This is a genomic window from Ramlibacter sp., from assembly GCF_035655895.1.
In the GTDB taxonomy this organism is placed as follows: domain Bacteria; phylum Pseudomonadota; class Gammaproteobacteria; order Burkholderiales; family Burkholderiaceae_C; genus Ramlibacter.
In genome coordinates this window covers 392,437-443,389 of the sequence record NZ_DASRTN010000011.1, presented here as the reverse complement: position 1 = coordinate 443,389, position 50,953 = coordinate 392,437, and the positions used below count along the sequence as shown (strand labels likewise).

Below are 50,953 nucleotides of genomic sequence, written 5' to 3'. Positions count from 1 at the left end.
CATCCAGCACCTGGCCGGCATGAAGGACTCCAAGGTGATCGTGGCGATCAACAAGGACCCCGAGGCCCCCATCTTCAGCGTGGCCGACTACGGCCTGGAGGCCGACCTGTTCCAGGCCGTGCCGGAACTGGTCAAGGCGCTGTAACCCGCACCACCGGCCACACGAGGCGTCGCTTGCGACGCCTTCTTTTCATCCGCTCGAGAGGCACACCATGAGCTACCGCGCCCCGCTGAAGGACATGCTGTTCGACATCCGCCACCTGGCGGGCATCGATGCCATCGCGAAGATCCCCGGCTTCGAGGAAGCCGGTTTCGAGACCGCGCAGGCCGTGCTCGAGGAGTGCGCCAAGTTCAACGAGGAAGTCGTCGCGCCGCTCAACGTGCCGGGCGACCGCAATCCCTCGAGCTGGAACGACGGCGCGGTGACCACGACCCCCGGGTTCAAGGCGGCCTATCGGCAATATGCCGAGGGTGGCTGGCAGGGCCTGCAGCACCCGACCGAGTTCGGCGGGCAGGGATTGCCGAAGGTGATCGGCGCCGCCTGCGGCGAGATGCTCAACTCCGCCAACCTCAGCTTCGCGCTGTGTCCGCTGCTCACCGATGGCGGGATCGAAGCGCTGCTCACGGCCGGCTCCGACGAGCTCAAGGCCAACTACCTGCACAAGCTGGTGAGCGGCGAATGGACCGGCACTATGAACCTGACCGAGCCGCAGGCCGGGAGCGACCTGGCCCTGGTGCGCACGCGCGCCGAACCGCAGGCCGACGGCACCTACCGGGTCTTCGGCACCAAGATCTACATCACCTACGGCGAGCACGACATGGCGGACAACATCGTCCACCTGGTGCTGGCGCGCGTGTCGGGCGCCCCGGAAGGCGTCAAGGGGATCAGCCTGTTCGTGGTGCCCAAGTTCCTGGTGAACCAGGACGGCTCGCTCGGTGCGCGCAACGACGTGCACTGCGTCAGCATCGAACACAAGATGGGCATCAAGGCCTCGCCGACCGCCGTGCTCCAGTACGGCGACAAGGGCGGCGCGGTCGGTTACCTGGTCGGACAGGAGAACCGCGGCCTGGAGTACATGTTCATCATGATGAACGCCGCACGCTACGCCGTGGGCGTGCAGGGCATCGCGGTGGCCGAACGCGCGTACCAGAAGGCGGTGGCCTATGCGCGCGAGCGCGTGCAGTCGCGTCCGGTGGACGGCTCGATGCCCGGCAGCGCGCCCATCATCCACCATCCCGACGTCAAACGGATGCTGATGACGATGCGCGCGTACACCGAGGGCTGTCGCGCCATGGCCAGCGTCGCTGCGGCGGCGTACGACGCCGCGCACCACCACCCGGACGCCGAGGTGCGCAGACAGAACCAGGCCTTCTACGAATTCATGGTGCCGCTGGTCAAGGGCTACAGCACCGAGATGAGCCTGGAGGTCACCTCGCTGGGCGTGCAGGTGCACGGCGGCATGGGATTCATCGAGGAGACCGGCGCGGCGCAGTACTACCGTGACGCCAAGATCCTGACCATCTACGAAGGCACGACCGCGATCCAGGCCAACGACCTCGTCGGGCGCAAGACGGCGCGCGACGGCGGCCAGACCGCCCGCGCGATCGCCGCGCAGATCGAGGCCACCGAGGGCGAGCTGGCGCGCCGCGACTCCGTCGCCGCGCGCGCCGTGCTCAAGCGCCTGACGGCGGCCCGCCTGGCATTCCTGGACGTGGTCGACTTCATGGCCGGGCACGCCAAGGCCAGCCCGAACGCGGTGTTCGCAGGCTCGGTGCCCTACCTGATGCTGGCGGGCAACCTGGTGGCCGGCTGGCAGCTGGCGCGCTCGCTGCTGGTGGCCGAGGAGCTGGCGGCCAGGGGCGAGGACCGCGCCTTCATGGAAGCCAAGATCGCCACGGCGCGCTTCTACGCCGACCATCTGCTGGCCCGTGCACCGGGCGTGCGCGACAGCATCGTCGAGGGCGCGGACAGCGTCACGGCGATGCCGCTCGAGGCCTTCTGAGATCATCGCCGGGCCGAGCCTGCCGAAGCCCTCCTGCCGCTCCGCCCATCCCCCCAGGGATCGGGCCGGACGGTTCCCTTGACGGAGACACCATGTCCAAGCTTCCCGCCGCCCTCCAGAACCTGGCCCTGCCGGTGATCGGCTCGCCACTGTTCATCATCAGCAATCCCAAGCTCGTGATCGAGCAGTGCAAGGCCGGCATCATCGGCGCGATGCCGGCGCTCAATGCCCGCCCGGCCTCCCAGCTGGAGGACTGGCTGGCCGAGATCACCGAGACGCTGGCGGCGTGGAACAAGGCCCATCCCGACCGGCCAGCCGCGCCGTTCGCCATCAACCAGATCGTGCACAAGAGCAACGACCGCCTCGAGCACGACATGGAGATGGTCGTGAAGTACAAGGTGCCGGTGATCATCACCTCGCTGGGCGCGCGCACCGACGTCAACGAGGCGATCCACAGCTACGGCGGCGTGGTGCTGCACGACATCATCAACAACTTCTTCGCCCGCAAGGCGATCGAGAAGGGTGCCGATGGCTTGATCGCGGTGGCTGCGGGCGCGGGCGGCCACGCGGGCATCAAGAGCCCGTTCGCGCTGATCCAGGAGATCCGGCAGTGGTTCGACGGCCCGCTTGCGCTCTCGGGCTCCATCGCCACCGGCGGAGCCGTGCTGGCGGCCCAGGCCATGGGAGCCGACTTCGCCTACATCGGCTCGGCCTTCATCGCGACCCACGAGGCGCGCGCCTCCGATGCCTACAAGCAGGCCATCGTCGAGGGCAACAGCGACGACATCGTCTACTCGAACCTGTTCACGGGCGTGCACGGCAACTACCTGAAGCCGTCGATCCGCGCCGCCGGGCTCGACCCCGACAACCTTCCTGAGAGCGATCCGAGCAAGATGAACTTCGCGGGCGGCGAGGGCAGCAAGTCCAAGGCCTGGAAGGACATCTGGGGCTGCGGGCAAGGCATCGGCGCGGTCAAGGAGGTCACCGGCGCCGGTGAACTGGTGGCCCGGCTGCAGCGCGAGTACTCGGAGGCCAGGGCACGCCTGTGCCGCTGAGCCGGTCGGCCGCTATACTGGATGAAAATCCAGTGCATGGCCGACATCCACATTCCCATTGACGCGATCAAGGGTCGCGGCGCCGCCACCCGGCATCCGCACCGCTTCGAGCGGGATGCGCGCGAGGCGTTCGACGACGGCTGGGAACCCGATCGGGAGGCCGGCGCGGCGCCGCCTCCGCGCACCGAGGTGATCTGGGAGGAGGCGCGCAGCGTCATCAGCACCAACGACTCGCCCGACATCTACTTCGACCGTGGCCTGAACCCCTATCGCGGCTGCGAGCACGGCTGCATCTACTGCTACGCACGGCCGACCCACAGCTACCTCAATCTCTCGCCGGGGCTCGACTTCGAGACCCGCATCATCGCCAAGCGCAACGTCGCCCAGGTGCTGCGCCGCGAGCTGAGCCGCAGGAGCTACCAGCCCGGCATGCTCGCGATCGGCGCGGCGACCGACTGCTACCAGCCCGTCGAGCGCGAACTGCGGCTCACGCGTTCGGTCCTCGAGGTGCTCGACGCCACCAGCCATCCGTTCTCCTTGGTGACCAAGAACAGCGGTGTCGAGCGGGACCTGGACCTCATCGCACCCATGGCCGCGCGCAAGCTGGCGGCGGTGTACGTGACGATCACCACGCTGGATGCCGGCCTCACCCGCAAGCTCGAGCCGCGCGCTGCAGCGCCGCACCGGCGCCTGCGTGCGATCCGCACGTTGGCCGACGCGGGCATCCCGGTGGGCGTCAGCCTGGCACCGCAGATCCCGTTCCTGACCGACGACATGGAACAGGTGATGGAGGCCGCCTGGGAGGCGGGTGCGCGCAGCGCCTTCTACCATGTGCTCCGGCTTCCCTGGGAGGTGGCTCCGCTGTTCCGCCAGTGGCTGGAGCAGCATTACCCGCAGCGGGCCGAACGGGTGATGGCGCGCGTGCAGGACATGCGCGGTGGCAAGGACTACGACGCCGACTTCGCGACGCGCATGAAGGGCAGCGGACCGTGGGCAGAGCTGATCGGCCAGCGGTTCCGCAAGGCGGCATCACGCATCGGGTTCAACCGCGAGCGATTCGAGTTCGACACGTCGCAGTTCAGGCGACCGTCGCTGGACGGCCAGGCCAGCCTGTTCTGATCAGGCGGGCAGGCGTCCCAGCAGCGACAGCGCGCCGGCGGCCACGCATGCGGCCAGGACCATGCCCAGGATGTTCGAGCGCAGTTGGACCGGCCCGCCGAGGCGGCGCAGCTGCGCGTTCCAGATCCAGATCATTGGCAGGAGGCCGAGCAGCACCAGCAAGGTCGGCAACTGCCATCTGAAGAAGCTGGCCCACGGAGGCAGCAGCAGTCCCAGGCGCTTGCCTTCGACCGCGGCCTGGAAGCTCAGGTCCTGCACCCACGTGCCGCCGGCCAGCAAGGCCGCCACCAGGAACAGCAACGTGGCCATGGGCTTGAGCGTGCGGCGCCAGCCGAAGAGACTGAGGACGAAGCCGACGATGCCGGCGACCACCGCGCCCGCCACCAGCGAACGCCCGAGGTTCTCGCTGCCGCCGACCAGGGCGCGCCAGACCCAGACATTGCATGCGAAGCCGATCCAGAGACTGGCGCCGGTGATGGCCCAGCCTGGATGCAGGGCCACGCGGGTTTCGCCCGGCGTGAGGACCGAGTGGAATCCGGTGTGGCGGAACAGCTTCAGGGACATTGCACAATTTTGAAGCACGCGCCGCGTCCCGCAAATGGCAGTGTGGCGCGGCGCTGACAGTGCGGCGGGCATTTCCCTCCTGCCGTCTCGCCCACGCACGCCCTGGGGTCGAGCGCCGCGAGCCGCCGGCCCCAATGGAAAGACCCCGGCCACTGGCGTGGCCCGGGGTCTTCGTCCGAGGCGGATGCGCCGTTCAGGCGCTGAAGAAATTCTTCAGCTTGTCGGCCCAGCCTTCTTCCCCGGGCGAGTGCTTGGAACCGCCCTTGCGCAGGGACTCGTCCAGCTCGCGCAGCAGCTTGCGCTGGTGCTCGGTCAGCTTGACGGGGGTCTCGACGCTCACGTGGCAGTACAGGTCGCCGGGGTAGCTGGAGCGCACGCCCTTGATGCCCTTGCCGCGCAGGCGGAACTGCTTGCCGGCCTGGGTGCCCTCGGGGATGTCGATGGCAGCCTTGCCGGCCAGCGTCGGCACCTCGATCTCGCCGCCGAGGGCGGCCCGCGTGAACGAGATCGGCACCACGCAATGCAGGTCGTCGCCATCGCGCTCGAAGATCGGATGCTTCTTCAGCCGGATCTCGATGTACAGGTCGCCGGGCGGCCCACCGTTCGTGCCCGGTTCGCCGTTGCCGGCGCTGCGGATGCGCATGCCGTCGTCGATGCCGGCCGGGATGCGCACTTCCAGCGTCTTCTGCTTCTTGACCTTGCCCTGGCCGTGGCAGGTGGGGCAGGGGTCCGGGATGATCTTGCCCGCGCCGCGGCAAGTGGGACAGGTCTGCTGCACCGAGAAGAAGCCCTGGCGCATCTGCACCACGCCCGCGCCGTTGCAGGTGCCGCACTGCTTGGCCTGCGTGCCCGGCTTGGCGCCGCTGCCGTGGCAGGTGTCGCAGGAGTCCCAGGTCGGGATGCGGATCTGCGCTTCCTTGCCAGCCGCCGCCTCCTCGAGGGTGACCTCCATCGCATAGGACAGGTCGCCGCCGCGGTAGACCTGGCGCCCGCCTCGTGCGCCGCCCGCACGGCCGCCCTGGCCGAAGATGTCGCCGAAGATGTCACCGAACGCCTCGGCGAACCCGCCGAAGCCCTCCGGTCCGGCCCCACCCGGGCCGCGCATGTTCGGGTCGACACCAGCGTGCCCGTACTGGTCGTACGCGCCGCGCTTGTCGGCATCCGACAGCATCTCGTAGGCTTCCTTGGCCTCCTTGAACTTGGCCTCGGCTTCCTTGGCCGCATCCCCCTGGTTGCGGTCGGGGTGGTACTTCATCGCAAGCTTGCGATAAGCCTTCTTGATCTCGTCTTCCGAGGCGTTCTTGGGAACGCCCAGGACGTCGTAGTAATCGCGTTTCGTGGCCATCTGTGGGTGATTCTCTCAGCGAAAACGCCGCGTTGGCTTGTTCCACCAACGCGGCGCGTTCTCGGCTAGGCGCCGCGATCAGCCTTTCTTGACTTCCTTGACCTCGGCATCGACGACGTTGTCGTCGTCGGCGGGGCGGGATCCGCCCGCAGCCGCCTGCGCGTCCGCCGGGCCGGCACCGCCCGCAGCCTGGGCTGCCTGCGACGCCTGCATGTCGGCATACATCTTCTCGCCCAGCTTCTGGCTGGCCGCCATGAGCGCGTTGGTCTTCTCCTCGATGCGGGCCTTGTCGTCGCCCTTGAGGGCTTCCTCGACCTCCTTCAGCGCGGCCTCGATCTTCTCCTTCTCGGCCCCATCGAGCTTGTCGCCGTACTCGCCCAGGCTCTTCTTGACGCTGTGGACCAGGGCCTCGCCCTGGTTGCGGGCCTGCACGATCTCCAGCTTCTTCTTGTCCTCGGCCGCGTTGAGCTCGGCGTCCTTGACCATCTTCTGGATCTCCTCCTCGGACAGGCCGGAGTTCGCCTTGATGGTGATCTTGTTCTCCTTGCCCGTGCCCTTGTCCTTGGCGCTCACGTGCAGGATGCCGTTGGCGTCGATGTCGAAGGTCACCTCGATCTGGGGCAGACCGCGCGGTGCCGGCGGAATGCCTTCCAGGTTGAACTCGCCCAGCAGCTTGTTGCCGCTGGCCATCTCGCGCTCGCCCTGGAACACCTTGATCGTCACGGCCGGCTGGTTGTCGTCGGCGGTCGAGAAGGTCTGGGCGAACTTGGTCGGGATGGTCGTGTTCTTGGCGATCATCTTCGTCATCACGCCGCCCAGGGTCTCGATGCCCAGCGACAGCGGGGTGACGTCCAGCAGCAGCACGTCCTTGCGGTCGCCGCCCAGCACCTGGCCCTGGATGGCCGCGCCCACGGCCACGGCTTCATCGGGGTTGACGTCCTTGCGCGGCTCCTTGCCGAAGAACTCCTTGACCTTCTCCTGGACCTTGGGCATGCGGGTCATGCCGCCGACCAGGATCACGTCGTGGATCTCGCCGACCGACACGCCCGCGTCCTTGATCGCGGTGCGGCAGGGGGCGATGGTGCGCTCGATCAGCTCCTCGACCAGGCTTTCCAGCTTGGCGCGCGACAGCTTGACGTTCAGGTGCTTCGGACCGGACGCGTCGGCCGTGATGTACGGCAGGTTGATGTCGGTCTGTGCGCTGTTGGACAGCTCGATCTTGGCCTTCTCGGCGGCTTCCTTCAGGCGCTGCAGGGCGAGCACGTCCTTGGACAGGTCGACGCCCTGTTCCTTGCGGAACTCCGCGATGATGTAGTCGATGATGCGCTGGTCGAAGTCCTCGCCGCCCAGGAACGTGTCGCCGTTCGTGGAGAGCACTTCGAACTGCTTTTCGCCGTCGACGTCGGCGATCTCGATGATCGACACGTCGAACGTGCCGCCGCCCAGGTCATACACGGCGATCTTGCGGTCACCCTTTTCCTGCTTGTCCAGGCCGAAGGCCAGCGCCGCGGCCGTCGGCTCGTTGATGATGCGCTTGACTTCCAGGCCGGCGATGCGGCCGGCATCCTTGGTGGCCTGGCGCTGGGCGTCGTTGAAGTACGCGGGCACCGTGATCACGGCCTCGGTGACGGGCTCGCCCAGGTAGTCCTCGGCGGTCTTCTTCATCTTGCGCAGCACCTCGGCGCTGACCTGCGGGGGCGCCATCTTCTTGCCGCGCACTTCCACCCACGCGTCGCCGTTGTCGGCCTTCGCGATGGTGTAGGGCATCAGGTTGATGTCCTTCTGGACTTCCTTTTCCTCGAACTTGCGGCCGATCAGGCGCTTGACCGCGTACAGGGTGTTGCGCGGGTTGGTGACGGCCTGGCGCTTGGCGGAGGCGCCGACCAGGATCTCACCGTCCTCCTGGTACGCGACGATCGAAGGCGTGGTGCGCGCGCCCTCGCTGTTCTCGATGACCTTGGGGGTATTGCCCTCCATCACGGACACGCACGAGTTGGTGGTGCCCAGGTCGATGCCGATGATCTTTCCCATGTTTCTCTCCTGTCTGCTTGGGGACGTGCCCCGATTCGAATCTTGCTGCGGTACTTGTGGATCACTGGCGGTGTTTCAACCCGCCTGCGTCATTGCGGCGCGCTCACGGTGACCAGGGCCGGGCGGAGCACCCGCTCGGCGATGACGTAGCCCTTCTGCAGGACCGTGACCACGGTGTTGGCCTCCTGGCCGGGCGCGGGCACCATCGAGATGGCCTGGTGCTGGTGCGGGTCGAACCGCGTGCCGGCGGCCGGGGCGATCTCCAGCACCTTGTTGCGCTCGAGCGCGGACTTGAGCTGCCGCAGGGTGGCTTCGGCGCCCTCGCGGATCTGCTCGGGGGTGGCATCCTTGATCGCCAGTCCGGCTTCCAGGCTGTCGGCCACCGGCAGCAGGCTCTCGGCAAAGCTCTCGATCGCGAACTTGCGTGCCTTGGCCATTTCTTCATCCGCACGGCGGCGGGTGTTCTGCATGTCGGCCTGGGCCCGCAGGTACTGCTCGGAAAGCTCCTTGTTGCTGGCCCGGAGGTTCTCCAGCTCGGCCAGGGCGGCCGTCAGGTCCGCCGCGTTGGCGGCATCGGCTGCCTCGCGCTCTTCGGGGCTGATGTCGGCGGGCCCGGGGGCGCCGTCCAGCGTCGGTTCGATCTTCGTCGGGTCGTTCATGCTTGAAATGGGTTGAGCGGCGAAAAAAAGCTGCGAGGGACCTTGGGGCAGGGTAGCCCTTTTCAAGGTGCGGGAATGACGATCCAGCCCAAAAAAATGCTGAGCCAGCCCGGACGGACTATGGCGGGGTGCGCGGCAGGTCCGTGGATGGGTCCGGGCCCCGGTCGAAGGGCCGCCTAAAGTGGCGGTCCGACAACCGAGGAGGATCGATGACAAGGCAATGGATCAGCTCCGGCTCGCGCTTCGAGCAGGAGATCGGCTATTCGCGGGCCGTGGCCGACGGCGACTGGGTGTTCGTGTCCGGCACCACCGGCTTCGACTACGCGAGCATGACCATCGTGGACGACGTGGCCGGCCAATGCGAGCAGGCGCTGCGCAACATCGCGGCGGCACTGGCCGAAGCCGGCGCCACCCTGGACGACGTCGTCCGGGTGAACTATGTGCTGCCCGACGGCGCGGACTTCGAGCCGTGCTGGCCGGTGCTGCGACGCTACCTGGGCGAGGCCCGGCCGGCGGCGATGGTGATCACCGCCGGGCTGCTCGACCCGCGGATGAAGATCGAGATCGAGGTGACGGCGCGCAAGCGCCGCTGACCGAGGTCGGCGGAGTGCCAGGCCCCGCCGCCGGGCTCAATGCGCGTCGAGCAGTTCGACGTCGAACTTGAGCGTGGCATTCGGCGGGATCACGCCGCCGGCGCCGCGGGCGCCATAGCCCAGCTGCGGCGGGATGATCAGGGTGCGCTTGCCGCCGATCTTCATGCCGGCCACGCCCTCGTCCCAACCCTTGATCACCATGCCGGCGCCCAGCGAGAAGGCGAACGGATCGTTGCGGTCGCGGCTGGAATCGAACTTGGCGCCCTGCTGGCCGTTGTTGAACAGCCAGCCCGTGTAGTGCACGTGCACATGCTGGCCGGCTTTGGCCTCGGCGCCGGTGCCCGGCGTGGTGTCTTCGTACTGCAGGCCGGAGGGGGTGGTGATCATGCGAATCCTTGTGTTGGTTGGGCGGGCGCTCAGCCGAGCAGACCGCGGCGGGCCAGGTCCCGCATCAGTGCGCCGGTGCCGTAGGTCCAGGGCGGGATGCGGTCGCTGGTGTTCACGCGGTTGGCGAGTGTACCCAGGGCCGGCGTCGAGACGGTGACCACGTCGCCCACCACGTGCGTGAACCCCTGGCCCGGGCCGTGGCGGTCCTGTGTCGGCGCGAACATGGTGCCGAGGAACAGCACGAAGCCGTCGGGGTACTGGTGGTTGGCGCCGCACGCCTGGGCCACCAGGTCGAGCGGATCGCGGCTGATCATCGCCAGCGAGCTGGAGCCTTCCAGCACGTAGCCCTCCGGGCCCTGCACCTGCATCGCCAGGTCGCAGCGCCGCACGTCGTCGATGCCGAACGCCTCGTCGAACAGCCGGATGAACGGGCCGATGGCGCAACTGCCGTTGTTGTCCTTGGCCTTGCCCAGCAGCAGGGCGCTGCGGCCCTCGAAATCGCGCAGGTTGACGTCGTTGCCGAGCGTTGCGCCCCGCACCCGGCCGCGGCTGTCCACGGCCAGCACGATCTCCGGTTCGGGGTTGTTCCAGCCGCTGTTCGGGTGCAGGCCGATCTCCGCTCCGGTGCCGACCGCGCTCATGGGCTGCGACTTGGTGAACACCTCGGCATCGGGGCCGATGCCCACTTCGAGGTACTGCGACCAGACACCCTGGGCGATCAGGACGTCCTTGAGGCGCATGGCTTCGGGCGAACCGGGCTTGACCGCCGACAGGTTCTCGCCGATCACGCCCACCACCGCCTGGCGCACCGCCTCGGCCTTGGAGGCGTCGCCGCGCGCCTGCTCCTCGATCACGCGCTCGAGCATCGAGGCCACGAAGGTCACGCCCGCGGCCTTGATGGCTTGCAGGTCGATCGGCGCGAGCAGGCGCGGCCGGTTCGCGTGCTGGGCGTCGCAGGCACTGTCGGCCAGCAGCGTGGCGGTGTCGCCGACGCGCGGGCCCTGGAAGGCGCGCACGGCGGCGGCCGGGTCGGGCAGCTCCAGCAGGTGGCTCACGGTCGGCGCCAGCCGGGACAGGTCGAACACGCCGTCGGGCGTGGCGCGCACGGGAACGGGACCCTGGCCGTCGATCCAGACGCGGCCGACGAGCAGGGCCTGCGCCGCGTCGCGGGGCAGGGCGGCAGAGGGGGTGAGGGCGGATTGGAGGTGGTTCATGGGGTAGGTGGAAGTTTCTTTCGGCCCTGCACCGCCGTCCAGCGGACGGCGAAGGCAGGCAGGTCGGACAGGCGCTTGAGCAGGTCTGCGCCGATGGGAGTGACACAGTAGCCGTCGTGGCCGTGCCCGAGCAGGCCGGCTTCGCGCAGTTCCTTGATGCGGGTGTTCAGCGTGTTGGGCGTGATGCCGCCCACGCTGTCCTGCAGCAGCCGGAATGTCTGCGGATGGCCGTCGCGCAGCGCCCAGAGCACGCGGATGGCATAGCGGGCCTCCAGCAGCGCGAGCAGCTGCGACATGGCAACGTGGTTGTCCTTCGAGCTCATCTTGTTCTTCTCCTCCGTGCCTTCGGCCCGTCGCGGCGGGAGGGGCAGTGTACGCAGGCGGCGCTACACAAACAATAGCGGGAGAACCCCACGTTGCGCCGCCGCCGCGTTGGGTCGTCGCATGAGCTCGGGACAGGGCGAGCGGCGCGGCGCCGGTGCCGGCGGCCAGCGCGACGTGCCGTCTACAGCTTCATCGGCTGGGTCTTCTCGAAACCGCCGTCGTCGTCGGCGCGCCGGAACGCCGCATCGCGTTCGCCCAGCAGCTGCTCGAGCCGGCGGCGGGTGTCCGCCGTGCCGTCGGGGCCGATCCGGGTGGGTCCGCTGATGACGTCGGCGCTGCCGCCCTCCACCACGCCCGCGGCTGCGGGCCCGGCCACGGGCCTGCCTTCTGCGCCCGGCTGGACGGTCCAGCTGCCCGGCGGCGGCAACGGCGGGCAGGCCGAGTCGTCGGTCAGCTCGAACTGCCACGACATGCCCATCAGCCAGCCCTCGGCCGCGGGGTCCATCGCCTGCACGCGGTCCTGCATCTGCTGCTGGAGCGCCACCGTGTACTGCAGCAGCTGCGGTTCCCAATGCAGCACGCTCAGCCGCACATGGACGCCATGCTCGCGGTTGCGCGAGGCCATCGTGAGCGGGTCGACGCGGATCCAGTGCAGGGGGATGCCGTGCTGCAGCAGGGTGTCCCGCGCCGCAACCCGCACCAGCTCCTTGCGAACGGTCTGCGGGGTGCCGCCGTCCTGCGTGGAGGCGGCCAGCCGCGAGTGCGACGAACGGTTCGGTGCGGCTGCCGCCGCAGCCGCACCGGACGGCGTGCCGCCGGACCGGGCGAACATGCGCTGCAACATACCCATGGGGAGATCCTTCGCGCCGCACGGGCGCCTGCCATTGTCGCGCTGGAGTATGCGCGTTTTCGCCGGGCCGGCCCAGCCCTGGAGCACACCCGGTGCGGCGTGTGCCGCATCAGTCGCGGGCGTGCACCGGCAGCGTGAAGCGGCAGCGCGGCGCGTCGGCGCAGGTCCAGAGCGGCTCGCGGCCGCGCCCGGACGCCGATTCGACCATCTTCAGTCCGCAGCGGACGCAGGTCGGACGCCAGTACTCGCCCTGGTAGGCCAGCTGCAGCAACTCCGACTGCTGCGGCGGCGTGCGCAGGCCGATGCGCTGCAGCAATCCGGCGCCATCGAGCGCGTCGATTCCCTGCTCCGATGCGAACCGCTGGGCGTCCGGGGTGAAGCTGCCGCCGGTGGCGAGGATGCCGCGTCGCAAGCCGCTGGCCGCCACCTGGTGCCGGAATGCACGCACCTCGTCGATCCCGACCAGCCCGGCCGGATGGCGGCAGAGCAGCAGCGCGACGGGCCTGTCCGGGCCGCCGGACGACTGCCACAGCTCGATCGGCCCCGCCGCCGCGCCGGTGTCCTGCGCCCGCAGGCCGGCCAGGGCGAACAGGCGGACGCAGACCGCCTCGAACCGTTCCCATTCGATGTCCCGGAAGACCCGGGACGACCAGGCCGGCTCCGGCGGTCGAAGGCCCCGGTGCGCGGACGCCAAGCCGGTGTCCGGCGCCAGCGCGCTGCGCACGAAATCGGTCGAGTCGCCGACCAGCCAGGTCGTGGCGCCGGCCCCCTGCGGCTCCTGGTCCTGTCCGCGGGGCCGCAGCGCGTGGCCGACCAGGGCGAGCAGCACGCCCAGGAGGACCAGCAACGCGAGCGGGGCGCGCAGCGGGCGGCCCAGCGAGCGCAGCGTCGCCGACTCCGTGCCGGCCAGCGCCAGCGACAGCAGCAGCATGACGCCGGCCAGCGCCACCAGGCCGAAGCCCAGCACCAGCAGTGGTCGCGACGGTCCGGCCGTCCTGGTTCTTGCGTCGTCTGCCATTCCAAGCCCCTTGCGACGCCAGTGTAGGGGCAGCGCAAGGGGCGCTCCGCATGGCATCGGCCGGGCGACGTCCGAGATCGGGCCGAGAGCGCAAGGAGACACCATGCGCGCAACACCCTCGACCCGGTCCGGCGCGGCCTGCGGGCCCTGGCGGCGGCCGCCATCCTCTGGCCACTGGCCGGCGCGGCGGCCGACCTCCCGGTGCCCGCGAGGCGGACCACGTGGCCGGCGACCACGATCCGTCGCCGCTGCTGGAGCGCATCGTGGCGCCCGTGCTCGCCATCGACGCGGCCGACGACGAACGCAACCCGCCCGAGAACGGGCTCATGGAGCGCGAGCGCAAGCGGCTGAAGTCCGCCCGCGACGTGCTGATCCCGGCCAGCGGGCAGACCCGGGCCATGCCACCACGGCCGGCACCCGCGGGTGGAAGGCCGAGCTCGCGGACGCGCTGCGGGGCATGCCGAGGCGCGGGCGCGAGCGCTCGGGGCAGGGACGGCCAGCGCCGCCGAGCACGACCGCCGGTGCGGTGCTAAGCTGCCCGGGTTCCGATCCAACGACACGAGACAACCATGCCCGGACTGCTTCCCGACGTCGATCCCGACGGCCTGCTCGAGTTCTCGGTGGTCTACACCGACCGCGCGCTCAACCACATGTCGCGCTCCTTCCAGGGCGTGATGACGGACATCTCGGGCATCCTCAAGGAGGTCTACGGCGCCCACTCGGCCGTGCTCGTGCCCGGCAGCGGGACGTTCGGCATGGAGGCCGTGGCGCGCCAGTTCGCCGGCGGCAAGGACGTGCTGGTGCTTCGCAACGGCTGGTTCAGCTACCGGTGGACGCAGATCCTCGAGATGGGGAACATCCCGGCGTCGCACACCGTTCTGAAGGCCCGCCGCACCGGCAGCGGCCCGACCGCGCCCTGGGTGCCGGCGCCGATCGCCGAGGTCGCCGCCACCATCCGCGAGAAGAAGCCGGCGGTCGTGTTCGCGCCCCACGTCGAAACCGCGGCCGGGATGATCCTGCCCGACGACTACCTGCGCGGCGTCGCCGACGCGGTGCATGCCGTCGGCGGGTTGTTCGTGCTGGACTGCATCGCGTCCGGTGCCATGTGGGTCGACATGCGCGCGACCGGCGTCGACGTGCTGATCTCCGCGCCGCAGAAGGGCTGGAGCAGCTCGCCCTGCTGCGCGATGGTGATGCTCAGCGAGCGCGCCCGCCAGGCGATCGAGGGCACCACCAGCAGCAGCTTCGCCTGCGACCTGAAGAAGTGGCTGCAGATCATGGAGGCCTACGAGAAGGGCGGCCACATGTACCACGCCACCATGCCAACCGATGCGCTGGAGCGCCTGCGCGAGACCATGAAGGAAACCCGGGCCTACGGCTTCGCGAAGGTGCGTGCCGAGCAGGAGGAGCTGGGCCGCAAGGTGCGGGCGCTGTTCGAGAGCCGCGGCTTCGCCAGCGTGGCCGCCGACGGCTTCAAGGCGCCCGGCGTGGTGGTGAGCTACACCACCGACCCCGACATCCAGTCGGGCAAGAAATTCCTCGACGAAGGCCTCCAGACGGCCGCCGGCGTTCCGCTGCAGTGCGACGAGGGCGCCGAGTTCAAGACCTTCCGCATCGGTCTGTTCGGCCTGGAGAAGTGGCACAACGTCGACCGCACCGTCGGCCAGCTGTCGGCGACGCTCGACCGGCTGGGCATCGTGGCGCCGGCCAAGGCGGCCTGAGCGTTGCCCGGGCTGGCACCCGCGTCCGGCGGCGCGATGCCGGACGCCGTCCTTTCGATCGCCGGACTCTCCAAGACCTACGGAACGGGCTTCCAGGCGCTCAGGCACGTCGACCTGGAGATCCGGCGCGGCGAGATCTTCGCGCTGCTGGGCCCGAACGGCGCCGGCAAGACGACCCTGATCAGCATCGTCTGCGGCATCGTCAATGCGAGCGCCGGCCGGGTGATGGTCGACGGGCATGACAACGTCACCGACTACCGCGCGGCGCGCTCGCTGGTCGGTCTGGTGCCGCAGGAGCTGACGACCGACGCCTTCGAGACGGTGTGGAACACCGTCTCCTTCAGCCGCGGCCTCTTCGGCAAGCCGCCCAACCCTGCCCACATTGAGAAGGTGCTCAGGGACCTGTCGCTCTGGGACAAGCGCGACAACGCGCTGCGCACGCTGTCGGGCGGAATGAAACGCCGCGTGCTGATCGCCAAGGCGCTGTCGCACGAGCCGCGCCTGCTGTTCCTGGACGAGCCGACCGCCGGTGTCGACGTCACGCTGCGCCAGGACATGTGGCAGCTGGTGCGGCGCCTGCGCGAGGGCGGCGTCACCATCGTGCTGACCACGCACTACATCGACGAGGCCGAGGAGATGGCCGACCGCATCGGCGTCATCCGCGGCGGCGAGATCATCCTGGTCGAAGACAAGGCGGAGCTGATGCGCAAGCTGGGCAAGAAGGAGATGACGCTGCAACTGGCACAGCCGCTGGAGGCGCTGCCCCCCGCGCTGGCCGGCCTTCCGCTGGCGCTGGGCGCCGGCGGCCTCGAGCTGACCTACACCTACGACGCCAAGGCGGAGCACTCGGGCATCACCGAGCTGCTGCAGGCCCTGGAGGCGGGCGGCGTCGCGTTCAAGGACCTCAAGACCCGGCAGAGCTCGCTGGAGGAGATCTTCGTGAGCCTGGTGCGCGAGCAGGAGCAGGCATGAACCTGCATGCCGTGCTGGCGATCTACCGCTTCGAGATGGCGCGCACCTTCCGCACGCTGGTCCAGAGCATCGTGTCGCCGGTGGTGTCGACCTCGCTCTACTTCATCGTGTTCGGCTCGGCCATCGGCTCGCGCATCCCCGAGGTGGGCGGCGTGAGCTACGGCGCCTTCCTGGTGCCGGGCCTGGTGATGCTGTCCCTGCTCACCCAGAGCATCAGCAACGCGTCGTTCGGGATCTACTTCCCCAAGTTCACCGGCACCATCTACGAGCTGCTGTCGGCCCCCGTCTCGACCCTGGAGATCGTGGTGGCCTACGTCGGGGCGGCCGCCACCAAGTCGGTGATCCTGGGCGTCACCATCCTGGCCACTGCCGCGCTGTTCGTGCCGCTGAAGATCCTGCATCCCGGCTTCATGGTGCTGTTCCTGGTGCTGACCGCGCTGACCTTCAGCCTGCTGGGTTTCATCATCGGGATCTGGGCCGACGGCTTCGAGAAGCTGCAGTTCATCCCGACGCTGATCGTGACGCCGCTGACGTTCCTGGGCGGCAGCTTCTATTCGATCGAGATGCTGCCGCCGTTCTGGCAGAAGGTGACCCTGTTCAACCCGGTGGTCTACCTGGTCAGCGGCTTCCGCTGGAGCTTCTACGGCCTGTCGGACGTGCCGGTGGGCCTGAGCCTGGGCGTGACGCTGCTGTTCATGGCCTTGTGCCTGGCCGCCGTCGGCTGGATCTTCAAGACCGGCTACCGCCTCAAGAGCTGACGGGGCGGCGATCGGCGGCACGGCATCCCCGGTGCCGCACCGGAGGCCGCCCCGGTCCCGGCGGACGTTCACCGCGGCGTGGGATCGCAGCCGATGCGACGCAGCGTCGCATCGATCCACGAGGTGTCGAGCTTGCCGGCGGCGATGTCGGCCAGCGTCTTGGCCTCCGCCGCGGCCTTGGCGGTCGCGGCCGTCAGGACTGCCTCGGCGTCGTCGTACGGCACGCACAGCACGCCGTCGGCGTCGCCGACCATCAGGTCGCCCGGCTGGACCACCATGCCATCGATGGCGATCGGCACGTTGATCTCGCCAGGGCCGTCCTTGTAGGGGCCGCGGTGGGTCACGCCCGCCGCGTACACCGGGAACGTGCCGGCGGCGATGACGTCCAGGTCGCGGATGGCGCCGTTGATCACGAAGCCGCCGAGCCGGCGCGAGATCGCGTAGGTCGTCATCAGTTCGCCGATCAGGGAATTGGTGAGATCGCCGCCGGCATCCACCACGATCACGTCGCCGGGCTGGGCCATGTCCAGCGCCTTGTGGATCATCAGGTTGTCGCCCGGGCGGCACTTGACCGTCAGCGCGGGCCCGCCGAGGCGGCCGGACCGGTGCATCGGCCGCAGGCGCGGCCCGCCCGCCGTCATGCGGGTCATGCAGTCGCTGATGTTGGCCACCGGCAGCGAGGCGAAGGCCTCGATGTGGTGTGCGCCGATGCAGCGGGTTCGCTGGAGGATCTGCAGTCCGACCATGGGTGTTGCTCCGTGGGATGAAAGGGAAAAGGGACGCGGGGCCGCCGGCTCAGGGCGCCGGGAACGCGGGGACGACCGCGCTGGCATCGAGGCGGTCCAGCGCAGTCAGGCCCAGCAGTGCCATGTTGCGCGAGACCTCCTGCCGCAGCAGCTCGATGCCGTGGAGCACGCCCGCCTCGCCGGCCACCGCGGCGGCGAAGGTGAAGGGCCGGCCCACGAACACGAAGCGGGCGCCCAGCGCCAGCGCCTTGAGCACGTCGCTGCCGCGGCGCGCGCCGCTGTCCAGCATGACCGGCAGGCGCGGGCAGGCGGCCACGATGCCGGGCAGGGCCTGCAGCGGCGCCACTGCGCCGTCGAGCTGGCGCCCCCCGTGGTTGGAGACGATGATCCCGTCGACGCCGGTGTCGGCCGCCTGGCGCGCATCGCGCGGATCGAGCACGCCCTTGACGACCAGGTGGCCCGGCCAGCGCTGGCGGATCCGCGCCAAGTGGCGCCAGCTCAGGTGGCCCCGGTCGGAGAAGTCGCGCTCCACGTTGGGCGACAGGATGGGCGCGCCACGGGTGGCGTAGCTGTTCTCGAAATGCGGCATGCCGTGCAGCGCCAGCGTGCGCAGGAAGGTGCCGAACAGCCAGCGCGGGTGCGACAGCCCCTGCCAGGCCAGCCGGGCCGAGGGCCGCAGCGGGATCGTGAACCCGGCGCGCACGTTGTTCTCGCGGTTGGCGCCGACGGCGGTGTCGAGCGTGATCACCAGGGTGCCGTAGCCGGCCGCCTGCACGCGCTGCAGCAGGGCCTCGATGGCCGCATCGTCCCCCGGCAGGTAAGCCTGGAACCAGGCGTCCGGGTTGGCGCGCGCGACGTCCTCCAGGCGGATCAGGGACGAGCCGCTCATCACCATCGGGACGTTCTCGCGCCGGGCAGCTTGCGCCAGCACCAGGTCGCCGCGGTAGGCCGACAGCGCTGCCAGCCCCATCGGCGCGATGCCGAACGGCGCGTCCCAGCGGCGGCCGAACAGGGTGGTCGCGGTGCTGCGGCGCGAGATGTCGACCAGCACGCGGGGCACGAAGGCGTGGCGCTGGAACGCCTCGCGGTTCATGCGGAAGGACTGGTTGGTCTCGGCCGCGCCGGCGACATAGGCATAGACCTGCGCCGGCAGGTGCCGGCGCGCCGCGGCTTCGAAGTCGTCGAGGCACAGGATGCCCGCGTGGCGGCGCGCCAGCGCGGGCCGGGGCTCGGTCGACGGCAGCGCCTGCAGGGGCGGATGCTCCCGGGTGGCCTGCAGGCCGGCCGCGACGCGCTCGTTCATGCCGGCTCCGAAGCGGCGCGCGGCGGCTCGCCGCCTCGTTCCTGCACCAGCTGCGCCAGCGCGATCCAGTCCCAGTCGGCGCGGCCGCTCTCGCACAGCTCGTCCAGCAGCCGCTCGGCCAGGCTGGCCGTCGGCAGCACGGCGCCGCTGGCATGGGCCGTCTCCAGCGCCAGCCGCAGGTCCTTGCGCATCAGCCGGGCGCGGAAGCCGGGTTCGAACGCGCCGTCGATGATGCGCGGCGCATGCTTCTCGAGCGAGAAGCTGCGCGCCGTGCCGCCCAGCAGCACGTCGCGCACCAGGGTGGGGTCGACGCCTTCCCGCCGGGCCAGGGCAAGGGCATCGGCCACGCCGAGCAGGGCACCGGCCACGGCGACCTGGTTGCAGGCCTTGACGGTCTGGCCGGCGCCGCTGGCACCGGCATGTGTGATGGTCTTGCAGAACGCCGCCAGCACCGGGCGGCAGGCTTCCAGCACCTGGGCATCGCCGCCCACCATGCAGCCGAGCGTGCCGCTCTCGGCGCCCTGCTGGCCGCCGCTGACCGGCGCGTCGAGCAGCCAGACGCCGCGCTGCTGCAGCCGCACCGATGCCTGCCGCGCCGCACCGGCGGCGATGGTGCTGGTGTCGACCACCACGCTGCCCGGCTGCAGGACGGACGCAAGTCCGTCGGGGCCGAACAGCACGGCCTCGACCGCGGCCCCGTCGGGCAGGCTGAGGAACACCAGCTCGCAGTCGCGCAGGTCGGCGAGCGAGGCGGCCGCCGTCGCGCCCGCCTCGACCAGTGCCTGCGCCTGCTGAGGCCGGCGCGCGAAGACCCGGGGCCGTGCGCCGTGGCGCAGCAGGCAGCGGGCCATGCCACCGCCCATGACGCCAAGCCCGACGAAGCCGATGCGCGAGCCGGGCGAGAGGAGGGCCGGCTTCATCTGGCGATCGCCTTGCCGATCAGGTCGTACGCTTCGACGACCTCCTTCTGGAACGCCGCGCCGTCCGCATAGTCCTGCGTCAGCCCCGACTTGGCGACGTAGTCCTTCCAGGCGTCGGTCTGCATTGCCTTGCGGAAGCTGTCGTGCAGGTAGCGCACCACGGGCGCGGGCAGGCCGGCGGGCCCCATCAGGCCCTTCATGTTGTCCAGCGCGACCGGCACTCCCACCTCGATCATGGTCGGCACCTGCGGCAGCGCCGGCAGCCGCGTGCGCGAGAACAACGCCAGCGGCCGCACCCGGCCGGCATCGATCATCGGCTTCATCTCCTCGTAGGCGCCGAAGGCCGAATCGACCTGGCCGCCCAGCAGCGCGTTCATCGAATCGGCGGCGCCCTTGTACGGCACGTGCAGCAGCTTGATGCCGGCCTGCTTCTCCCACACCAGGCCGGTGGCGTGGAAGATGCCGCCCTCGCCGGTGGAGCCGTACGACACCTTCTCGGGCGCCTGGCGTGCCTCGGCCAGCAGTGCCTTCATGTCGGTGAACTTCGAGTCGGCCCGCACCGCCAGGATGCTGGGAGCGCGCGAGACCTTGATCACGGGCGTGAACGACTTGCGCGGGTCGTAGGGCAGCGGCTTGAAGTTGCCGACCGCGGTGGTTTCGCTGCCGCCGCCGACGAACAGCGTGTAGCCGTCGGGCTTGGCTTCGGCCGTGGCCTGCGCCGCGATGGCGCCCGCGGCGCCCACCTTGTTCACCACCAGCACGGGCACCGGGATGATGCCCTTGGCGGCGAACGACAGCTGCCGGGCGATCTGGTCGGCCGAGCCGCCGGGGGCGAAGCCGACCAGGATGGTGATCGGCTGCGTGGGGGTCCATTCCTGCGCCCAGGCCGGGAAGGCCAGCGCGGCGGCGGCGAGAACGCCGAGCCCGCGCCGCGTGAGCAGCGGCTTCATCGTCATGGCTTGTCTCCTGGTTGTTTTCCGGACGATTCTGCCGAGCGGGGCTCTTTCAGGAAAGTGATAAAACAGAAAGCTCCACCATCGAATTTCTTCACCATGACGCTCAAGCAGCTGGAGGCGTTCTACTGGGCCGCGAGCGCCGCCAACTTCCTGGTGGCGGCCGAGCGGCTCCACGTGTCGCAGTCGACGCTGTCCAAGCGCATCGCCGAGCTTGAGGCGCACCTGCGCGAGCCGCTGTTCGATCGCAGCGGCCACCGCGCGGTGCTGACCGACGCGGGCGAGCAGCTGCTGCCGCTGGCCCGGCGGATGCTCGGACTGGCCGACGAGATGCGCTCGCTCGCGGCCGGCGGCGCCGGCCTGCGCGGCCATTGCCGCTTTGGCGTCGGCGAGCTGGCGGCCCTGACCTGGCTGCCGGACCTGGTCGCCTTGACGCGGTCGCGGCATCCGGAGCTGGTGCTGGAGCCGCAGGTCGACCTGGGCCAGGCGCTGGAGCGTCGGCTCGAGAGCGGCGAACTCGACTTCGCGGTGGTGGCGGGCTATTCGTCGCGCGGCGCCATCGCCAGCGAAGCCATCGCGCAGGTGCGCTTCTCGTGGGCCGCGGCGCCGGCGCTGGTCGGCGCCCAGCGCGCGGTCAGCGCGCGGCTGCTGCAGGACACGGCGCTGGTCACGATGCCGCCCGCGGCCGGGCCGGCACGCATGCTGGAGCACTGGCTGGCGGTCAACAACCTCGAGGCGGGACGCCGGTTGACCTGCAACAACCTCGCCGCGATCGCCAGCCTGGTGGCGGCTGGGGTGGGCATCGGCCTCTTTCCCAATGGCTGGCTGCGCCGCATGGAAGAGCGCGGCGCGGTGGTGGAGCTGCGCAGCCGGCCGGCGTTGCCGACCTTGGAATACACCTTCCAGTGGCGGCGCGACGACTCGCGGCCGCTGCTGGCCCGCATGCGCGAGGCCGTGGCCGCCACCGTGGATTTCAGCAAGCCCAGTCCGCTCTGGTGAGGGCGGCCGGGTGCCGACTCAGGCCGGACCGGGCGATCCGAGGCGCCACCAGCCGAACCAGGCCAGCGCCGCGCAATGCAGGACCACGGTGGCCCAGTAGACCTGCCGGAAGGACGCCTTCGCCGACTTGTGCCGCAGCACCTGCTGCGCGAACCACGCCCCGGCCCAGCCGCCGGCCAGGCTCCACAGGTGCAGCGTCCTCTCCTGGATGCGCCAGCGGCCCCGCTCGGCCGCGTGCTTGTCCTGCCAGTACGCGAAGAAGGCGAGCAGCTGCAGCAGCGCGGACGCGGCCGGCGTCCCCCAGGGCAGGTGGCCCAGCCAGACGCCGGCGGCAATCGCGCCGGCATAGAGCACCATCAGCGGCAGCGCGACCCCCGCGCCCGACGCCGGCCCGCGCTGGCGCCGCGTGCCGCGGCGGGCGGGGCCAGGACGGACCACGGTCCTGCCCCTCACGCCGCAGCGACCGTGAGCGGCCGTCGCGCCAGGAAGTCGCCCCGCACCGCTTCATAGCCTGCCGCGACGTCCAGCAGGAAGGCGTCGGCGCCATGCCGGGCCACCAGCTGCAGGCCCATCGGCCACCCTCGGGTGGCGTGGAACCCTGCCGGCACGCTGATCGCCGGCAGGCCGGCCAGCGTGGCGTAGATCGTCACTTCCATCCAGCGGTGGTAGGTGTCCATCGCGCGTCCGCCGACGGACCGCGGCCAGCGCTCGCCGACCGGGAACGGCCACACCTGCGCCGACGGCAGCGCCAGCACGTCCCAGCGCTCGAACAGCGACTGCATGTGGTGGAAGAAGCGGGTGCGCACCTGGCTGGCGCGCAGGAACTCGGTCCAGGACAGTCCGCGCGACCCCTCGTACTCCCACAGGGCCTCGGGCTTGATCTTCTCGCGCGCCTGCGGCAGCTGGATCAGGGGATCGAGCCGGGGGCCGACGAGGGCGCGCCGCCAGGTGAGCCAGCACTCCCACAGCCGCGCGGGATCGGTGCCGAGCGCGGCGGATTCGACCAGCGCGCCCGCGGGTTCCAGCTGGCGAAGGGCGTCCTGGCAGGCATCGAGCACCCCGTCCTCCATCGCGAGGTGGCCGCCCAGGTCGCCGAGCCAGCCGATCCGCAGCCCGCGCAGGACCGACGTCGGTTCGGCGTTCGGCTCCCAGGCGAACGGGTCCTGCAGCGACAGCGGCACTCTCGCGTCGTGGCCGGCCTGCGTGGCGAGCAGGCGGCCGAGGTCGTTGACGGTGCGCGCCATCGGCCCTTCTGTGCCGAGCTGGTCGACCCAGACGTCGGGGCCCGGGCCCAGCGGCACCCGGCCCTGCGTGGGCCGCATGCCGAACACGTGGTTCCAGCCGGCCGGATTGCGCAGCGAGCCCATGAAGTCGGAGCCGTCGGCCACCGGCAGCATGCGCTGGGCCAGGCAGACCGCGGCGCCGCCGCTGCTGCCGCCCGCACTGACGGCCGGGTCCCAGGCGTTGCGCGTGGCACCGAACAGGGCATTGAAGGTGTGCGAGCCCAGGCCCAGCTCGGGCGTGTTGGTGCGGCCGACCACGATGCAGCCGGCGGCACGCAGGCGCGCCACCATCACGTTGTCGCGGGACGGCACGTTGCGGGCCAGCAGCTCGCAGCCCTTCGTGGTCGGAAAGCCCGCCACGTCGGCGATGTCCTTGATCGCCTGCGGGATCCCGTGCAGCCAGCCGCGGCTGCGGCCCCTGGAGAGCTCCTCGTCGTGCGAGCGCGCCTGCGCCAGCAGCGCCTCGGGGGCGGCGGGATTCACGATGGCGTTGTAGACCGGGTTCACGCGCGCGATCCGGGCAAGGTAGGCCTCCATCACCTCGCGGCACGAGACTTCGCGCGAGTGGATCAGGCTGGACAGCGTGCTGGCGTCGTGGTCGATGAGGGACATGGTGGTCGGCTCCGGCGCGGACGTTACCACCCGGGGGTGGCGCGGCCGCCAGGGGCTTGCCCGTTGCGGCGTGCCGTGTGGCATGCCGGTCACGGCCGCCGCTGCCGCCATTGCCGTGCGGGGCGGCGCCGGGCATCATCGGCCGCCTGCACATGACCCGCCAAGCCTCGTCCGGCACCGGACCGGACGCCGGACGGCCGACGACGTCGCCGGCCGGATCCGCCACCCCCGCTCCCCGAAGTCTGCCGCTGGCCTGGGTGGTGGTCGCGTTCGCGCTGCTCACCGGCGGCCTGGTCGCGGCAGCCCTGGTGCACCTGCGGATGGAGGCGCTGCGCTCGGGCGAGAAGCTCACCCGCTCGCTGACGCACGTCATCGCCGAGCAGACCTCCCGCACCATCCAGACCATCGACCAGCGCCTGCAACTGGTGGCCGCGCAGCTGCAGGGCCTGGAGGCGGCCGGCCCGCTGGACGAAGCCACCGCCCGCGCCACGCTGCGTGGGCACCTGACGGCGCTGCCGGTCGTGCGCGCCATCTGGATGCTGGATCCGCAGGGCCGCATCGTGTGGGACTCGGACGTCGGCAACGGCGGGGTGGTGCTCGCCGACCGCGAGTACTTCCAGGTCCACCTGGCCAGCCGCTCCTCGGCCTTCCACGTCGCCGCCCCGATCCGCAGCCGCACCATGGGCAACTGGACCATCATCGCGTCGCACGCGGTGCGCTCGCCCACGGGCGCCCTGCGCGGGGTGCTGGTGGCGGCGATCGAGCCGGCCTACCTGCGCGACGTCTGGCGCCCCATCGACCTGGGGCCGGACGGCGCGATCACGCTGTTCCATCGCGGTGGGCGGATGATGGCGCGCAGTCCGTCGTGGCCGGTGCGCACCGGCCAGGACTTCTCCGGGATCTCGCTGTTCACCGAACGCCTGCCCGTCGCGCCGGAAGGCATCTACACCGGGCCGAGCGGGATCGACGGCTTCGCGCGCGTGATCGGCTACCGCGTGCTGCCGATGTACCCGGACCTGATCGCCGCGGTCGGCGTCTCCCGCGCGGAGGTGCTGGCGCCCTGGCGCCGGTCGGCGCTGCTGGCGGCGGCGCTCTGGCTGGTGGCCGTGGCGGCCGCGGGCCTGCTGGCCCGGCAGGTGCGGCGGCATGCGCGGCGGCTCTCCGAGAGCGAGCAGCGGTTCCGCGACCTGGCGCAGGCGATGCCGCAGATCGTCTTCATCACCGACCCTCGGGGCGTGGTGCAGTTCGTCAACCGTCGCTGGTCGGACGCCACCGGGCGGCCGGTGCAGGCGGCCATCGGGGCCAGCTGGCACGAACTCGCGCATGCCGACGATGCGGCCGGGGTCGCCCGTTCCCTGTCGGAGGCGGCAGCGGCAGGCGAGCCGGTGCAGCGCGAGCTGCGCCTGCGGGCGTCCGACGGCAGCCTGCGCTGGCAGCTCGCCCGGGCCGTGCCGGTGCGCGACCGCTCCGGCGCGGTGGTCGCCTGGTACGGCACCTCGACCGACATCCACGAGCTGAAGATGGCGCAGGAGCGGCTGGAGCGGCAGGCGCACCTGCTGGGCATCGCGGGCCGGCTGGCGCGCCTGGGCGGCTGGATGCTGGACCTGGACACCGGGCGGCTGACCTGGTCGGACGAAGCCGCCGAGGTCCTCGACATGCCGCCGGGCAGTTCCCCGCTGGCCGAGGACGTCCTGGCGCTGCTGCGGCCCGACTCGCAGGCCGTCGTGCGCGAGGCGATCCGCGCGTGCGCCGAGCAAGGGCGCCCATTCGACCTGGAGATGGCACTGGACACGCCGGCCGGCCGGCCGGTCTGGATCCGCTCGATCGGCCAGGCCGTGCGCGACGCCTCCGGTCGCGTGGTGCAGCTGCAGGGCGCCCAGCAGGACATCACCCAGCGCGTGCGCCTGCTGGCCGAGATCCAGTCCCTCAACTCCGGGCTGGAGGAGCGGGTGGCGCAGCGCACGCGCGAGCTCGCGCGCCAGGAAGCCCTGTTCCGCTCGCTGACCGAGCAGGCGCCCCAGCCGATCTGGACCACGGATCCGCAGGGCGCGGCCACCTTCTTCAGCCGCGCCTGGTACGACCTGGTCGGCGGCGCACCGCCGCGCTGGCACGGCGACGAATGGATCGAGGTCGTGCACCCGGACGACTTCGAGCAGCTGCGGGCCGACTGGAAGCGCTGCGGGCGCAAGGGCCTGCCGTTCGAGGGACGGCGGCGGCTGCGTGCGCGCGACGGCACCTGGCACACCACCATCTTCCGGGCCACCGCCGTGCGCAACGAGCAGGGCGAGGTCGCGTTCTGGATCGGCGTCGAGAACGATGTCACCGACCTGATGGCCAACCAGGAGGCTTTGCGGCTGGCCAACGAGCAGCTCGAGGCCTTTTCCTCGTCGGTCTCGCACGACCTGCAGGCGCCGCTGCAGCGCATCGGCTCGTTCGCCCAGCTGCTCGAGCGCGAAGTCGCGGCCATGCCGCCCGGCGGCAAGGCGCTCCATTACGCGCAGCGGATCGCTGCGAACGTGGAGCACATGCGCGAGATCGTCACCGGACTGCTGTCGCTGGCACGCGTGGCTAAGGCCGACCTGGTGCGCGGACGCGTCAATCTCAGCGAGATGGCGGGCGAGATCCTCGCGCAGCACCAGGCCGAGGAGCCGCGGCGCCAGGTGCGCTGGCAGATCGAGCCGGGCATGGTGGTGCAGGGGGACGCCCGGCTGCTGCGCTCGGTGCTGGAGAACCTGCTGGGCAATGCCTGGAAGTTCACGGCGCAACAGCCGATGGCGCGCATCGACGTCGGCGCGCTGCGCGAGCGCGGCGAATTCTTCGTGCGCGACAACGGCGCCGGCTTCGACATGGCGCACGCGGGCAAGCTGTTCGGCGCGTTCGAGCGGCTGCACCGGCAGGACGAATTCCCGGGCACCGGCATCGGCCTGGCGACCGCGGCGCGCATCGTCGCGCGGCATGGCGGCCACATCCGCGCGGAGGCGCAGCCCGGCCTGGGCGCCACCTTCTATTTCTCGCTGCCCGTCCAGGACGCGGTCGTCACGCCAGCCTGAGGCGGCACTGCCCGGCATCGGCCGGGTCGACGACGTGCCCGCTGCCTGTGCGGCGGCGCTGGTGCCCCTGCCGATCGTGCCGCGCGACGACACGTCGCCGCAACTGCTGCGGTTCGAGCGCCTGTGACGGGCGCCCGGGTGACCGGTCCGCCCCCGCGCGACTGCCCCGCCGCCGCGACGCTGGCGTGGCGGGCTGCCGCTTCTTTTTCGACGGCTTCGGTCGGGCAGCCGTCGACGTCATCTTTGCCGGATGAGTTCCACCCGCACCCCGCCGGGCGTACGCTGCCGGGCATCTTCGCCGACACCGCCATGACCGCCTTCCAGCCCGTCGTCACCAGCCTGCTCGACAACGATCTGTACAAGTTCACCATGTGGCAGGCCCTGCTGCACCGGCACCCGCAGACGGTGGCCGAGTACGAATTCGTCTGCCGCAGCCAGCCGCAGTTCCCGCTGACTGCATTGCTGCCGCAACTGCAGCAGCAGCTGGACCACCTGTGCAGCCTGCGGTTCCGGGAGGACGAGCTCGACTACCTGTGCAGCCTGCGGTTCATCAAGCCGGACTTCGTCGACTTCCTGCGGCTGTTCCAGTTCCAGCGCCGCTTCATCCGCGCCTGGGCCGAGGGCGACCGCCTGCGCATCCGCGCCTGCGGCCCGCAGGTGCACGTGATGGACTTCGAGATCCACGTGCTGGCCACCGTCAACGAGTTGTACTTCCGCCGCTTCGACCTGGAGGCGGCGCTGGCCACCGGCCGCCAGCGCCTGCGCGACAAGATCGACCTGCTGCGCGCCGTCGACGTCGCGCCGGCCCGAACGCACCCGCTGGAGTTCTTCGACTTCGGCCTGCGCCGCCGCTTCTCCGGCGCCTGGCAGCGGGAGGTGGTGACCACGCTGCGCGACGAAGTGCCCGAATTCTTCAAGGGCACCTCCAACGTGCTGCTGGCCCGCGACCTGGGGCTGGTGCCGATCGGCACCATGGCCCACGAATACCTGCAGACCTACCAGGCACTGGGCGTGCGGCTGCGCGACTTCCAGCGCGCCGCGCTGGAAGACTGGGTGCAGGAGTACCGCGGCGACCTGGGCACCGCGCTCACCGACGTGGTCGGCATGGATGCCTTCCTGGCCGACTTCGACCTGTACTTCGCCAAGCTGTTCGACGGCCTGCGGCAGGACTCGGGCGACCCGGTCGCCTGGGGCGAGAAGGCGATCGCGCACTACCGCCAGCTGCGCATCGACCCGCACACCAAGCGGCTGGTGTTCTCGGACGCGCTGGACACGCCGACGGTGCTGCGGCTGTACGACACCTTCGCCGACCGCGCCCCCACCGGCTTCGGCATCGGCACCCACCTGACCAACGACGTCGGGCTCCAGCCGATCAACATCGTGATGAAGCTGGTGGCCGCCAACGGCCAGCCGGTCGCCAAGATCTCCGACACGCCCGGCAAGACACTGAGCCAGGACGCGACCTTCCTGGCCTACCTGCGGCAGGTGTTCCACATCGCCTGAGCGCGCCCCGGTCGCCCCGGGACGGCATGGCGCGGCGGCGTACCCCGCCCGGCCGGCGTCAGCGGCCGAACAGGCCGACGGCGCCGATCACGATCAGGTAGATGGCGACGATGTAGTTGAGCAGCCGCGGCATCACCAGGATCAGGATGCCGGCGACCAGTGCCGCCACCGGGCCGATGTGGGTCGTGAGGTTCATGGGGTCTCCCTGCAGGAGTGTCCAGTCTAGGCAGGAAGCGGGGCGCGCGCGGCCGGCTGGCCCGTTCGGGCCGGCGTGTCCGGTGCACCGGGTGCGTCGAGCCCCACAGGCGCACGGCGGCAGCACCGTCCAGGCGCTAGGGCGTCGGTTCGTCGCCGTGCTGGTCGGCCGCCATGAAGCGGCGGATGCTGTCCATGCCTTCGCCGGCGCGCAGGCCGGGCGGGGGCAGCACGTCGCGCGGACCGCGCGGGCGGGTGCGGATCGGGGCGAGGCGGAAGCGCTCGCGGTCGATCGCGGCCGAGGCGATGGTGGCCAGGTAGCGCAGGGCGGCGATCTCGCTGCGCGACGGGTCGCGCGGCTCGCGCAGCTGGACGTCGATGGTTCCGAGCACCGCGGTGTTGGACAGGATCGGGAACGACCAGCGGCTCGCGGTGCGGCCACCGGTGCCGGCGCCCGGCAGCCCTTCGATGCAGGCCTGGCGGATCTCGCCGACAACGACGCTGCTGCGGCTGCGGCCCTGCACCATCGCCTGGGCGACCGCCGCCACTTCGGTCAGGACCGCATCGAGCGGTGCGTCGCCCGAGGCCAGTTCGACGAGCCTCGACGAGGCTGCCCAGAGTTGGCTCAGGTCCGTCTGGCGCATGGCAGGTCCAGCATATCGCCGAGCCACGCGGCGCAAGGCAGTGAAATCCCGCGGGTGGCGGCACGCGCCGCGCCGCCGGCCGACGCGGGCGCGGCGGTGCCGGGCGCCGACGCTCACGGTGCGGGCAGGCCGGACCCGGATGGGTTCGCCGGCGGGCCGTCGGTCAGCGCCTGCCAGCGCTCGACGCCCAGCCAGTCGCGCAACGCGACCGCACCGCGGGCCGTCACGGTCAGCGCCCGCGAATCGGGCTTCTGCAGCAGCCACCCCATCTGCAGGCTGTGCGCGCAGAGCAGGGCGCCCAGGCGGCCGGCCAGGTGCATGCGGCGCTCGCCCCAGTCGAGGCACGGCCGGCAGGCGGGCCGCCCGCCGGGGCCCTGCGCATGGACGATCTCCGAACGCAGGCCCAGCCCGGCGAGCACCGGCCCGGCGCGGTCGGTGACAGTGGCGGTGTCCTCGTCGATCACCACGGCGCCCTCGTCGACCAGGCGCTCGGCGATCGCCACCGCGAGGCCGCCGGCCAGGTGGTCGTAGCAGGTGCGCGCCAACCGCATGGCGGCGTCGCGCGGGCCGGTCGCCACGCGCACCGGCGGCGAAGCGGTGCGCGCGGCCAGCTGCATGATGCCTTCGAGCACGCGGGCCACTTCGGCCGAGGCGAGCCGGTGGTAGCGGTGCCGGCCCTGCTGCTGCACGCGCAGCAGCCCGGCCTCCACCAGCAGCCCCAGGTGCCGGCTGGCGGTCGCCGGCGTGACGTGGCCGGCGGTCGCCAGCTCGTTGGCCGTGAGCGCCCGGCCGTCCATCAGGGCCACCAGCATGGCGGTGCGCGCGGGCTCCGCGACCAGGGCGGCGATACGGGCGATCTGGTTGGTGTTCACGGCCGCAGTGTGCCGCAGCGGGCAGGGGCGACACTTCGTTCCGGGACGAAGCATCGGACGCCGCCGGCGCGGGACGATGGGCCTGCACGAAACGAAAGGACTTCCATGCTGACCTGCTTCATCCGCTACCAGATCGACCCGTTCCAGCGCGAGGCGTTCCGCGCCTATGCCGAGCACTGGGGCCGCATCATCCCCCGCTGCGGCGGCCGGCTGCTGGGGTATTTCCTGCCGCACGAGGGCACCAACGACATTGCCTGGGGACTGATCGGGTTCGAGAGCCTGGCCGCCTACGAGGCCTACCGCCAGCGCCTGAGGACCGACCCCGAGGGCCGCGACAACTTCGCGCTGGCGCAGCGGCAGCGGTTCATCCTGCGCGAGGAGCGCTCGTTCTGCGAGCTGGTGCCCGGCACCTCGCAGCCATGGGCCTCCGCGCCGCAGGCGGGCGTGGGGGCATGATGGCGCCCACCGCGTCCAGGGAGCCCGCCATGCTTGCCGTGATCTTCGAAGTCGTGCCGCGCGAAGGCCGCACGCAGGCCTACCTCGATGCCGCGGCGGCCCTGCGGCCGCTGCTGGAAGAGGTCGACGGGTTCATCTCGATCGAGCGCTTCCAGAGCCTCAGCCAGCCGGGCAAGCTGCTCTCGCTGAGCTTCTGGCGCGACGAGGAGGCGGTGCGGCAGTGGCGCAACCTGGAGGCGCACCGCAGCACCCAGGCATTCGGGCGCGAGCACGCCTTCGCCGACTACCGGCTGCGGGTCGCCGGCGTGGTGCGCGACTACGGCATGACGGAGCGGGCGCAGGCGCCGGACGATTCGCGGCAGCGCCATGATCCCGGCGCCGATGCGCGGGCGGGGGCTCCTCCCACAACCGGACGGCCGACCCTCGGGTAGATTCGACGCTCAGCTTTGGGGAGGCCGATGCCGCCGCTCCCCGGCGTGCGCCCGATGCGTGTCCCGAAACCCCAGAACCTCAACCATGTCCTCGGCCGGCTGCTGGCCGCGGTGATCACGCCCCTGCTGCTCGGCACGCTGGGGCTGATGGCGCTGCAGACGGCGCAGGAGAACCGGATCGCGCAGACCCGGCTCGCCGCGCTGGCGCAGACGCTGGTGCAGGCGGTGGACGCCGAGTTCGAACGCGGCCATGCCCAGCTGGAGGTGCTGGGAGCGTCCCAGCTGGTGGACACCGGCGACTGGCAGCAGCTGCGCCAGTTCGCGGCCAAGGTCACGGCCAAGATCCCCGGCAGCCTGATCGTGCTGGTCGGCCCGGACGGACAGGTGCTCTTCAACACCGTCGTGCCCTGGGGCGAGGCGCTGCCCAACCTGTGGAAGCTGGGCGCGCAGAGCAAGGAGATCGTCTGGGAGGGACGGCCTCTGCCGCTGAGCTCGGGCAACCTGTCGCGCCAGGCCTTCGAATCCGGCCGCGCGGTCTACAGCGACCTCTACTACGGCGTGCAGGTCCATCGCCCGGCGCTGTCGCTGTCGATCCCGGTGCAGCGCAACGGGCAGTCGCGCTACGCGCTCATCCTGTCGTACCCGCCGGGCCTGCTGCAGGACCGGTTCGCCTCGGCGGTCAACGTGCCCGCGATCCGGGCGGCCCTGGTCGACCGGCGCGGCGTCGTGGTCGCGACCAACGGCGCGGCCGCCTCGCGCGTGGCCGATCGCGCGATCGACGTCGGCATCCAGCCGGGCTCGCCCAGCGGCTTCTACCGCACCCGTTCGCGCGACGGCACCGACCTCACCGGCGCCTACGCCGTGTCGCCCACCAACGGGTTCACGGTGCGCGTGTCCCAGCCGCACGCCGGCCACGTGTTCCCCACCCGGCTGACGTCGCTGGCCTGGTTCCTGCTGCTGATCGCCGCCATGGTGGTGAGCGTGGTGCTCGCCAGCCTGCTGAGCCGTCGGCTGGCGCGTCCGCTGCGTGAGCTGGGCGAGGACGTGCTGGCCGGCCGGCCGCCGCCGCCCGAGCGCGACACCGGCATCGCGGAGATCGACCTGCTGGCGCAGGCGCTGCGCGACGGCGCCCGCGCGGAGAAGCAGCGCGTCGAAGAGCAGATGCTGCGGACGGTGGCGCAGAACCAGGAGGCCCTGCTGCGCCAGGCCGACCGCCAGAAGGACGAGTTCCTCGCCACCCTGGCGCACGAACTGCGCAACCCGCTGGCGCCGATCCGCACCGCGGCGGAGCTGATCCGGATGCGCGGACCGGCCGATCCAGTGGTGGACCGCGCGCGGGCCGCGATCGAGCGCCAGACCTTGCACCTGTCGCGGCTGGTGGACGACCTGCTGGACGTCTCGCGCATCACGCTGGGCCGCATCCACCTGCGCCAGGAGATCGTGGACCTGGGCGAGGTCGCGACGGCGGCGGCGGATTCCATGCACGAGAGCGTCGAGCGGGCGGCCCTGGTGCTGGAGCAGGACATCGCGGACCCGCCGCCGTTCGTGCGCGGCGACGCGACCCGGCTGACGCAGTGCGTGGTGAATCTGCTGAACAACGCGGTCAAGTTCACCAGCGCGGGCGGCCGCGTGCGGGTGCGGGTGACGCAGCACGACGGCGTCGCGGTGCTCGAGGTGCAGGACACCGGCGTCGGCGTCTCGCCCGGCAACCTCGACCGCATCTTCGACCTGTTCGTGCAGGAGCGGCACAGCGGGCACGGCGGCAACACCGGGCTGGGCATCGGGCTGGCGCTCACGCGCCGGCTGGTCGAACTGCACGGGGGGACCATCCGGGCGACCAGCGAAGGCCTGGGCCACGGCAGCACCTTCCGCATCGAGCTGCCGGCGGTGCCGGCGCCGGCCGATGTCCGGCCGAAGGCGGACGTTCCCGCCGGCCGCACGCGCGCCGGGTCCCGGGTGCTGGTGGTCGACGACAACCACGACGCGGCCGACACGCTGTCGGAGCTGCTCGGGATGAGCGGCTTCGTGGTGTCGGTCGCGCACGACGGCACGTCGGCCGTGCGGGCGGTGCAGGAGCAGGTGCCCGACGCCGTGCTGCTGGACATCGGCCTGCCGGACATCGACGGCTACGAGGCCTGCCGGCGCATCCGTGCCGACAGCGCGCTGGCGCGGCAGCCGCTGCTGGTCGCGCTCACCGGCTGGGGCCAGCAGAGCGACCAGGAGGCCGCCATGGCCGCAGGTTTCGACGCGCACATGACCAAGCCGGTGTCCCCCGACGCGGTGATCGCGCTGCTGGACGAACGGCTGCGGCGCTGAACGCGGCGCCAGGCGCGCCGCCTACCGCGTGGCGGCCAGGGTTGTCAGGCGGCCCTTCGCGATGGCGGTGGTGCCGGCCAGCAGGTGCACCTGCACGTCGGGCTGCAGCTCGCGCAGGGCGACCTGGGGCAGCAGGAACTCCAGCGCCACCGGCTGCGGCCCGGGATCGGCCAGCCATTGCGCCAGCGGCCGGTCCAGCCGCACCGTGTAGCCGCGCCGGCCGGTGATCACGGTGCCGCGCGCCTCCTGCGGGTCGAGCGACGCGATGAATCCCGGCGGAAGGTCCACCACCGCCAACGCTGCCTGCGCGTGCGGCGTGAAGGGCGTCCCATGCGCAAAGGCCAGCGGCGGCGGCGCGCGGCGCGGGAGCTGGCGCACGAGGAAGGCGATCAGGTTGCCGACGGCCGGGATCCACAGCACCAGCAGCAGCGTGCCGATGTCGTGCCAGGTGGAGGGGTCGGGGGCCTGCGCGCGGATGACCGCGCCGGCGACGGCAAGCGCCAGCAGGACGGCCATGGCCAGCTGGCGGCCGGAGGAGGTGACGGTGAAGGCCATGGCCGATTGTGCGGTCTGGCCGCAGCCGTCCGCCGCGCGGTGCGGGCGGGCACCGGGACCGGCGCTCGCGTGTCAGTCGCCGCTGTCGGTGCCGTCCAGCACGCGCACCTTCACGCTGCGGCCCTTCACCCGGCCCGCGTTGAGCCGTGCCGCGGCCTGCTGCGCGATGCCGCGCTCCACCGCCACGTAGGTCGAGAACTCGTTGACGTCGATCTTGCCGACCTGCTCGCGCGTGTAGCCCAGGTCCTTGGTGAGCGCGCCCAGCACGTCGCCCGCACGGATCTTCTCCTTGCGGCCGCCCTGGATGTGCAGCGTGGCGAACGGCGGCACCAGGCCGTCGCCGCGCCCCGGCGTGAGCTGCGCGAGCGGATGCCACGTGCTTTCCTGGCCCTGCAGCTGCTCGATGCGCCCGACCGCCCCCATCTCGTCGAGCGTGGCCAGGTTCAGGGCCAGCCCGCTCTCGCCGGCGCGGCCGGTGCGGCCGATGCGGTGGATGTGGACTTCGGGATCGGGCGTCACGTCGACGTTGAGCACGCAGGCCAGGCTGGCGATGTCCAGGCCGCGCGCCGCCACATCGGTGGCCACCAGCACCGCGCAGCTGCGGTTGGCGAAGCGCACCAGCACCTGGTCGCGCTCGCGCTGCTCCAGCTCGCCGAACAGCGCCAGGGCCGAGATGCCCTGCGCCTGCAGCGCCGCGGCGACCTCGCGGCAGCGCGCCTTCGTGTTGCAGAAGGCGAGGGTGCTGGCCGGCCGGAAGTGGTCGAGCAGCCGGCTCACGGCGGGGATCCGCTCGCGTTCGGTAATCTCGTACCAGCGCTGCTCGATGGCGGTGGCGGTGTGCTGCGCCTCGACCGTCACGGTGGCCGGCTCGCGCATGAACTGGGCCGCCAGCCTGGCGATGCCTTCCGGGTAGGTGGCCGAGAACAGCAGCGTCTGCCGCTGCGGCGGGCACTGCCGGGCCACCTTGGCGATGTCGTCGACGAAGCCCATGTCCAGCATCCGGTCGGCCTCGTCGAGCACCAGGGTGTTGAGCGCGTCCAGTTGCAGGCTGCCCCGGTCCAGGTGGTCCATCACGCGGCCGGGCGTGCCCACCACGATGTGCGCGCCGTGTTCCAGCGTGGCCAGCTGGCCGCGCAGCGGCACGCCGCCGCAGAGCGTGACCACCTTGATGTTGTCCTCCGCCCGGGCCAGGCGGCGCACCTCGCTCGTGACCTGGTCGGCCAGTTCGCGCGTGGGGCACAGGACCAGCGACTGCACGGCAAAGCGTCGCGGGTTGAGGTTGGCCAGCAGGGTGAGCGCGAAGGCGGCGGTCTTGCCGCTGCCGGTCTTGGCCTGGGCGATCAGGTCCTTGCCCAGCAGGGCCGGCGGCAGGGCGGCGGCCTGGATCGGCGTCATCGCCAGGTAGCCCAGGCGCTGCAGGTTGGCGAGGGCGGCGGGGGAGAGGGGAAGCGTGTCGAACGCGGTGGAGGGCATGCGGCGATCATTCCACAGAGGGACGGGCCGCCGGCACGCGGCACCCCGGCGGGGGCGTGCCGGTGTGGGCGTGCCGTGGTCCGCGCGGGCGTGTGGCGCTGCCGGTCGGTGTGCAGCAGCCCGGTGGCGCGCAAGCGACCTGAAGCGCCGTCAGCCGGCCTCGGTGGCGTGCGCGGTCGCGGCCGCGGACGTGTCCGCAGCTGGCGCAGCTGCGGCGCCCTGGCCGTCGCCGCTCGCATCGTCGGGCACCACCAGGCCCGGCCGTCCGGCCGCCAGCGCCTCCTCGACGCCGGCCAGGATCTGCGCATGCGCGTGGTAGTGCGCCATGTGCCCGACGCCCGACACCAGGCGCAGCCGCCCGCGCGGCACCTGCCGGTGCAGCCGCACCGACTGCTGCGGCGAGACGATGCGGTCCTCCGATCCGGCCACGAGGGTCACCGGCACGCGCAGTTCGCCGTAGTGCGGTCGCAGCGCACGCGCCTGCGCCACCATCCGCGCGCCGTCTTCGGCGATCGCGCGCTGCTGCAAGGGACGCAGCAGCAGCTCGTCCGGCAACAGCTGCCGGAACTGCTCGGGCACCGGGCCGGGCGCGAAGATCGCGCGCAGGGTCGCGCCCAGCGTGGCCCGCGCGGTCCAGGCCGAGGTGGTGTAGCGCAGCAGGTCGCCCAGCACGGGCACGGCGGCCGGCGCGACCATCCACCGGTCCAGCCGCAGGCTCGGCCAGTAGTAGCCGCTGACCAGTACCAGCCCGGCCACGTCGGCCGGCTCCTGCAGCGCCATGGCGACCGCGACCTGCGTGCCGATCGAATGGCCGACGATCACCGGCCGGTGCATGCCGAGCGCGGCGGCCGCCCGGTGCAGCAGCCGTGCCTGCCGCGCCGGGGTCCACGCGATGCCGCGCGGACGGTCGCTGTGGCCGAACCCCGGCCGGTCGATGACCAGCACCTGGTGGTTGTCCGCCAGCCGGGCCAGCAGCCCGCTGGCCTCGAAGTCGGCGCCATCGACCAGGTTGCCGTGCACGAGCAGCACGGGCGGTCCCTCGCCGACCAGCCGGTAGTGCAGCCGGGTGCCGTCGATGTACAGGTGGTGGTGCGGCGCGTGGTGCCGGCGTTCGGCCTGCCGCGAGGCATGCTCGACCCAGAGGGCGCTGCCCAGGGCCGTGAGCGCGACGGCGGCGCCGAGGCCGGACGGTGTGATGCGGGGCTTGAGTTCCATGCGCGGAGCATGGAGCCCAGCGCGGCCGGCGGTGTCGGGCCGCGCCGGCAATGCGCGTAGTTCGGTGCTGGCGCGGGCCGTTGGGGCCGGTGCCACGCTGGACGGTGCGGCGCCGGCTGAGCCGCAGGCGCGATGCGTTGGCCCGGCCGGGCCAGTCGATCCTTCCCGGCCGGGCGCCGCGCCGGGTTACTGCTTGTTCTTCAGCTTGCCCTTCGGCAGCACCGTCGTGACCGGCGGCATGGGCCGGTCGGACCCGGTCGATTCCTTGGGCGGCGAAGTGTCCTTCTTCGGTTTCTTCACCATCTTGTTGCTGCGCTGTTCGCCTTTGGCCATGGGGGCTCCTCTCTGGGAGGGGAATGTACAACCTGCGTCCGGCGACGAGAGGGGCACCGTTGCGCGGAGCACACGGCGCATGTGATCGGGTCGCGCGGCCCGTGAAGAAGGCGTGGTCGCGGTGCAGTCCGCTGTCCGACACGGCCGCGCTCGCGCCACTGACAGGCGACGGCGCCGCGCGTGGCCACCATGGGTCCGCCCATCCGTTGCCCATGCCCCGCCGCATCGAAGACCACGCCTTGCTGGGCGACGGTGAAACCGTCGCGCTGGTCGACCGTGCCGGCGCGGTCGACTGGCTGTGCTGGCCGCGGGTGGACTCCGAGGCGCTGTTCTGCGCGCTGCTGGGGGACGACGAGAACGGCTTCTGGCGCATCGCGCCGCTGGCGCCGGGCCTCCAGGCCAGCCGCCGCTACCGCGACGGCACGCTGGTGCTGGAGACGCGGTTCGAGGGGCCGGATGGCTGCGTGGAGGTGGTCGATGCGCTGCCCGTCGGCACGCAGCAGCGCCACCTGGTGCGCATCGTGCGGGGGCTGCGCGGGCGGATGCGCCTGCGCAGCGAGGTTGCCATCCGGTTCGGCTACGGCCTCACGGTGCCGTGGGTGACGCACGAGGACGGCGTGCTCACCGCGGTGGGCGGGGCCCATCGGCTGGTGCTGCGCTCGACGGTCGCGCACGTCGGGCGCGAATTCCGCAGCTGCGCCGACTTCGAGGTCCAGGCCGGCGAGGAGGTGCCCTTCGTGCTGAGCCATGGCGTCTCGTTCGAGCCGGCACCGCCGCCGCTGGACGCGCACCGCGCGCTGGACGCAACCACTGCCCACTGGCGTGCGTGGCTGGGCAGATGCCGCGTCGACGGGCCGTTGGCACCGGTGGTGCAGCGCTCGCTGCTCACCCTGAAGGCGCTGACCAACGCCCGCACCGGCGGCATCGTGGCGGCGGCCACCACCTCGCTGCCCGAGGAGCCGGGCGGCAACCGCAACTGGGACTATCGCTACTGCTGGCTGCGCGATTCCACGATGACGCTGCTGGCCTTGCTGCAGACGGGCTACGTGGAGGAGGCGCGCGAGTGGCGCAACTGGCTGCTGCGCGCGGCCGCCGGCGCGCCGCACGACATGCAGATCATGTACGGGGTGGCGGGCGAGCGCCTGCTGCCCGAGTGGGAGGCCGACTGGCTGCCCGGCTTCGGCGGCGCGCGGCCGGTGCGCATCGGCAATGCGGCCGCGCGCCAGCGCCAGCTGGACATCTACGGCGAGGTGGCCGACGTGATGCTGCACTCGGCCGCGCAGGGACTGCTGCCCGACCTGGAGGGCCTGCACCGCGGCCTGGCCGTGATGCGGCACGTCGCGCGCATCTGGCAGGAGCCCGACCGCGGCATGTGGGAGGTGCGCGGCGAGCCGCGCCAGTTCACGCACTCGAAGGTGATGGCCTGGGTGGCGATCGACCGCTTCGTGCGCCTGGCCGAGATGCTGCAGGCGACGGTGGACCTGGCGCCCTGGCGCGCGCTGCGCGACGAGATCCACGCCTGGGTGTGCCGCCACTGCGTGCACCCCGAGGCGGGGCACTTCGTGCAGTACGCCGGCGCGCGGTCGCTGGACGCCGCCTTGCTGATGCTGCCGCTGGTGGGCTTCCTGCCTCCCGGCGACCCGCGCATGGTGGCCACGGTGGACGCCATCGAGCGCGACCTGGTGCGCGACGGGCTGGTGTGCCGCTACATCACCGACCCGCGCGTCGACGGCCTGCCGCCGGGGGAGGGCGCCTTCGTGGCCTGCAGCTTCTGGCTGGTGGACAACCTGGTGCTGCAGGGCCGGCTGGCGCAGGCGCGTGCGCTGTACGAGCGGCTGCTGGCCCTGTGCAACGACGTGGGACTGCTGTCCGAGGAATACGACCCCGTCGGCCGGCGCATGCTGGGCAACTTCCCGCAGGCGTTCAGCCACATCGGCATCGTGAACAGCGCGCTGAACCTGATGAAGGCCGCCGGGCCGGCCAAGCAGCGGGCGGAGAAGGGCGCTGAGTGAGCGGGGCCCGCCGGTCTGGGCGTCCTGCCATTCAGCGCTGCTGGCTGAGCCATTGCCCGACACCGGGTCATCCAAACCCGTCGTGAGCCGCAGCAGCGCTCCTACACGGCGCCTGCCCGGCGTTAGGGAACATCCGTGCAACAAGAAACTCGGGATGCCACGCATGTCTCTCCGTCGCACGCTGCAGGCCCTCGCGGCTGCCACTTCCGTCTGTCTCATCGCCGCTTGCGGCGGCGGTGGCGATTCCGTCAGCGAGGGCGCGCCCGGTACGCCGCCGGCCGGCTCGGCCACGGGCACCCGGCTGGTCGTCGTGGGCGACAGCCTCGCAGACGTCGGCACCTTCGGCTTCAAGGCGACCGTGCAGAGCGCCGCCAACCCGGCGGCGGGTTACCCGGTGTACCCGGAGCTGGTGGCCCGGGCCATCGGGGCGGGCAACCCGTGCAACTTCTTCTCCAGCACGGACGAGGGCGACACGTTCACCACCCACGCCGGTTGCACCAACTTCGCCGTGGCCAGCGCCGCCATCGTCAACCCCGTCACGCGTGGTGGCGACGACGTGCCGTTCTCGATCCAGGACCAGTTCGAGCGGGCCCTGGCCGCCAACGGCGGCAACTGGCGCGCGAACGACCTGATCGTGGTGGATGCCGGCGCCAACGACGCGGCGGGCCTGGCCGATGCCTACCTGGACGCGCAGGGCGGCAACGCCGCCGACCAGGCCGTGTTCGTCGCGCTGCTGGGCCAGCAGCTCAACGGCTCGACGATCAACGATGCGCTGGCGCAGTCCAATGGCGGCAGTGTTGCCGCCAACCTCTACATGCAGCAGCTGGCGCGCACCTTCTGGAACGCCTTGAAAGCCAACACGCTGGACCGGGGCGCCACGCGCGTGGCCATCGTCAACGTGCCCGACCTCACGCTCACCCCGCGCTTCCGCCAGGGCCTGACGGCCGGCGTCTCGGCTTCGCAGGGCCCGGCCGCCGCGGCGGCGTTCGAGACCGCGGTGCGCAGCTGGATCGTGACGTTCAACACCGAACTGGCCCGCCTGGTGGCCGGCGAGCCACGCGTCGTGGTGGTGGACTACTTCAGCGACTTCACGGCGCAGAACACCACGCCGGCGGCGTTCGGCCTGACCGCCGTCAGCGAAGCCTCGTGCCCGCTGGCGGTCGACTTCCCGCAGTGCACCGACGCGGCCCTGGACGCCGCCCCGCCGGCGGGCCTGGCGCCCGGGTGGTGGCGGACCTGGCTGTATTCGGACCGCTTCCATCCGTCGCCGCGCGGGCACGAGTTGCTGGCGGCGGGGGTGGTGCGGGCCGTGCAGGGGGCTGGCTGGCGGTGACTGGTCGGCAGGCGTTGCCGCGACCTGCCAGTCCAGAGCGGGAGGAGGGCATGCTGACCGCCAACGACTGGTGACAGCGCGGCCGCGTCCACGCTGTCAGGGTGGCGCGATCGAGCCGGCTCTATTTTCCCCAGCTGTCCTTCAAGCCCGTCACCCGGTTGAACACGACTTTCCCGCTGGACGCGTCGTGATCCTTCCGGTCGACCACGAAGTACCCGTGCCGCTCGAACTGGAACTTCTCGTCTCCCGTCGCTGAGGCGAGCGAGGGCTCCACGTAAGCCGTGACCACCTTCAGGGACTCGGGGTTCAGTTCCTCCAGGAAGTCCTTCTCCCCCGTGTCCGGCTGCGGCACGGCGAACAGGCGGTCGTAGAGGCGCACTTCGGCCTTCAGGCCGTCGGCCACGCCGACCCAGGTGATGTTGCCCTTGACCTTCACCGCGTCGGCGCCGGGCGTGCCGCTCTTGGTGTCGGGGATCAGCTTCGCGCGCACCCGGGTGATGGCGCCGCTGGCGTCCTTGTCGGCGCCCAGGCACTCGATCACGTGGCCGTACTTCAGGCGCACCTTGTTGCCGGGGAACAGGCGGAAGAAGCCCTTGGGCGGGGTCTCCTCGTAGTCGGTGCGCTCGATCCACAGCTCCTTGCCGAACATGAAGGTGCGGCGGCCGCGGCCCTCGTCGTGGGGGTGCACGGGGGCGGAGCAGGGGTCGAGCCGGTCGTCGCCGCCCATCACCTCGCCCCAGTTCTCGATCACCAGCTTGACCGGGTCCAGCACCGCCATCGCGCGGGCGGCCTTGGGGTCGAGATCGTCGCGCAGGGCGATCTCCAGGGTGCTGAAGTCGATCCACTGGCTGGCCTTGCTCACGCCGATGCGCTCGGCGAACAGCTGCAGGCTCTCGGGCGTGTAGCCGCGCCGGCGCAGGCCCACGATGGTGGGCATGCGCGGGTCGTCCCAGCCGCTCACGTGGCCTTCGTCCACCAGCTGCTTGAGCTTGCGCTTGCTGGTGATCACGTAGGTGAGGTTCAGCCGCGCAAACTCGTACTGGCGCGGCTGCGGCGTGTTGATCAGCCCGCCTTCGCGCAGCCGGTCCAGCAGCCAGTCGTAGAACGGCCGCTGGTCCTCGAACTCCAGCGTGCACAGGCTGTGGGTGATGTTCTCCAGCGCGTCCTCGATCGGGTGCGCGTAGGTGTACATCGGGTAGATGCACCAGGCGTTGCCGGTGTGGTGGTGCTCGGCGTGCTTGATGCGGTAGAGGGCCGGGTCCCGCAGGTTGATGTTGGGGCTGGCCATGTCGATCTTGGCGCGCAGCACGGCGGCGCCGTCGGGCAGCTTGCCGGCGCGCATCTCGCGAAAGCGCGTGAGGTTCTCGTCGATCGAGCGGCTGCGGAACGGGCTGTCGGTGCCCGGGCGCGAGAAGTCGCCGCGGTTGGTGCGCATCTCCTCGGGCGACTGCTCGTCCACGTAGGCCAGGCCCGCCTCGATCAGGTACTCGGCGGCGCGGTACATGAAGTCGAAGTAGTCGCTGGCCTGGTACAGGTGGCTGGTGCCGTGGGCGTCCCACGAGAAGCCGAGCCAGCGCACCGCGTCCTTGATGCCCTCGACGTACTCCATCTCCTCCTTCTCGGGATTGGTGTCGTCGAAGCGCATGTGGCACACGCCGCCGTACTCGCGCGCCAGCCCGAAGTTCAGGCAGATGCTCTTGGCATGGCCGACGTGCAGGTAGCCGTTCGGCTCGGGCGGGAAGCGCGTGCGGATGCGGGCCGGGTCAGGCTGGCCGGCCTGCTGGGTGGCCGCATCGGCCGGGCGTCCGGCCCAGCGGCGCTGGCTGTAGGTGCCCTGGTCCAGGTCGCGCTCGATGATCTGGCGCAGGAAGTTGCTGGGTTTGACGCCGTCTTTGTCGGCCGAAGGGGTGGTGCTCACGTGGCGATTCTAGGGTTCCGCCCAGGCGCGTTACGTCTGCTAACGGGTTTGACCGTGCAGCCGTACTCCCGTGGGGGGCTGACGCGTTCAATAGGCACAGAGGCGCCGCACCCGGTGCCCTGCCAACAGGAGATTTCCATGCAGTTCAGCCGCTTCCTCTCGCCCAAGCTCGCCGCCGCGCTCGCCCTCGGCGCAGCCGCCCTGGGCTCCGCGGGGCTGGCGCATGCCGGCGGCGACGTCCGCTGGTCGGTGGGCATCAGCCCGGCCCCGGGCGTGCAGGTCGGCGTGGGCACCGCGCGTCCGGTCGTCGTCCACCAGCAGCCGGTCATCGTGCAGCCCGCCCCGGTGGCCGTGTATCCGAACACCATCTACACGCAGCCGCAGGTCGTCTACACGCAACCCCCGGTGGTCTACACCCAGCCGCAGGTGGTGTACCCGGCCGGCGCCGTCGGCTACTACCGGCCGCCCGTGCTGGTGCAGCAGCCGCAGGTCGTCGTGCGCGGCCCGGTGTACCGCAGCGGCTGGCGCGGCAACGACTGGAACCATGGCCACGGCCATGGTCACGGCCGCGGCCATGACCGGCACGGCCACCGTCACTGGGATTGAGGACGATGCGTCTCCCGGCCCGGTGAACGACTGAAAGCGTTCTCCAAGGCTGCCCCCGGCTCGACCGGGGGCTTTTTTTTGGGCGGCGCGGTCAGGACTTCTCGCCCGGATCCTCGGGTTCCGGGGGAAAGGTGGGGCGCAGCAGTTTCTGCTGCTCCAGCTGTGCACGCAGATGCGGTCGGATGCTTTCCATGCCGTAGCCGCTGCGACCCGGGCGGGGCCAGGCTGCGGAGCGCGCGGCTCCGCCACGCGGCGCTCCGCCTTCCGGGCGCTTGCCTTCGGGATCGCGTGGGGGTTTGTCGTCGCGGGCCATGGTGGGGGGCCGGTGTTCTTCCGGCGTCAACCAAAGTACTGCGCGCCACGCGGCCTGCGTGCCCGAACGCATCAGGACCGACGGTAGGAGGGACCTTACCCATCGGTGCTCTCCTACGCGCTCGGGGCGGGACGCGTACGCCTGCCGACGCAGATGGCGACGATGGAAAGCGGGCGCACAAAAAAGAGCCCCCAGGTGTCAGCCTGGGGGCAACATGCCAGTCGCGGGACGGAGGGCCGGACCAGCTCACCCCGGAGGAGGAGGGGACTCAGAGGAGTCGGGGTGATTTCCGAGAGAGGAACCCGCCGGCATCTGCACCGGCCGGTTCCTGCAAACCGTTGGCTGTAGTAAACCGCAGGGTTCCCGGCCTGCCTGTAGGACGACGCCGCATTTCCAGCGTCCCGTGCAATCGCGGCCGTTGGTAGCGGGATCCCTGCGGATCGCGCCTGCTCGACGTTGGAGCGCGCCTACTGCGCCTGGGGCTGCCCACCGATGGCCGGGCTCGGTGGGGCTTGCTCTACTGCCGCATGGGCAAGACAGTGGGCGACCAGATCCTCGAGCGCCTGCACGCCTGGGGCGTGCGGCGCGTGTTCGGCTATCCCGGTGACGGCATCAACGGGCTGATGGGCGCGTTCGAGCGCATCGGCCCGGGCATGCAGTTCGTGCAGAGCCGCCATGAAGAGCTCGCCGCCTTCATGGCCTGCGCGCACGCCAAGTTCACCGGCGAGGTCGGCGTCTGCATGGCCACCTCGGGGCCGGGCGCGATCCACCTGCTCAACGGGCTGTACGACGCCAAGGCCGACCACCAGCCGGTGGTGGCCATCGTCGGCCAGCAGGCGCGCACCGCGCTTGGCGGCGACTACCAGCAGGAGGTGGACCTCGCCGCGCTGTTCAAGGATGTGGCGCACGAGTTCGTGCAGATGGCCACCGTGCCCGGCCAGGTGCGGCACCTGGTGGACCGCGCGATGCGGATCGCCCGGGACCAGCGCACCGTCACCTGCGTGATCGTGCCGACCGACCTGCAGGAGGAAGACGCGGTGGAGGAGCCGCCGCGCGAACACGGCACGGTGCACACCGGCATCGGCGTCACCGGCGAACGCAGCGTGCCCGACGCCGCGGCGCTGCAGGCCGCGGCCGACATCCTGAATTCGGGCCAGCGGATCGCGATCCTGGCCGGCGCCGGTGCGCTGCATGCCGGCGACGAACTGGTGGAGATCGCCAACTGCCTGGGCGCCGGCATCGCCAAGGCGCTCCTGGGCAAGGCGGCGGTGCCCGACGACCTGCCGTTCGTGACGGGCTCGATCGGCCTGCTGGGCACCCAGCCGAGCTGGGACCTGATGGAAGGCTGCGACACGCTGCTCATGGTGGGGTCCAGCTTCCCGTACTCGGAGTTCCTGCCCAAGGAAGGCCAGGCGCGGGGCGTGCAGATCGACCTGGACAACCGGCGCCTGGGCCTGCGCTACCCGATGGAGCTCAATCTGGTGGGCGACAGCAAGCTCACGCTGCAGGCACTGCTGCCGCTGCTGCAACCGAAGAACGACCGGGCCTGGCGCCAGCAGATCGAGGACGGCGTGCGTCGCTGGTGGAAGGTGCTGGAGGAGCGCGCGATGGCCGACACGCGGCCGATCAACCCGCAGCGGGTGTTCTGGGAGCTGTCGCCGCGCCTGCCTGACGACAGCATCGTGGTGTGCGACTCCGGCAGCACCGCGGCCTGGTATGCGCGCGACCTGAAGTTCCGCCGGGGCATGATGGGCTCGGTGTCGGGCGGCCTGGCCTCCATGGGCTGCGCGCTTCCGTATGCGCTGTCGGCCAAGCTGGCGCACCCGCGCCGCACCGTCGTGGCGCTGGTGGGCGACGGGGCGATGCAGATGATCGGCCTGAACGCACTGATCACGGTGGCCGCGCGCTGGAAGCAGTGGGAGGACCCGCGGCTGATCGTGCTGGTGCTGAACAACGGCGATCTCAACATGGTCACCTGGGAGCAGCGCGGCACGTCCGGCATGCCGCGCTTCGACGATTCGCAACTGCTGCCGGCCTTTCCCTATGCGGACTACGCCAAGATGCTCGGGCTGCGCGGCATCCGCATCGACCGGCCCGACCAGGTCGGCATCGCCTGGGAAGAGGCGCTCTCGTCCGATCGCCCGGTGGTGCTGGAGGCGGTGACCGACCCGAACGTGCTGCCGATCCCGCCACACGTGACCAGCAAGCAGGCCAAGTCGTACCTGTCGGCGCTGTGGAAACGCGATCCCGAGGCGATCGCCACGCTGCGGGCGACCGCGCGGGAATGGTGGGCGTCGGTGCGCGGCTGATTCAGCCGGCCGCCGTTGCCGGCACGGTGAACGCTTCGTGCACGGCGCTCTGCACGCCGCCGCCCATGACCGGCCCGCCGCCGGCCACGTGGATGGTGTCGCCGATGGCCGCGGCCCCGAGGCCGTGCCGCGGCGTCGGCATCGGGGCGTAGTGCTGCCAGCCGTCCTGCGCGATGTCGTAGGCCTCGTTCTGGCCGAACACCCGGTTCGTGCCTTCCCCGCCCATCACGAAGATGCGGCCGCCCACCAGCACGGCGCCGTGCCCGGAACGCGCCGTCGGCAGCGGATGGCGCATCGTCCACTGGTCGCTGCGCGGGTCGTAGCTGTGGTGCAGGTTGCTGTTGGTGTGGAAGCTGTCCACGCGCCCGCCGATCACGTGGATGAGACCGTTGGCGGCGACGGTGCCAGTGTGGTCGCGCGCGGTCGGCAACGGGGCGGCCCGCCGCCAGCGGTCGCCGCCAGCGTCGTAGACCAGGTGCCAGTCGACCGAGCGCTTGGTCTCGAACGTGTCGCCCACGGCGCCGCCGATCACGTGCAGCACGCCCCCCGCCATGACGCAGGCGGTGGCGCCGCAGGGCTGCGGCAGTGGCGCGATGCGACGCCAGCGGTCGTCGCGCGCCGACCAGGCGAAGCATTCGGCGTGCGGCTTGCGGTTCTGCTCGATGAAGCCGCCAACCGCATACAGCGTGTCGCCCTCGGCGGCGACGCCGACGTGGTTGGCGCCGAGCGGCAGCGGCGCGCGCGGGCTCCAGCGGTCGGTGGCGGGGTCGTAGGCATGGTGGTAGGGGCGGTCGACCCGTTGCTCCCCGTACCCGCCCACCAGGTGCAGCCGGCCCTGCAGGGCCACGGCCCACGCCATCTCGCTGCGTGGCAGCGGCAAGGCGGCGCGGGCGGCCCAGCGGCCCGGCCGGGCAGCGCGCGGCGCGGGGCTGTCGAAGACGTGCTGCACCGCCGCCTGCGCGGGCAGGCCGGTGCGTCCCGGCTGGTTGAGCCGCTCGAACAGGCCGTGGTGGGCCGCGTGGGGGTCGGGCTGCCCCTGCGGTCCGGTGGCAGGCTGCACGCAGCCGGCCAGCACGGCCGGGGCGGCGAGAAGAAGGCGGCGGCGGGTCGGCATGGGCGCAGCTTAGCCCCGGCACGCCGGCCGCCGATGCGGCGTTGCCCTTAGACCGGCTTGTAGAAGATGTAGTCGGCCTGGTACTTCACCACTTCCTTGGCGCCCAGGTTGGCGGCGCCGCAGGCGCTGGCCGGCGCCACGCCGCCGCGGGTGGCCACGCGCTGGATGTAGCTGGTGCCGGTCATCGCGCCGCTGCCCATGGCCGGGTTGGCCTTGACCAGCTGCAGCGGAATGCTGCCGGCGGCGGCGGGCGCGACGGCGACCTGGGTGGCCGTGACCTTGGAGCCGTCCAGGTTCTCCCAGGTCGCGGGCGGGCCGTAGTACTTGCCGACCATCTTGCCGCTGCGGTCCATCAGGCGGGCGTCGGGGCCGACGAACACCCATTCGTGCTGGCCCGCCATCCCGGCCTTGGCCCGGCATTCGTAGGTGATGTCGCCCGCGCCCACCGTCTCCATGGCCACCTTGTGGCCGGTGGGCACCTGCACGGCCGCGGGCAGCATGCCCTGGTCGAACGGCTGGGACATGGCCATCGGGCCGCCCGCGCAGGCGGACAGCAGGGCGGCGGCGGCGGCGCAGGCGGCCAGGGTGAGGTTCTTCATGGGTCAGGCTCCTTGTCTGATGTGGCGACGCGATGGCGTCAGGAGCTGTACGCGGTGCGGGCCGGGTCGGATTCAAGGCCGGGCTCGAAATGCTTCGATCCTTCCCGCAGGCTCCGTTCTGTCGGGCTAGGGCGGGTCGGATTCCCGAGCGGTCCGGCTGCGCGTGCCGGCGTACAGCTCGGCGCGGTCCAGCTTCTGCTCGACCGCGTGGAACGCGTCGTCGCCGATCTCGCCGCGGTCGCGCAGCCGCACCAGTTCGAGGCGGGCCGCCGCGTTCACCTCACGACGCAGGCCGAGGTACTCGGCATGGTCGATCGTCACGCGCGAGCGGTTGGCGGCCAGCGGGCGCCACAGGGCCTCCAGTTCGTAGCGCAGTGCCGAGGCCGCTTCGGAGGTGTTGCCGTCGATGACGCCCAGCGCCCGCGTCAGCAGGTGGCGATGGGCCAGCGTGATCTCGCGCGCCACCGGTTCGTCGTCGCGCAGGCGCACCCAGGCGAGCAGCGGCCGCAGCGTCAGCCCCTGCAGCACCAGCGTGCCGACCACCACCGTGAAGGCCACCACGAGGATCAGGTCGCGCCCGGGGAAGCCTTCCGGCAGGGCCAGCGCGCTGGCCAGGGTGATGATGCCGCGCATGCCGCACCACGAGACGATCAGCCCGCCCTTGAACGACGCGCTCGAGCCGTCCGGTGCCGCCGGCAGCCCGCGCGCGCGCCAGCGGGCGACGGCGTCGTAGCCCATCACCCAGGCGAATCGGGCCAGCACCACGGCCAGCAGCGCGGCCAGCGCCACCAGCGCGTAATGCGCCCGCGTGGGAGCGTCCAGCCGCTCCAGGATCGGCCCGACCTGCAGCCCGATCAGCACGAAGGCCAGCGCGTTCAGGATGAAGACGGTGGTGGCCCAGACGGCGTTGGAGGGCAGGCGGATGCGCGCCGGGGTGGTGGCGGGCGCGCGCCGGGCGATCGTGATCGCGAAGGCCACCACGGCCAGGATGCCGGACAGGCCCGCGTGCTCGGCGGCGATCCACACGCCGAAGGTGCCGGCGAACTGCATGACGATGGCGCTCGGCACGTCGGTGATCCGCTGCAGCACCCGCGTGTGGACCCATGCCACCGCCACCCCGCCCAGCATGCTGCCTGCCACCACGCCCAGCACCATGGGGGCGGCGCTGGCCGGCTCGAAGCTGCTGCCCATCGCCACCGCGACGGCGATGCGGTAGACCAGCAGTGCACTGGCGTCGTTGAACAGGCTTTCGCCCTCCAGGATCTGCAGGATGCGGTGCGGGGGCCGGTTTTCCTTCAGCACCGCCGAGGCGGCCGCCGCATCCGGCGGCGCGGTGATCGCGCCGGCGGCGATGGCCGCCGCCCAGGGCAGCTCGGGCACCAGCAGCCGCAGCACGACCGCGACCGCCACGGTGGTGATGCCGACGGCGGCGAGCACCAGCGCGGTGATGGGCAGCCAGTGCTTGCGCAGGTCGCGCGGCGATGCGTCATAGGCGGCGTCCAGCAGCACCGGCGCGACGAACAGTGCCAGCGCCAGCTCGGGGCTGAGCACCGGATGCGGCGTGCCGGGAATGAACGCCAGTGCCACGCCCAGCAGTGCGAGCAGCGACGGGTAGGGCACGCGCAGGCGCCGCGCGATGGCGGACAGCACCACGGCGGCGACGAGCAGCGTCAGCGTCCACTGGAACAGGGGCAAGGCGGGCTTTCGTGCGGGTGTCCGGCCTCCGGCGTTCGGCGCTCGGGCCGGAGCGGACCGGCAGCGTAGCGCAAGGCGCCGGCGTCGGGGGCCGTTCGCGGCCGCCCCGGTGGCCGCGGACTCACATCGCCTTGAAGCGGTGGGCGTACAGGCGGCTCACCGGCCAGCGTTCGGGCCGCCCGCGCAGCTGCAGGTGCAGCTTGCCCGCATCGTCGCGCGTCACCGCCTCGATCGCATCGGCGCGCACCACGGTGCCGCGGTGCACCTGCCAGAACTGCTGCGCGTCCAGCTGGGGCAGCAGTTCCTTGAGCGGCGTGCGGATCAGGTGCTCGTGGCCCGCGGTCAGCACGCGCAGGTACTTGTCGGCGGCCTCGAACACCAGCACCTCGTCGACCGGGACCATGCGGATGCTGCTGCCCACGCCGGCCTGGATGACCTTGAGCGGCGCGGCCGCGGGCGGACCGGCGGCCAGCAGCTGGCGCAGCTGCTGCACCGCCGCGTCGAGCCCGGTCTCGGCCGGGCTGCGCCGCGCGAGCAGCGCCTGCACGCGCTCGACCGTGCGTTCCAGCCGCGCGGGCTGCACTGGCTTGAGCACGTAGTCGACGGCCTGTGCCTCGAACGCCTGCACCGCGTACTGGTCGTACGCGGTGACGAACACCAGCGCCGGGAAGGGGCGGTCGGCCGGCCAGGCGTCGGCCAGCGCGGCCGCCGCCTCGAGCCCGCCGATGCCGGGCATGCGGATGTCGAAGAACAGCACGTCGGGCTGGCGGGCCAGCGCCTGCGCCACGGCCGAGGCGCCGTCGCCCACGGTGGCGAGCACCTGCAGGGTGGGCCAGGCGCGGGCGAGTTCGGCCTGCAGGGCCTGGGCCAGCAGCGGTTCGTCTTCGGCGATCAGGGCGGTGGGAGGCGTCATGCGGGCAGGCGGATCGAGACGTGGGTGCCTTCGGGTTGCGCGGACTGCAGCGTGAGGTGGGCCGCGTCGCCGTGCAGCGTGCGCAGCCGCTCGCGCACCTGGGCCAGGCCGAAGCCGCTGCCGTGCGTGCCCTCGCCGGGCCCCACGCCGGTGTCGGTGACGTCCAGCACCAGCGCCGCGCCGTCGCGCCGCGCGCGCACCTCGATGCGGCCGCCCTGCACCTTGGGTTCCAGGCCGTGCTGGATGCTGTTCTCCACCAGGGGCTGCAGCAGCAGGGTCGGCACTGCATGCTCGGCCAGCTCGGGCGGCAGCTCCAGCGTGTAGCCCAGGCGCGGGCCCATGCGGATGGCCATCAGCTCGAGGTAGTCGCGCAGCCGGTCGAACTCGGCGCGCAGCGGATGGGTGGTGGCGCGCGAGGCGTCCAGCGTCGAGCGCAGGTACGCGATGATGTGGTCGAGCATCTGCTGCGCCCGCTGGGGATCGACGCCGATGAGCGCGCGCAGGTTGGCCAGCGTGTTGAACAGCATGTGCGGCTCCAGCTGCGTCTCCAGCAGCTTCAGCCGCGCCTCGCCGGCGTGCCGTTGCGCCTCGGCCATCTGCCGCTCGAGGTAGGCGCCCTTGCTGCGGCTGTAGAAGTAGTAGCTGCCCACCAGGCCCGCGATGATGCTGATCACCAGCGAGTTGCGCAGCTCGCGGTCGAGGTCGTCCGGCGGCAGCGCGCTTCCGTACAGCTGGAGGCTGCGGCTCAGGGCGTCGCCCAGCAGGTTGCCGCCCGCAAAGCCCAGCAGGATGCTGCCGCCCACCAGCAGCAGGCCGCTCGCCCCCGTGGGCCACCCGGTCTCGCGCGCGGACGGCAGCAGGTGGCGGCCCAGGTCGATCATGGCCCAGGTCAGGATGCCGATGCAGAGCGAGTACGCAACCATCGGCGCGTACGGCCGCTCGGGGCGGAAGATCGCGTTGATCGCGACGATGACCAGGCAGAACGCGATGGTCTGCAGCAGGTGCTGCAGCTTGCCCAGCCAGTCCAGCTTCATGGCCGGGGCCCGCCGTGCTCGCGCATCAGGCGCTGGCGCTCCTTCTCCACCATGCGCTCGCGCAGCGTGCTGCCGCGTCCGAGCACGAACACGGAAATGCCGTGCAGGGCCAGGCCGACGCCCCAGCCGACCAGCGGGAACGCGGACCAGCGGCGGTGGCCGAGGGCCTGCTCGGAGATCGCGAACAGCGCCAGGTTGATGACCACGTAGACCGCGAGATGGAAGTAGAAGCCCATCTTCGCGCCCGCACGCCTGCGCGCCAGCCGGTCGATGTCGTCGGGGGTGAGTTGCGCCATTGAGGACGATTCTAGGGAACGAGGTGGGCACGCAGGAACGCGGCGATGCGGGCGTCGACGGCGGGCAGCTGGGAGCGGTCGAAGCCCGGCGGATCCTCCAGGAGCCGCCGCGCGGTGGCGCCCAGCCGGTCCAGCGGCGGCGGGGGCGAGAGCAGCGCCCCATGGCCGGCCGACGGCAGGTCGGCGATGAGTTCGCAGCGCGGCCGGCAGGCGGCCAGGATGGTGTCGCCATGGAAGCGTGGTGCCAGCCAGCGGTCGTCGCCGGCCCGCACCAGCCCCAGCGCCACCCGCGGCTGCGCCACAGAGGCCGGATCGAAGTCGGTCGCGAAGGGGACGCCG

47 protein-coding genes and 2 pseudogenes (1 of these 49 cut by a window edge) are annotated in these 50,953 nt (G+C 71.5%); 18 read left to right on the top strand and 31 right to left on the bottom strand.

Annotation, left to right across the window (positions count from 1 at the left end):
* The 4 genes and pseudogenes from VFE82_RS14455 to VFE82_RS14440 all read left to right on the top strand — a co-directional run.
* Positions 1-145 (top strand): annotated as a pseudogene (locus VFE82_RS14455) (electron transfer flavoprotein subunit alpha/FixB family protein); the annotation flags it as partial.
* A 67-nt stretch (positions 146-212) separates the two neighbouring features.
* Positions 213-2,003: an acyl-CoA dehydrogenase gene (locus VFE82_RS14450; protein ID WP_325001015.1), complete on the top strand. Its 1,791-nt coding sequence runs from the start codon at positions 213-215 to the stop codon at positions 2,001-2,003.
* A 92-nt stretch (positions 2,004-2,095) separates the two neighbouring features.
* Complete coding sequence (locus VFE82_RS14445; protein ID WP_325001014.1) at positions 2,096-3,058, top strand: nitronate monooxygenase family protein; 963 nt, start codon at positions 2,096-2,098, stop codon at positions 3,056-3,058.
* A 36-nt stretch (positions 3,059-3,094) separates the two neighbouring features.
* Complete coding sequence (locus tag VFE82_RS14440; RefSeq protein WP_325001013.1) at positions 3,095-4,177, top strand: PA0069 family radical SAM protein; 1,083 nt, start codon at positions 3,095-3,097, stop codon at positions 4,175-4,177.
* On the opposite strand, the gene VFE82_RS14435 is transcribed toward VFE82_RS14440, so the two are convergent.
* The 4 genes and pseudogenes from VFE82_RS14435 to grpE form a co-directional block, all read right to left on the bottom strand.
* Positions 4,178-4,741: a hypothetical protein gene (locus VFE82_RS14435; RefSeq protein ID WP_325001012.1), complete on the bottom strand. Its 564-nt coding sequence runs from the start codon at positions 4,739-4,741 to the stop codon at positions 4,178-4,180.
* A gap of 193 nt (positions 4,742-4,934) precedes the next feature.
* On the bottom strand, positions 4,935-6,086 hold the full coding sequence (dnaJ, locus tag VFE82_RS14430) for a molecular chaperone DnaJ (RefSeq protein ID WP_325001011.1): 1,152 nt from the start codon (positions 6,084-6,086) through the stop codon (positions 4,935-4,937).
* 78 nt (positions 6,087-6,164) lie between these two features.
* A pseudogene (gene dnaK, locus VFE82_RS14425) lies at positions 6,165-8,135 on the bottom strand (molecular chaperone DnaK); the annotation flags it as partial.
* Positions 8,136-8,206: 71 nt separating this feature from the next.
* The gene (gene grpE / locus VFE82_RS14420; RefSeq protein WP_325001010.1) at positions 8,207-8,776 is read right to left on the bottom strand and encodes a nucleotide exchange factor GrpE; all 570 of its coding nucleotides are present in this window, start codon (positions 8,774-8,776) and stop codon (positions 8,207-8,209) included.
* 209 nt (positions 8,777-8,985) lie between these two features.
* Between grpE and VFE82_RS14415 the strand changes: the two genes are divergently transcribed.
* Positions 8,986-9,369, top strand: coding sequence for a RidA family protein (locus tag VFE82_RS14415; RefSeq protein WP_325001009.1), 384 nt, complete (start codon positions 8,986-8,988; stop codon positions 9,367-9,369).
* A 36-nt stretch (positions 9,370-9,405) separates the two neighbouring features.
* On the opposite strand, the gene VFE82_RS14410 is transcribed toward VFE82_RS14415, so the two are convergent.
* The 5 genes from VFE82_RS14410 to VFE82_RS14390 form a co-directional block, all read right to left on the bottom strand.
* The gene (locus tag VFE82_RS14410; RefSeq protein ID WP_414708760.1) at positions 9,406-9,756 is read right to left on the bottom strand and encodes an FKBP-type peptidyl-prolyl cis-trans isomerase; all 351 of its coding nucleotides are present in this window, start codon (positions 9,754-9,756) and stop codon (positions 9,406-9,408) included.
* A gap of 29 nt (positions 9,757-9,785) precedes the next feature.
* Positions 9,786-10,970 carry a fumarylacetoacetate hydrolase family protein gene (locus VFE82_RS14405; RefSeq protein ID WP_325001008.1) on the bottom strand — a complete coding sequence of 395 codons (1,185 nt, stop codon included), beginning with the start codon at positions 10,968-10,970 and terminating at the stop codon, positions 9,786-9,788.
* Positions 10,967-11,293 carry a winged helix-turn-helix transcriptional regulator gene (locus VFE82_RS14400; RefSeq protein ID WP_325001007.1) on the bottom strand — a complete coding sequence of 109 codons (327 nt, stop codon included), beginning with the start codon at positions 11,291-11,293 and terminating at the stop codon, positions 10,967-10,969. Before VFE82_RS14400 ends, VFE82_RS14405 begins: the two co-directional genes overlap by 4 nt.
* Before the next feature lie 182 nt (positions 11,294-11,475).
* Positions 11,476-12,144, bottom strand: a complete 669-nt coding sequence (locus VFE82_RS14395; protein ID WP_325001006.1) for a hypothetical protein — start codon at positions 12,142-12,144, stop codon at positions 11,476-11,478.
* A gap of 109 nt (positions 12,145-12,253) precedes the next feature.
* Entirely contained in the window at positions 12,254-13,162 is a 909-nt protein-coding gene (locus VFE82_RS14390) for a restriction endonuclease (protein ID WP_325001005.1), read from the bottom strand.
* 569 nt (positions 13,163-13,731) lie between these two features.
* On the opposite strand from VFE82_RS14390, the gene VFE82_RS14385 reads away from it, so the two are divergent.
* From VFE82_RS14385 to VFE82_RS14375, 3 genes are read left to right on the top strand one after another with little or no spacing between them, the layout of a single operon-like run.
* Complete coding sequence (locus VFE82_RS14385) at positions 13,732-14,883, top strand: aminotransferase class V-fold PLP-dependent enzyme (protein WP_325001004.1); 1,152 nt, start codon at positions 13,732-13,734, stop codon at positions 14,881-14,883.
* A 36-nt stretch (positions 14,884-14,919) separates the two neighbouring features.
* A complete protein-coding gene (locus VFE82_RS14380; RefSeq protein ID WP_325001003.1) occupies positions 14,920-15,855 on the top strand; it encodes an ABC transporter ATP-binding protein in 936 nt (311 codons plus the stop codon).
* Positions 15,852-16,613 (top strand): ABC transporter permease, encoded by a 762-nt coding sequence (locus VFE82_RS14375; RefSeq protein WP_325001002.1) that lies wholly within the window; start codon positions 15,852-15,854, stop codon positions 16,611-16,613. Before VFE82_RS14380 ends, VFE82_RS14375 begins: the two co-directional genes overlap by 4 nt.
* Positions 16,614-16,681: 68 nt before the next feature.
* On the opposite strand, the gene VFE82_RS14370 is transcribed toward VFE82_RS14375, so the two are convergent.
* From VFE82_RS14370 to VFE82_RS14355, 4 genes are read right to left on the bottom strand one after another with little or no spacing between them, the layout of a single operon-like run.
* Entirely contained in the window at positions 16,682-17,359 is a 678-nt protein-coding gene (locus VFE82_RS14370; RefSeq protein WP_325001001.1) for an RraA family protein, read from the bottom strand.
* A 49-nt stretch (positions 17,360-17,408) separates the two neighbouring features.
* Complete coding sequence (locus VFE82_RS14365; protein WP_325001000.1) at positions 17,409-18,662, bottom strand: alpha-hydroxy acid oxidase; 1,254 nt, start codon at positions 18,660-18,662, stop codon at positions 17,409-17,411.
* Positions 18,659-19,582, bottom strand: a complete 924-nt coding sequence (locus tag VFE82_RS14360; RefSeq protein ID WP_325000999.1) for an NAD(P)-dependent oxidoreductase — start codon at positions 19,580-19,582, stop codon at positions 18,659-18,661. Before VFE82_RS14360 ends, VFE82_RS14365 begins: the two co-directional genes overlap by 4 nt.
* Entirely contained in the window at positions 19,579-20,538 is a 960-nt protein-coding gene (locus VFE82_RS14355; RefSeq protein ID WP_325000998.1) for a tripartite tricarboxylate transporter substrate binding protein, read from the bottom strand. Before VFE82_RS14355 ends, VFE82_RS14360 begins: the two co-directional genes overlap by 4 nt.
* 96 nt (positions 20,539-20,634) lie before the next feature.
* Between VFE82_RS14355 and VFE82_RS14350 the strand changes: the two genes are divergently transcribed.
* Positions 20,635-21,534: a LysR family transcriptional regulator gene (locus tag VFE82_RS14350; protein ID WP_325000997.1), complete on the top strand. Its 900-nt coding sequence runs from the start codon at positions 20,635-20,637 to the stop codon at positions 21,532-21,534.
* 18 nt (positions 21,535-21,552) lie between these two features.
* On the opposite strand, the gene VFE82_RS14345 is transcribed toward VFE82_RS14350, so the two are convergent.
* Entirely contained in the window at positions 21,553-21,972 is a 420-nt protein-coding gene (locus VFE82_RS14345; protein WP_325000996.1) for a DUF1294 domain-containing protein, read from the bottom strand.
* Between the two features lie 11 nt (positions 21,973-21,983).
* Positions 21,984-23,513, bottom strand: a complete 1,530-nt coding sequence (locus VFE82_RS14340) for an amidase (protein WP_414708768.1) — start codon at positions 23,511-23,513, stop codon at positions 21,984-21,986.
* Positions 23,514-23,581: 68 nt separating this feature from the next.
* On the opposite strand from VFE82_RS14340, the gene VFE82_RS14335 reads away from it, so the two are divergent.
* Both VFE82_RS14335 and pncB read left to right on the top strand, forming a co-directional pair.
* A complete protein-coding gene (locus VFE82_RS14335; protein WP_325000994.1) occupies positions 23,582-26,479 on the top strand; it encodes a PAS domain-containing protein in 2,898 nt (965 codons plus the stop codon).
* Between the two features lie 309 nt (positions 26,480-26,788).
* Entirely contained in the window at positions 26,789-27,982 is a 1,194-nt protein-coding gene (gene pncB / locus VFE82_RS14330) for a nicotinate phosphoribosyltransferase (protein ID WP_325000993.1), read from the top strand.
* A gap of 58 nt (positions 27,983-28,040) precedes the next feature.
* Here pncB and VFE82_RS14325 read toward each other — a convergent pair whose 3' ends face one another.
* The 3 genes from VFE82_RS14325 to VFE82_RS14315 form a co-directional block, all read right to left on the bottom strand.
* The gene (locus VFE82_RS14325; protein WP_325000992.1) at positions 28,041-28,178 is read right to left on the bottom strand and encodes a DUF3096 domain-containing protein; all 138 of its coding nucleotides are present in this window, start codon (positions 28,176-28,178) and stop codon (positions 28,041-28,043) included.
* 136 nt (positions 28,179-28,314) lie between these two features.
* Entirely contained in the window at positions 28,315-28,821 is a 507-nt protein-coding gene (locus VFE82_RS14320) for a GAF domain-containing protein (RefSeq protein ID WP_325000991.1), read from the bottom strand.
* A 113-nt stretch (positions 28,822-28,934) separates the two neighbouring features.
* Positions 28,935-29,693, bottom strand: a complete 759-nt coding sequence (locus VFE82_RS14315) for a helix-turn-helix transcriptional regulator (RefSeq protein ID WP_325000990.1) — start codon at positions 29,691-29,693, stop codon at positions 28,935-28,937.
* 105 nt (positions 29,694-29,798) lie between these two features.
* Between VFE82_RS14315 and VFE82_RS14310 the strand changes: the two genes are divergently transcribed.
* The 3 genes from VFE82_RS14310 to VFE82_RS14300 are packed head-to-tail and all read left to right on the top strand — an operon-like array spanning position 29,799 to position 32,896.
* Complete coding sequence (locus VFE82_RS14310; protein ID WP_325000989.1) at positions 29,799-30,149, top strand: NIPSNAP family protein; 351 nt, start codon at positions 29,799-29,801, stop codon at positions 30,147-30,149.
* A 29-nt stretch (positions 30,150-30,178) separates the two neighbouring features.
* Positions 30,179-30,580, top strand: a complete 402-nt coding sequence (locus VFE82_RS14305; RefSeq protein ID WP_325000988.1) for an antibiotic biosynthesis monooxygenase — start codon at positions 30,179-30,181, stop codon at positions 30,578-30,580.
* Positions 30,581-30,607: 27 nt separating this feature from the next.
* Positions 30,608-32,896: an ATP-binding protein gene (locus VFE82_RS14300; protein WP_325000987.1), complete on the top strand. Its 2,289-nt coding sequence runs from the start codon at positions 30,608-30,610 to the stop codon at positions 32,894-32,896.
* A 21-nt stretch (positions 32,897-32,917) separates the two neighbouring features.
* Here the strand turns inward: VFE82_RS14300 and VFE82_RS14295 are convergent, their stop codons facing one another.
* From VFE82_RS14295 to VFE82_RS14280, 4 genes are all read right to left on the bottom strand, one after another.
* Positions 32,918-33,451 (bottom strand): hypothetical protein, encoded by a 534-nt coding sequence (locus VFE82_RS14295; RefSeq protein ID WP_325000986.1) that lies wholly within the window; start codon positions 33,449-33,451, stop codon positions 32,918-32,920.
* 72 nt (positions 33,452-33,523) lie between these two features.
* Entirely contained in the window at positions 33,524-34,924 is a 1,401-nt protein-coding gene (dbpA, locus tag VFE82_RS14290; RefSeq protein ID WP_325000985.1) for an ATP-dependent RNA helicase DbpA, read from the bottom strand.
* Positions 34,925-35,074: 150 nt separating this feature from the next.
* Positions 35,075-36,139, bottom strand: coding sequence for an alpha/beta hydrolase (locus VFE82_RS14285; protein ID WP_325000984.1), 1,065 nt, complete (start codon positions 36,137-36,139; stop codon positions 35,075-35,077).
* Positions 36,140-36,325: 186 nt separating this feature from the next.
* Positions 36,326-36,472 carry a hypothetical protein gene (locus VFE82_RS14280; RefSeq protein WP_325000983.1) on the bottom strand — a complete coding sequence of 49 codons (147 nt, stop codon included), beginning with the start codon at positions 36,470-36,472 and terminating at the stop codon, positions 36,326-36,328.
* 212 nt (positions 36,473-36,684) lie between these two features.
* On the opposite strand from VFE82_RS14280, the gene VFE82_RS14275 reads away from it, so the two are divergent.
* Positions 36,685-38,484 (top strand): glycoside hydrolase family 15 protein, encoded by a 1,800-nt coding sequence (locus VFE82_RS14275; RefSeq protein ID WP_325000982.1) that lies wholly within the window; start codon positions 36,685-36,687, stop codon positions 38,482-38,484.
* A gap of 163 nt (positions 38,485-38,647) precedes the next feature.
* A complete protein-coding gene (locus VFE82_RS14270) occupies positions 38,648-39,817 on the top strand; it encodes an SGNH/GDSL hydrolase family protein (RefSeq protein WP_325000981.1) in 1,170 nt (389 codons plus the stop codon).
* A 121-nt stretch (positions 39,818-39,938) separates the two neighbouring features.
* Here VFE82_RS14270 and VFE82_RS14265 read toward each other — a convergent pair whose 3' ends face one another.
* The gene (locus VFE82_RS14265) at positions 39,939-41,735 is read right to left on the bottom strand and encodes a glutamine--tRNA ligase/YqeY domain fusion protein (protein ID WP_325000980.1); all 1,797 of its coding nucleotides are present in this window, start codon (positions 41,733-41,735) and stop codon (positions 39,939-39,941) included.
* A 138-nt stretch (positions 41,736-41,873) separates the two neighbouring features.
* On the opposite strand from VFE82_RS14265, the gene VFE82_RS14260 reads away from it, so the two are divergent.
* Positions 41,874-42,341 (top strand): hypothetical protein, encoded by a 468-nt coding sequence (locus VFE82_RS14260; protein ID WP_325000979.1) that lies wholly within the window; start codon positions 41,874-41,876, stop codon positions 42,339-42,341.
* Between the two features lie 91 nt (positions 42,342-42,432).
* On the opposite strand, the gene VFE82_RS14255 is transcribed toward VFE82_RS14260, so the two are convergent.
* The gene (locus tag VFE82_RS14255; protein ID WP_325000978.1) at positions 42,433-42,654 is read right to left on the bottom strand and encodes a hypothetical protein; all 222 of its coding nucleotides are present in this window, start codon (positions 42,652-42,654) and stop codon (positions 42,433-42,435) included.
* A 527-nt stretch (positions 42,655-43,181) separates the two neighbouring features.
* On the opposite strand from VFE82_RS14255, the gene VFE82_RS14250 reads away from it, so the two are divergent.
* Positions 43,182-44,963, top strand: coding sequence for a thiamine pyrophosphate-requiring protein (locus VFE82_RS14250; protein WP_325000977.1), 1,782 nt, complete (start codon positions 43,182-43,184; stop codon positions 44,961-44,963).
* 1 nt (position 44,964) lies between these two features.
* Here VFE82_RS14250 and VFE82_RS14245 read toward each other — a convergent pair whose 3' ends face one another.
* The 7 genes from VFE82_RS14245 to VFE82_RS14215 form a co-directional block, all read right to left on the bottom strand.
* A complete protein-coding gene (locus tag VFE82_RS14245) occupies positions 44,965-46,077 on the bottom strand; it encodes a Kelch repeat-containing protein (RefSeq protein WP_325000976.1) in 1,113 nt (370 codons plus the stop codon).
* A 47-nt stretch (positions 46,078-46,124) separates the two neighbouring features.
* Complete coding sequence (locus VFE82_RS14240; protein WP_325000975.1) at positions 46,125-46,676, bottom strand: DUF3455 domain-containing protein; 552 nt, start codon at positions 46,674-46,676, stop codon at positions 46,125-46,127.
* Between the two features lie 126 nt (positions 46,677-46,802).
* Positions 46,803-48,371: a sodium:proton antiporter gene (locus VFE82_RS14235; protein WP_325000974.1), complete on the bottom strand. Its 1,569-nt coding sequence runs from the start codon at positions 48,369-48,371 to the stop codon at positions 46,803-46,805.
* Between the two features lie 121 nt (positions 48,372-48,492).
* Positions 48,493-49,284 carry a LytTR family DNA-binding domain-containing protein gene (locus VFE82_RS14230; protein ID WP_325000973.1) on the bottom strand — a complete coding sequence of 264 codons (792 nt, stop codon included), beginning with the start codon at positions 49,282-49,284 and terminating at the stop codon, positions 48,493-48,495.
* A complete protein-coding gene (locus tag VFE82_RS14225) occupies positions 49,281-50,318 on the bottom strand; it encodes a sensor histidine kinase (RefSeq protein WP_325000972.1) in 1,038 nt (345 codons plus the stop codon). Before VFE82_RS14225 ends, VFE82_RS14230 begins: the two co-directional genes overlap by 4 nt.
* The gene (locus VFE82_RS14220) at positions 50,315-50,614 is read right to left on the bottom strand and encodes a 2TM domain-containing protein (RefSeq protein ID WP_325000971.1); all 300 of its coding nucleotides are present in this window, start codon (positions 50,612-50,614) and stop codon (positions 50,315-50,317) included. The genes VFE82_RS14225 and VFE82_RS14220 overlap by 4 nt, the downstream gene beginning before the upstream one ends.
* Positions 50,615-50,625: 11 nt before the next feature.
* On the bottom strand, positions 50,626-50,953 hold the end of the coding sequence (locus VFE82_RS14215; protein ID WP_325000970.1) for a dienelactone hydrolase. It continues 698 nt past the right edge of the window; 328 of the gene's 1,026 nt are visible here — the last part of the coding sequence; the start codon falls outside the window, past its right edge; it ends in the stop codon at positions 50,626-50,628.

What these genes read in the sequence shown, in the direction of transcription:
- VFE82_RS14295 (WP_325000986.1), bottom strand. Translation starts at nt 33,451, where the DNA reads ATGGCCTTCACCGTCACCTCCTCCGGCCGCCAGCTGGCCATGGCCGTC.
- VFE82_RS14285 (WP_325000984.1), bottom strand. Translation starts at nt 36,139, where the DNA reads ATGGAACTCAAGCCCCGCATCACACCGTCCGGCCTCGGCGCCGCCGTC.
- VFE82_RS14280 (WP_325000983.1), bottom strand. Translation starts at nt 36,472, where the DNA reads ATGGCCAAAGGCGAACAGCGCAGCAACAAGATGGTGAAGAAACCGAAG.
- VFE82_RS14415 (WP_325001009.1), top strand. Translation starts at nt 8,986, where the DNA reads ATGACAAGGCAATGGATCAGCTCCGGCTCGCGCTTCGAGCAGGAGATC.
- VFE82_RS14370 (WP_325001001.1), bottom strand. Translation starts at nt 17,359, where the DNA reads ATGGTCGGACTGCAGATCCTCCAGCGAACCCGCTGCATCGGCGCACAC.
- dnaJ (WP_325001011.1), bottom strand. Translation starts at nt 6,086, where the DNA reads ATGGCCACGAAACGCGATTACTACGACGTCCTGGGCGTTCCCAAGAAC.
- VFE82_RS14320 (WP_325000991.1), bottom strand. Translation starts at nt 28,821, where the DNA reads ATGCGCCAGACGGACCTGAGCCAACTCTGGGCAGCCTCGTCGAGGCTC.
- VFE82_RS14255 (WP_325000978.1), bottom strand. Translation starts at nt 42,654, where the DNA reads ATGGCCCGCGACGACAAACCCCCACGCGATCCCGAAGGCAAGCGCCCG.
- VFE82_RS14310 (WP_325000989.1), top strand. Translation starts at nt 29,799, where the DNA reads ATGCTGACCTGCTTCATCCGCTACCAGATCGACCCGTTCCAGCGCGAG.
- pncB (WP_325000993.1), top strand. Translation starts at nt 26,789, where the DNA reads ATGACCGCCTTCCAGCCCGTCGTCACCAGCCTGCTCGACAACGATCTG.
- VFE82_RS14245 (WP_325000976.1), bottom strand. Translation starts at nt 46,077, where the DNA reads ATGCCGACCCGCCGCCGCCTTCTTCTCGCCGCCCCGGCCGTGCTGGCC.
- VFE82_RS14390 (WP_325001005.1), bottom strand. Translation starts at nt 13,162, where the DNA reads ATGGCAGACGACGCAAGAACCAGGACGGCCGGACCGTCGCGACCACTG.
- VFE82_RS14340 (WP_414708768.1), bottom strand. Translation starts at nt 23,513, where the DNA reads ATGCCACACGGCACGCCGCAACGGGCAAGCCCCTGGCGGCCGCGCCAC.
- VFE82_RS14275 (WP_325000982.1), top strand. Translation starts at nt 36,685, where the DNA reads ATGCCCCGCCGCATCGAAGACCACGCCTTGCTGGGCGACGGTGAAACC.
- VFE82_RS14230 (WP_325000973.1), bottom strand. Translation starts at nt 49,284, where the DNA reads ATGACGCCTCCCACCGCCCTGATCGCCGAAGACGAACCGCTGCTGGCC.
- VFE82_RS14380 (WP_325001003.1), top strand. Translation starts at nt 14,920, where the DNA reads ATGCCGGACGCCGTCCTTTCGATCGCCGGACTCTCCAAGACCTACGGA.
- VFE82_RS14350 (WP_325000997.1), top strand. Translation starts at nt 20,635, where the DNA reads ATGACGCTCAAGCAGCTGGAGGCGTTCTACTGGGCCGCGAGCGCCGCC.
- VFE82_RS14435 (WP_325001012.1), bottom strand. Translation starts at nt 4,741, where the DNA reads ATGTCCCTGAAGCTGTTCCGCCACACCGGATTCCACTCGGTCCTCACG.
- VFE82_RS14400 (WP_325001007.1), bottom strand. Translation starts at nt 11,293, where the DNA reads ATGAGCTCGAAGGACAACCACGTTGCCATGTCGCAGCTGCTCGCGCTG.
- VFE82_RS14360 (WP_325000999.1), bottom strand. Translation starts at nt 19,582, where the DNA reads ATGAAGCCGGCCCTCCTCTCGCCCGGCTCGCGCATCGGCTTCGTCGGG.
- VFE82_RS14445 (WP_325001014.1), top strand. Translation starts at nt 2,096, where the DNA reads ATGTCCAAGCTTCCCGCCGCCCTCCAGAACCTGGCCCTGCCGGTGATC.
- VFE82_RS14335 (WP_325000994.1), top strand. Translation starts at nt 23,582, where the DNA reads ATGACCCGCCAAGCCTCGTCCGGCACCGGACCGGACGCCGGACGGCCG.
- VFE82_RS14410 (WP_414708760.1), bottom strand. Translation starts at nt 9,756, where the DNA reads ATGATCACCACCCCCTCCGGCCTGCAGTACGAAGACACCACGCCGGGC.
- VFE82_RS14375 (WP_325001002.1), top strand. Translation starts at nt 15,852, where the DNA reads ATGAACCTGCATGCCGTGCTGGCGATCTACCGCTTCGAGATGGCGCGC.
- VFE82_RS14395 (WP_325001006.1), bottom strand. Translation starts at nt 12,144, where the DNA reads ATGGGTATGTTGCAGCGCATGTTCGCCCGGTCCGGCGGCACGCCGTCC.
- grpE (WP_325001010.1), bottom strand. Translation starts at nt 8,776, where the DNA reads ATGAACGACCCGACGAAGATCGAACCGACGCTGGACGGCGCCCCCGGG.
- VFE82_RS14305 (WP_325000988.1), top strand. Translation starts at nt 30,179, where the DNA reads ATGCTTGCCGTGATCTTCGAAGTCGTGCCGCGCGAAGGCCGCACGCAG.
- VFE82_RS14440 (WP_325001013.1), top strand. Translation starts at nt 3,095, where the DNA reads ATGGCCGACATCCACATTCCCATTGACGCGATCAAGGGTCGCGGCGCC.
- VFE82_RS14270 (WP_325000981.1), top strand. Translation starts at nt 38,648, where the DNA reads ATGTCTCTCCGTCGCACGCTGCAGGCCCTCGCGGCTGCCACTTCCGTC.
- VFE82_RS14405 (WP_325001008.1), bottom strand. Translation starts at nt 10,970, where the DNA reads ATGAACCACCTCCAATCCGCCCTCACCCCCTCTGCCGCCCTGCCCCGC.
- VFE82_RS14355 (WP_325000998.1), bottom strand. Translation starts at nt 20,538, where the DNA reads ATGACGATGAAGCCGCTGCTCACGCGGCGCGGGCTCGGCGTTCTCGCC.
- VFE82_RS14450 (WP_325001015.1), top strand. Translation starts at nt 213, where the DNA reads ATGAGCTACCGCGCCCCGCTGAAGGACATGCTGTTCGACATCCGCCAC.
- VFE82_RS14365 (WP_325001000.1), bottom strand. Translation starts at nt 18,662, where the DNA reads ATGAACGAGCGCGTCGCGGCCGGCCTGCAGGCCACCCGGGAGCATCCG.
- VFE82_RS14250 (WP_325000977.1), top strand. Translation starts at nt 43,182, where the DNA reads ATGGGCAAGACAGTGGGCGACCAGATCCTCGAGCGCCTGCACGCCTGG.
- VFE82_RS14300 (WP_325000987.1), top strand. Translation starts at nt 30,608, where the DNA reads ATGCCGCCGCTCCCCGGCGTGCGCCCGATGCGTGTCCCGAAACCCCAG.
- dbpA (WP_325000985.1), bottom strand. Translation starts at nt 34,924, where the DNA reads ATGCCCTCCACCGCGTTCGACACGCTTCCCCTCTCCCCCGCCGCCCTC.
- VFE82_RS14220 (WP_325000971.1), bottom strand. Translation starts at nt 50,614, where the DNA reads ATGGCGCAACTCACCCCCGACGACATCGACCGGCTGGCGCGCAGGCGT.
- VFE82_RS14225 (WP_325000972.1), bottom strand. Translation starts at nt 50,318, where the DNA reads ATGAAGCTGGACTGGCTGGGCAAGCTGCAGCACCTGCTGCAGACCATC.
- VFE82_RS14260 (WP_325000979.1), top strand. Translation starts at nt 41,874, where the DNA reads ATGCAGTTCAGCCGCTTCCTCTCGCCCAAGCTCGCCGCCGCGCTCGCC.
- VFE82_RS14325 (WP_325000992.1), bottom strand. Translation starts at nt 28,178, where the DNA reads ATGAACCTCACGACCCACATCGGCCCGGTGGCGGCACTGGTCGCCGGC.
- VFE82_RS14240 (WP_325000975.1), bottom strand. Translation starts at nt 46,676, where the DNA reads ATGAAGAACCTCACCCTGGCCGCCTGCGCCGCCGCCGCCGCCCTGCTG.
- VFE82_RS14385 (WP_325001004.1), top strand. Translation starts at nt 13,732, where the DNA reads ATGCCCGGACTGCTTCCCGACGTCGATCCCGACGGCCTGCTCGAGTTC.